The organism is Ignavibacteriales bacterium (genome assembly GCA_015709675.1).
GTDB lineage: Bacteria > Bacteroidota > Ignavibacteria > Ignavibacteriales > Ignavibacteriaceae > H2-BAC3.
Map to the genome: position 1 here is coordinate 1,153,430 of CP054182.1, position 57,671 is coordinate 1,211,100.

Below are 57,671 nucleotides of genomic sequence, written 5' to 3' on the forward strand. Positions count from 1 at the left end.
CACGGATATGCCTCCGCGGTAATTACCTGCAAGTATTATATCGGGGAAGCGTTTTTCAAACTCATCAAAATAACGCTCATGTTCGATATATCCGATGGTATACTGCGGTATTGCTTTGGACCAGAAACGGTGAGACAGATATACCGGATCGGTAAGTTCGTCAATACCCATAATCTCGCGGAATTCACGCAGAGCTGTATTAATAACCTTTTCCCGGTCTTCATTTGCTATCTGTGAGTTTCTTGCTCCTCCCACAAAAAGGGTAAAGGAAGCAGAGCCATCCGCAGATCTGCCGGGGAAGAGCACGCTGCTCCAGATTGCCCCGAGGAAATTTCTTTTTTCCTTTTCCGGAATAAGGAAGCCAAATCCGTCGAGCGGCTGCTTGATGGCGGCCTTTTCAAAGGCGGTATATACAACAAGCACCGGAGGATAATAGACAGCATCCAGATGATTGGATAATGTGGCATCAAACTTTCTGAACAAAGGTGACGCAATAAAAGCAGGGGCAGTGTTGATTATCATGTCAGCTTCAAACTGCTTGACCGCGCCTGCGTTATTGTAGGAAAGTATATATTTGTTGTTTTCTTTGCTGATTTCCTGCACATCGGCCAGAGGAATGAACCGGTCTTTCAGTTTAGCCGCTATTGCCCGGGGCAGAGTCTGCATGCCGCTGCGGAAAGAAAACATTTTCGCGGACTGCTTTGATTTTTCAGCGCGTTTCTTTCTTTTGCGGATGGACCGGATGGTTCCGAGAATCAGTCCGCCGTATTCTTCTTCCAGTTCGTATAGTTTCGGGAAGGAAGATTTTACGGAGAGATCTTCCGGTCTTCCGGCATATACACCCGAGACAAACGGATTAATTGCGTAATCAAGAAACTCCCTGCCAAGACGCCGTTCAACAAACTGCGCCACACTCTGGTAATAACCATCCTTTGATCTGCCGACGAAAGGTTCTGCCATCAGGCGAAGTTTTGCGCCGGTTGAAAAAAGTTTGCTCTTTAAAAAGAGAGGCGGTGACATCGGAAGGGGATGAAGGATTCCGTCACGGAGTATATATCTTTTATTGCCGGTAGTGCTTGCGTAAATAAATTCATCCTGAAGTTCAAGCCCGGCCACCATTTCCTGCAGAAGGGGGGTGGTCTCAAGTCCGCTGTTGGGTCCCCGGTCAAAGAGAAAACCTGCATCGGCCTGGCTTTCCATTGAGCCGCCGGCTTCAGAACCTTTTTCGAGCACATAAACATCAGCATTTGCCTTGTAGAGCCAGTACGCTATGGAAAGTCCGGAGATTCCTCCGCCGATAATTGCAATTCGCTTAGACAAGTAACAACCTCATTTCTTCTCTGTATATATGCCCGGGCTTATTCGTTCCGGTTATCGCCGCTGCTGATGCCAAAAAGCTCCCGGAGTATGGCGATTTTTGCCATTGCCTCTGGAGACTGTACACCCTGCTCGGCAACTTTTCTGAGTTCCACGGTCGGGTGATGAAGCAGTTTGTTTACGATCCGTTTTGTTATAATTTCAAGCTTTTCTCTGTCTGAATCGGTGAACTTGTTAATCTGATTGCGCACTTCCTCAGCACGGATTTCCTCAAAGTGATCACGCAGCGATTTGATGGTCGGCGCAATTTCGAGCGCGTTATACCAGTTATAAAACGCAACAAGTTCTTCAGTGATGATATTCTGTACCTTGGGAATTTCATCACGCCGCTTTTTCAGATTCTGGTCAACGATGATGTTGAGTGAATCTATGTCATAATAGAATACATTATCAATCTTTTTAATATCCGGGGATATATCACGCGGAACGGCTATATCCATGAATACCGAGGCGGTCTGGCCCCGTTTTTTCATCATCGCTTTCACGTCATCCTGCGTGATAATGATTTCCGGAGCTGAGGTTGCAGATACGATGATATCATACTCATGCAGATTCGCGCGGAACTGGTCAAAAGGAACAACCCGTGCTGATAAATTCTCCGCAACTGATTCTGCTTTACTTAGCGTGCGGTTGGTGAGCACTAAGCGCCCGATGCCTTTATCCCGCAGATGTTTGGCTGCCAGTTCTCCGGTTTCACCTGTACCGATGACTAATGCAGATTTTTTATTCAGGTTTGAGAAAATCTTTTCAATAAGCTGAATTGCCGCGTAACTGACAGTGATTGCACCGTCACTGATGGTGGTTTCCGTTTTTACTCTTTTGCCGACCCGCGCGGCTGAATCAAAAACCCGCTTCATCAGGAATCCCGCAAAGTTCTTTTCTTCCGCCATCTGGAACGATTCTTTGACCTGGCCAAGGATCTGATTATCCCCCACCATAAGAGAATCAATTCCTGAAGCTACACGAAACAGGTGATTTAACGCGGAGCAGCTGAAGAACTTCTGGAAATTATCATCGGATATATCACCGACCGGCTTCCGTTCAATGAGAAACTTTTCGAGATCAAGGTAATTGATGCCGGATGCGGATGGAATGCCGTATATCTCCGTGCGGTTGCAGGTTGAGATAATAAAGCCCTCGGAAAAATATTTTCCCTTCAGCTCATCGAGATAAACTTTAATTTCCTCCGGTGAGAGGTGCAGCGATTCGCGGAGCTCGACCGGCGCGGTTTTATGATTTACGGAAACTGCTAATATATCCATCGTATCAGAAACTTACACATATATAAAAAGAAGCATCACCCATCTCAGTAAAACGAATGAAAACTCTTTGATATAAAATTGGTGACTATGGTTGAAGAGATAGCGAGAACGAATCCGATAATGGAAGTAATAACCACTTTCTTGCCGTACCATTTTCCGCTGAATTTAAGAGTGATACCGATTCCATACATAAGCCAGACAAGCGAAGTGGCGATCAGTTTAGGATCAAAAAACGAAAAATTAGGGAATGCCTGCGGCAGCCAGATAATGCCGATGGTCATGGCAATGGTCAGGAGTACAAAACCGATAATAGCTGAATAAAAACTGAGTTTTTCCAGCAGTTCCAGATTCGGGAGCCGGTCAAAAAGGAGGCCGTATTTGTTCACCTTCAGATCCTTGTAAAGCGTAAGGTAGAGGAAGCCGTAGACTGCTGATATGGTGATGCCGGAATAACCGAGCAGCGCGCTGAAAACATGGGTGCCGAGCAGGTTGCTCCGGAGGACATCCCTTACCTCGACGAGATCCTCAATAAAAATTGTCGAAATGGTTTGGAAAACAACGGCAATGAATATGATGAAGACACCGGTTCCGCGGATATCGGTAAGGAGCTCCAGGATAAAATAGGAAAAACAGATGGCAAAGGCCAGAACGGTAAATATCTCAAAGACATTGGTGATCGGAGGATGGTCAAAAGCAATGGTTCTGATGATAAGGTAGAAAAAATGAACCAGAAGTGAGACAAAAAGCAACACCCGGGTAAGATTTTTAGTAAATTTCTCACCGCGGAGGAAATCATACAGATACCCCCCGAAAAGGATGAGGTAAAGCATGAATACTGTCACATTTGCTATATCAACGACCTGAGCCATTCTCATTTCTTGTAATACTATTCTGAAAATTAACCATAATGACCAAAAACGGCAATTATTAAATATTTGCACACGTTTCCCATAAATAAACAATTATTGTGCCATCTGAGGCCGTGAGGTAAAACACGGGAAAACAGGGTGAACAGAAAAGAAATCTTTATTGTCAGAGTGATATTTGATATATTTACCCTTTAATTTTCTTTCGAAACTAAAAATCAATCATCATTTCAGGAGGATAAATGTTCTCAGCAAAAGTTCTTAGATTATTTGTTGTGCTGTTCATGGGTACGGCAGTATTCTTCGCTGGCTGCGAAAAGAAAGAACAGCCGGCTAATAACGATACAACAAATACCACCACGGTAGACACGGTTAAAACACCGCCGGCTCCCGTTGCTCCAACCCTCACGGGTAACTGGTCAGGTAAATTCAGAGATAAGAAAATGGTTCTGAAAGTTACCGCTCAGACCGGAAACGATTTTGAAGGTGAAACCACCGTTAACTGGGCAAAACCGCTCGTATCAAAAGTTAAAGGTACCGTTGACCCTGCAACCAAAGCTCTCAAATTTGAAGATGTTGAGAGAGGTCCTGACGCTGGTCTTTATGAAGGAACACTGAGCGAAGACGGAAAAACCTTTACCGGTAAGTTCTCACTGAACTCAGCTCCAAATAAGACCTTCGACGTAACCCTTAAAATGGACTAAAATTAATTATATATATCAGGAGATAATTCATGAAAAAACTTCTTTATTCCGTTATGGTCCTGTCGCTCGGATTTTTCCTTGCGTCATGCGACGAAACAACAACCGATCCGGATCCGGTAGCCGGCACAGGCAATATCGTTCTTACTTCAACTCCTTCAGGAGCTCAGATTTTCCAGGGTACAACCAACTCTGGCAAAGTTACTCCTGATACTCTGAAGAATGTAACTGCCGGTTCAGTAAGCATCACTCTGAAACTGAGTGACTACAAGGATACAACCTTCACTGTAACAGTCACCTCAGGTCAGACTACAACCAAAGCTGTTACTTTAACCCCGGTTCCGCTTTTAGTTGAAACCTTCAATGATATCCAGCTCTTTGAAAAAGCTGCAAGCGGTTTCTCAGGACTTGATCTCTCATCAGGCACCAGAGTTAATTCTACCTCAGCAGATGCTGATATCTTCTTTGATGTAACCGAAATAAAGAGCCAGCACCTCCGTCCTGGCACCACACTTCGTTACACTGATTTCTACAATGGCGTAACTGCTACCAATCTTGATGACGGCGCAGATGCTCCTGCTTATTCAAGCACCAGCGGTGAGTGGACCTATACTAAAGCAAGTACTTCAACTACGTATAGCTTCCTCTATACCAACGATCTGAATTTTGTAAAACTGAAAATCACCTCAACCGGCGGCGGCACAGGCCCATCCGATCCGGATAAGTGGGTAAGAGTTTCTTACAAATACAATCAGACCGCAAGAGACAGAAGATTCTAATCTCTTAATTCTTAGGCCGCCTTTCTAAAAAGGCGGCCTTTTTTTTAACTTTATGTTAGGGGCTCAAATGAACTTCAAAATCCTTCTCCTGCAGAGCATTATGGCAATGCTTCTGCTAAACTCATGTTCCGATGAAAAACCAACTGAACCAAACGAACCAGTTTATGGCTATGTTTATATTGTCACCCAGCCGGATAGTGCCGAAATATTTGTAAACGATATAAGTACTTCCAAATTCTCACCTGATACAATTAAAGTGCCCGTTGGCAATCAAAAAATTTCAATTAAAAAAAGCGGTTATCGAGACACTACTTTAACAGTGACGGTAGTTAAAGAGGAATATATTTTGAGAACAATTCAGCTTTTACCTGGCGTCACTGGCAGCATCTACATTAATAGTAATCCCGCTAATGCGAAAATATACGTAAATGGTGTCAATACAAACAAAGCAACTCCAAATACAATTTCAGGTCTCCTGCCAAAGTCATATGAGTTTACCTTAAAAAAAGTAGGCTATTACGACGTGACCTTTTTTGTTAATATAATCTCAGGTGAAACTATCGTCAGAAACGTCGATTTGTTGGTGGCTCCACCAGGCTCTATAGTGATTGGCTCATTTCCATCTGGCGCCCAGATATATAATAATGGTATAAACACTGGCAAAACTACTCCAGACACGATAAACAATCTATATGGAGTTAATAATTTTACACTTAAACTAACTGAATTTTACGATACAACTTTTTCTGTAGAAGCACTACCTGGAGAAGTAGTTACAAAGAATATAGTGCTGACACAAGAAATAATACCAATTCTGTCTTTTTCAAACATTAAACTATTTGAAAAGGCGAGTTCGAATTATTCGGGGTTGAATCTTGCTTCAGGGACATTGGTTAATTCAAATTCTTCAGATGCAGACATTTATCTTGATATTGTTGACCTAAAAAGTCAGCATTTAAGGCCTGGTACAACACTTCGTTACACTGATTTTTATAATAATATTTTTTCAGTTAACATCGAAGATGGTATTGATGCGCCATTTTACTCAAGCACCAGTGGTGATTGGACTTACTCAAAATCCGGAAATTCAATAACTTACAGTTTTCTTTATACTAATAGCCTCAACTATGTTAAGTTAATTATAAATTCAAAAGGGGGCGGTACCGGACCAACAGATCCGTTTAGATGGGTTATTGTTTCGTACAAGTATAATCAGACTCAAAGAGATACAAGATTCTAATTTAGATCTCAGGTCTGAAACAAAAAGCCGCTCCGTGAAAACGGGGCGGCTTTTTTATGGGTATATATCAATAGGGGGGAGCATGAAAATCTTCAGTAGAGACGATGCATGCATCGTCTCTACTGAGAAAACCCAATCTAAGGTTTTCAGCGTCACGGGGAAGAAGGGAAAGCTGCACAAATGTATCAACCAAATCAACCACACCATCGCGACAGCAAGACGACGCAATCGCACGAACTGGATGTGTATATACAATCCGAATAGCGATTGCATCGTCTTTACAAAGGACGAGGGGTTTTCCACGGAGACGATGCATGCATCGTCTCTACCGGAAAAATTCTGATAATTCTATAAATTAATCAGGCAACCCACCATTCAAAATTCATACTTCATAATTCACAATTCATAATTATCTTCTGTGTTTCAGGATCTTTGATTCCATTCCGCCATAAACCAGTTCTCTGGCTGCAGCGCTTCTGATGAAATCATGAGGGAAACCGTACTCTATGGCGCTTACTTTTTCCAGGCGGGCAAGGTGGTCATCGGTCAGGGTAACTGAACTATAAGCAAGACTCTCTTTTAACTGCTCCGCATTCTTAGCACCGATAACCGGTATAATCACCTGCGGACGCTGCATAACCCACTTCACGGCAACCGCGGCGGAAGGCACTCCGAGCTCCTGCGCGATGGTATATACTTCTTTCGCAATGGCAACAGACCGTTCATTCAGGCGTTTGCTTTCCGGTTTCAGCCGTTTCTTATCATTGTCATTGTTTAAGTACTTTCCCGTAAGCGCACCTCCTGCAAGAGGAGCCCAGGCAGTGACGGCCATATCGAATGAGTCTGCCATCGGCAGTAAATCTCGCTCTGCATCACGGGTTATCAGACTGTATTCTGCCTGTACCGCCTGAAATCTGTTCCACCCGCGGAACTCAGCAATGGTATTTGCCTGTGAGACAATCCACGCAGGTGTGTCGGATATTCCGGCATACAGAATCTTACCGGAAGATATCAGATCATCAAACGCGCGGAGGATTTCATCTGCGCCGGTAAGACCATCCCATATATGCAGATAGTAGAGGTCTATATATTCGGTCTGCAGGCGTTTAAGACTTTTTTCAAGTGAGTAGATCATGTTTTTCCGGTTATTCCCCGCGGCGTTAATTTCCCCCTTTTCATTATAGAGGGAGTATTTGGTTGCCAGAATAATTTTATCGCGAACCGGTTTTGCAAATTCACCCAGGAAAGATTCTGATGTTCCTTCTGTATATCTGTTAGCGGTATCAACAAAGTTGCCTCCGGCTTCCACGAACGTGTTAAATACCTTGCGGCTTATTTCCTTGTTGGCGCCGTAGCCCCACTCCTCACCAAAAGTCATTGTTCCAAGACAGACCTCCGAAACTTTAAGTCCTGTTTTTCCGAGCAGTTTATAGTTCACGCATACCTCACATTAATAGTAAAAAAGTGTATATTTTTAGGAACGAAATTCTGAATTGATAAAGAATTACACACGAAAGATGCCGCAAGATAATGAAAGTTATCACAAATACAGATGAATTTCCTGATTACCTGAAAGACGCTTCAAACTTCAGAGGAAACTGTGATGCTCTGCTGATGCCGGTGCATGAAGAGGAAATTCAGGAAGCGGTGGAGTTCGCGGGGCGTGAGGGATTACCACTAACCATTGCCGGCAACGGTACGGGACTGACCGGAGGACGGGTACCGCAGGGAGGCGCTGTGCTGTCTCTGGAAAAGATTCCTCACCGGATTTTATTTGATGAAGAAAAAAAATGTGTAACTGTTTCAGCCGGGCTTCCTTTAATCAGACTGCTTGAGGCGGTTGATGAGCGAGGCCTTTTTTTTCCGCCTGATCCTACCGAGAAACTCTGTGCCTGCGGCGGTATTGTTGCGACGAATGCTTCAGGAGCCAAGTCTTTTTCTTACGGGGCTGTCAGAAATTTTGTTGAATCACTTGATCTCATTCTCGCAGACGGAAGTTCTTTTACCGTTAAGCGGGGTGAGTTTATTGCATCCGGTAATACCTTTGGAACTCTGACGTTTCTCCGGGAAGGCAATCTTACTTTTTCTCCTCTCCCAATGCCGGAGGTGAAAAACGCTTCAGGTTATTTTCTCAAATCCGGAATGGACCTGATTGATCTTTTTATCGGTTCGGAGGGGACTCTGGCGCTCACACGGAATATAACGTTCCGGCTGCTTCCCAAACCTGCCGGTATCCTCTCCTGCCTGGCTAATTTTGTTACAGAGGAGGGGGCGCTTGATTTTATTCAGGAATTGCGTTTACTAAGCGGAGAACAGAAACCGCTTGCCATAGAATATTTTGACCAGGGAGCACTCCGGCTGCTTAAAGCGGATTACCATTTCACGGATGACCGGGCTGCGGCCGCGGTCTGGTTTGAGTTTGAAACAGCGGAAGAGATTCCAGAGCCATTACTGGATATCCTGACGGCACTATTCGCCGGCTGCGGGGGAAAAGGAGAGATTATGATGGCATCATCCCCGGGAGAAAGGAGGCAGCTTGAATTGATGCGTCATGCTGCCGCCTATAAGGTGAATGAATACATCGCTTCCAGGGGAGTGAGAAAGCTGGGGACGGATACAGCAGTACCGGCAGCCGCCTTCAGGGACTTCTATTTTGAAAGCAGAAATCTGGTAAAAAAATCCGGGCTGGATTATGTGATCTATGGCCATTTCGGGAACAGTCATATCCACCTGAATATGCTGCCGGAAAATCAGACACAGTTTGAGGCGGGGAAGGAAATCTACGCGGAATTGTGCAAAAACGCAATCCTGCGCGGCGGGACGGTCTCAGCGGAGCACGGAATTGGTAAAATCAAGAAGGATTACCTGCGGATGATGTACGGAGAGGCTGGAATAGGGGCAATGAAGGAGGTAAAACGTGTTTTTGACCCCGGTTTCAGGCTTGGGAGGGGGAATTTATTTGATCCGGACTGAACCCCGACCCCGGATGATTTGGTTTCAGAATTTATCCGGAAATAATTATATTTGGAATTATAACAAGGAAAAATATCCATGGCAAAACAGCAATCGTTCGGCGATAAGAACAAAAACAAAAAGCAGCAGTCCGGTGTGAATGTAAAGGTCATCAAGGCAATGAAGACCACTAAGGGCTCTGTAAAATACAGCGAGCGCTTCGTTAAATTAGATACCGTAGATAAGGTTACTGAAATAAAGTAATTTTACCGCTATCGGCAGAGTTTGAGGCCGTCCCCTAACCTGGATGGCCTTTTTGCTTTTAAAGGAGGCTTGGTTTTTGGTTCGTAGTTCTTGGTTCTTGGTTCGTAGTTCTTGGTGCTTAGTTCTTGGTTCTTGGTGCTTAGTTCTTGGTTCGAATATTCGAAGAATTAAAATTTCACAGTTAACAATTCATACTTCACAATTCATACTTCATACTTCACAATTCATACTTCATACTTCACAATTCATACTTCATACTTCATACTTCAATACCTATTTTAATGTCTTCAGAAGCCAGTTTGAAATCTCCGGGAAAAGTGCGACTGCAAGAAGGCATAAAAGCTGCATAATGACATAGGGCACTGCACCTTTATATATCTGCATGGTTGAAACTCCTTCCGGAGCGACACCTTTGAGATAAAAAAGTGAAAACCCGAAAGGCGGAGTCAGAAACGAAGTCTGCAAATTAAGCGCGATCAGGATGGCGATATATTTCATGTCAAATCCGTAATGCACGGCAATGGGCGCGATGACCGGCACCAGAATAAAAACAATCTCAATAAAATCAATAAAAAATCCCGCGATAAAAATGAGCAGCATCATAAGAAAAAGAAAAAGATGCGGTCCAAGTTCCGAGGCGATAATCAGTTCCGTCAGATAGCGGTCTCCGTTGAGCCCTCTGAAAACCAGCGCGAATGCCGAAGCGCCTATGAGAATCATAAAAACCATTGAAGTAATGGTAACCGTTTTGGTTGAAACATACTTCAGGTTTTCAAACGAGAGTTTTTTCTTGTAGAGGGTCAGAAGCGCTGCACCCATTGCTCCGACTGCAGCCGCTTCGGTGGGAGACGCAATGCCGGCAAAAATGGAACCAAGCACGGCAATTACGAGCATTCCAGGGAGCAGAAGCGAGGTAACAATCCGCCGCAATTTTCCTTCATGCGAGAACCCGGCCAGTGCTTCAGCGGGCATGGCGGGGAATACTGCCGGTCGGAGCAGAGTAACCGACAATATATATACGAAGTAAAGCAGCACCAGAAAAATGCCCGGACCGGTTGCGGCAATAAAAAGATCACCTATGGGAAGATTCAAAACGCTTCCCAGCAGAATCAGAATAACACTCGGGGGAATAATCTGCCCCAGAGTTCCTGATGCCGCGATGATTCCCGCTGAGGCCTGTATATCACAATTGCGTTTAATCATAACGGGAAGACCGAGGACGCCAAGTGTTACAACGGTGGCCCCGACGATGCCGGTTGATGCACCAAGAATTGCTCCGACAAAAAGAACGGCAAAGGCAAGTCCCCCGCGCAGCTTCCCGAATATGAGGGCGAGTGTTTCAAGCAGCTCTTCGGCAATACCTGATTTCTCAAACATCAGTCCCATAAAAATGAACATTGGAACGGAAATCAGTACATAGTTTGTCATAGTTCCCCAGATGCGCAGGGGGAGCAGATAAAAAAAGTCAAACCCGAAAACCAGCATTCCAAATACTACTGAAACACCTCCGAGGGTAAAGGCAACGGGAAATCCGGAGAGAAGGAAAATAATAACTACTGCAAAGAAGAGCAGCGGCAGGACATCATTCATGTGTCAGGCCCTTCCCTTCCCCGCCGCGAAAGCGGATAAAGGTTTTAATAAACGTGCTTATCCCCGCAAGCATCAGAAGCAGGAAGGAAAGGGGAATCATGGCTTTCAGTATATATCTCCCCGGCAGCCCGCCGCCGTCAGGAGAGCGCTCAAGCACACGCCAGGAGCTGGTGACAAAGAACTCTGAGGAAACAATGCCAGTGATGCAAAAAGGAATCAGAAAAAGGATAATGCCTGCCATCTCAACAATCATCTGCTTCCGCGGATTCAGGCCGGAGTGGAAAACGTCAATGCGGACATGCTCATTGGTCAGGTACGTATATCCCGCTCCGAGGAGAAAGATAAGAGAATAAAGATGCCACTCAAGCTCCTGCAGGGCAACGCTGCTGCTGCTGAATATATACCGCGCGGCCACGTCATAACAGATGATCAGGAGGAGTAAAATGGTTACAGCCGCCGCTGCTCCGCCGGTTATTCTCTGAACCCGGTCAATAACTCCGGTGATTAATGATACTGCACCTTTACTCAAACGCATTCTCCAGATGGGTTATTTTATATTCATCTTCAGCGGTTTTCAGGATTCCCACCACGTCAAACCGGCATTCGGTACCGGTAATTTTCTTTTCATGAAGGTAGGCTTCCGCGGTTTTTCTGATCTGCAGGATTTTCCCTTTTGTTATTCCTTCTTCGGGAAGACCAAAATAAAGATTAAGCCGTGTTTTTACTTCAATAAAGACCAGCGTATTGCCATGCCAGGCAATCAGATCAATTTCCCCCTTGCCATAGCGGTATTGTTTTTCAATAATGGCAAAACCTTTCTGTTCAAGAAAATCCACAGCCATCTTTTCGCCGAAATCGCCCTTGTTTTTAGTTGAGCCGGAGTTCATACTGTCTTCCCTCAAGGATATTATTTAAAAAACTGCGGCGGTGATGCGGCGTGATGCCGTGCTGCCTTATAGCCTCAATATGATCACGGGTGGGATAACCCTTATTACTTTTCCAGTTATATACGGGGAATTCATCCGCGAGCCCGGTCATGATGCGGTCCCGGATTACTTTTGCAATAATGGATGCAGCGCCTATTGCCATAGATTTACCGTCACCTTTAATCACCGGTAGGGCGGGTATATCAGAAGGGAAGGATTTATTGCCGTCAATCAGAATATATTCAGGCCGGCGGGTGAGTTTGCGGACTGATTCAGACATGGCGCGCAGCGATGCCTGCAGGATATTTATTTCATCAATTTTTTCCGGAGTGATAATGGTGAAGGAAAAAGAAAGCGCATGTCTCAGGATTTCAGGAAAAAGCTCTTCCCGTTTCCGGCTGCTCAGTTTTTTTGAGTCTCCGATACCCCGGATATATATATCCGGCGGAAAAAGCACTGCAGCGGCAACCACCGGTCCGGCAAGAGGCCCGCGTCCGGCTTCATCAGTGCCGGCAATCAGGGAGATATCCCCCGTGCGGAAGGAGTGGTCAAATTTATAATTTTCCGGCAGCAATGGCAATCAGTCCGGTAATCATGGAAGCTTTCATATATATACTCGCCCTGCGGTATCCTTCATTCCCAAGGGAATTCCGCCAGGAGGAGCGCTCGGCAAGGGCCGCAAGAGGATTCACCACAATCATCACGATAATAAAAAACTCAATTTTATAAACCCCGAAAATAAAGGGAAGCAGTGTGGAAAGAAAGAGTGCGGCTGCCGTTATCCGCACAAAAACCTTCCCTCTTTTTTCGCCATAGAGGACGGGAAAAGTGCCGGCGCCGGTTGCTTTATCACCGCTGATATCTTCCAGATCTTTCAGTACTTCACGCATCAGTGTGGTCAGAAATGCAAAGAGAAAGGGGAAATACCCCGCTGATATGTCGCCTGCCGCAAGGGCGCCATAAGGAAAAACCAGTCCGGTGAACAGCGCCACAGAAAAATTACCGGCGAGTGCGGTTCGTTTAAGTTTATAAGCATACAACCAGAGCCCGGCGAATACGGCAAAGGCGATAGCAAAGGCAAGATAGCTAACCCTTACAGCCAGAATCAGCCCGGAGAGAGTGAGCAGAAGGTAATAATTAAAAGCTGCGTTCAGCCCAATGGCTCCGGAGGGAAGCGGTCGGCCGGGACGGTTTATCCGGTCGGTTTCGATATCATAGATATCATTGATGACATTGCCTCCTGCAGCGATCAGGGAGGCAGAGCATCCTGCCAGAAACATCACCCCGTAATCAGTTCCGCCGGCAAGCCAGTAGCCGGTTATGGCCGAAAGGAACGTGATGAGCAGGTTAAGCGGCCGGGTTATCAGAATGTAATTGTGCATACGTAAAATTACGAAATTACCTGATTGTGGTAACGATTTTTACTGACAGGATTACGCTTAGCTAAGCATCTCTATGTTATATTTACCGCATGAAAAAATATCTCCTACTTCTGGTGCTGCTTTTACTGACGGGGGAACAGATGCCGCAGCCTGTTTCCAATCTTGAGAGGATGAATGAACTGCTCGGCGGAATGCTTCAGACTCTGGGGCGGGACTGGCGTCAGACGGGGGTGAAGTCTCTCAGGATTAATCTGGAGGGGGATCTGAAATACTTTGAGGGAAGGATTCTTCAGGAAGAAAAATCACTCCTGACCGAAGCAGGGGAAGAGTATATACTCACCATCTCCGCGGTGAAGGTACACTACCGAGATCCTGAACGTGACGGTTTTTTCGGGGAGATGGCTTATACACGAGAGGTATATCTGAAACTGGAGTGGTATTCGGAATCATCCGGACTCAAAGAATTTGAATCTTCCATTACAGATACGATTACCGAAAAAAATATCCCGGATGCCGAACAGCAGTATCTTCCTTTTACCGTGGGAACGAAAGAGCCGCCCGGTTTTTTTAGCGGCTACTTTGAGGAAATCACCGCAGCAGTGGTAACGGGCGTGGCAGCCTATCTGTTTTTTTCGGTGAGATCAAAGTAACGGGAAATTCAGCCGCGAATTGTACGAATAGGAAAGAATTAATGATATGGTAAAATCTATTATACCGTATAATTCAGTTTTGAATTATTAATTCTGTATTCATCATTCTGGATTCTCTATTCCCCCGAAACTGTTTTTCTCCGGATTGTTTGAAATCTGTTGTTTTTCAAACGGACAGTATCTAATTTTCTGTTGTGCTTTAGGTTAATATCATACATCTGCACGGGTGCATGAACGCGTGCATCGGGTTATGAAGATATTTGCCGGTACTTGTAAAACCTGATATTCCTCTTTGTTATTCAAGGGGGGGAAACACGTTAAGCGGGGTTCACTTCCTGCCGGTTTTCCATACCGGAAATTTCTTTCAGAGACCTATACCTGAGGCCAGGTTGAACAATTTTTCGAGGGAATAAACTGGTTCCGAAATTTTTGCGGTTACTACTACCGCTTTTGTTTTTAAATAGCTCAGGGATTCTTAACAGCCAGAGCGTTGATCCGCTCCGGGGCGGCCTGGTATTTTCGTTCCAGCATTACAACGTAACAAAGGGGCTGCATCTGCTGGAAAAAAATCCTCTCCTGCTTAATCATAAGATTACCGCTGAATTTGATCTGATGTTTGATGACGCCCGAAAATTCGGCGTAATCGCAAAATTTTACTGGGGGAGTGAAATCCTTCATGTGATTTATCAGCCCGCGGGAAAGCCGGACACCTCATATATACGCCTTGTGTATAACCGCGGGGAGTCTTCCGCGGAGATTGTAGTCTTAAAGAATGAACTTCCCCGTAACCGGTGGCGCAAGGCCAGTGTTGTATTTTCTCCTACCTCATCAGAAGTCAGTTTTAGTTATATGGATAAAACCTGCCGGGTGCCGGTGCGCATTACCGGCGGCAACAGGATGGAAATTCATTTTGGCCATCATGCTAAAGTTTCCGGTGAGCTTAACGAATATGCATTCATCGGGCTGAGGGATGTCCGCGTGATGCAGAGCGGTGGAAGCGCATTGTATCACTGGCCGCTCAGGGAGGTGCGGGGCAGCACGGCCGCAGAAATAATCAGCGGTGAAAACGGCCGGGCGGTTGAGCCGGAGTGGATGATGAATAATCATTTTCTGCCAAAAGAGAATGCTCTTGCGGGTCCTTTTACGGCTCAGCTGGATATTAACAAACCGATGATTGCCTATAATAAGCTTGAAGGAAAGATCTATTTTGTACATTCCGAAGGGATGTATATCTATGACACGCGCCGCAGGACAGGCAAAAGTATTGGCTATGCAGCTCCGGATAAGAAATATATGAATGACTGGCTTACCGTCGTATATCATCCGGCAAAAAGGAAAATTCTTGCTCTCTATGACGGCGGCGGAAAAGTGACTGAGTATAATGAAGCAGACAGTATATGGGTGAACCCCGACTTTTCGCAGCGGGCAAAAGGACACTATTATTTCTCCCGTATATTCTACCATGAAGCTGACAGCGGTCTCTATTCTCTGGGAGGATATGGATGGTACACAAGAAAAAACTATCTCAGGAAATATGATTTCAATAAAGAGGAGTGGGATACTATCCGGCTAAAAGGAAGTGAGGGATATCACTGGTATGAATACAGTATTGCCCATAAGTCAGGACCTGTTTACTATCTATATGCAAGAGCGGCACAGTTGACCGAACGGCAGGAGGACAGTTACCGGCTTATATATACCCTGTTTGAAATGAATATTGAAACCGCCACGCTCAGGAAACTTGGCGTGATTAAAGAAGGGAGGAACAGAGATTTTCGTCCTGCGTGGGCAGGTCTGTATGACTCTCTGACTAAGCATATTTATTTCACCGGATATGAAGAAGCTACCCGGAGCCAGGCGCTTTTGGCTATTGACCCGGATAGTCTTGAGATTAAGACGGTAAGCAGCCTTAAAACCTTTAAAGGCAGGGAGACAGCATTTATTCCAAATGTCTGGAATTCATTCGATTCCATGAACAGAGAATTTGCAATTATGGAATATGTATATTCGGGGGCAGACTCATTTTATGTTCGTATTTCAACTCTGCACTGGCCTCCTCTTACTGAGGCGGAGTACCGGTCACTGCTTGCCGGAGCGGCAGATATCTCCGGAGGCGCTCTGCGGTATATACTTCTCAGTTCTCTGATGGTCCTGCTCGGAAGCGCGGGAATCGTCTTTTATCTGCGCCGAGGAAACGGACGCGCGAAAGATGAGGGCGGTGAAACCTCATCCGGCGGTGATAGACATTCTGACGGGAAGGAAACACTTCCTGAAACGAAAACAGAATCTCCGGCAGTTGCAGATGACCCCGTGCAGGATGCTCCCTCCGCGGCGGCCTTATATCTGTTCGGTGATTTCACCCTGCTGGATGACAACGGTATAAACATTACTCAGAACCTCTCACCCAAACTGAAGCAGCTCTTTTTGATGCTCTTTGAACGCTCCTGCCTGGGGAGCAACGGCGGAATGAGAACGGAAGCAGTCACCGCCACGCTCTGGCCTGAGCTTTCCATTGCTGAAGCCAAAAACAACCGGAATGTTTCATTACGCCGCCTGCGAACCGCGCTTGCGCCGGTAAGGGGTGCTGAAATTAAAACAGATAACAACCGGATTAAGCTGATTCTGCCGGAGAATTTTTACTGCGATCTGCTGGAGTTCCGGAAGTATGCCGGAAACGGAACTTACCGGTTTGCGGAAGTGGGGGATTTGCGCAGCATTGTTACCCGGGGAGAGCTTTTTGCTGATTGCGACTATGAGTGGTTTGATGCTGTCCGCCAGCAATACAGGGAGGAAACGGTTCACCGCCTCAGAGAGATTATTACCCTGAACCGGCTGAGCAATCATGAGAAACTTGATGCCGCGGAATGTATCCTTTCACAGGACAGCGTCTGCGAGATCGGGATCAGGGCAAAAGTGCAGGCTCTTTCGGGTATGGGGGACCATTCATCAGCCAAAACCGCGTTTGAGGTCTTTAAAAGAGCGTATCACAGCGTATATGATACGGAGTGCAGAAAGAATATTGCAGATTTTTTGCAATAACCTGAAAATTAATCCATTCATTAACCCTTTTATTAACCCTTTTATTAACCCCCTCCGGTTAGATTTACCCAGTTAGTCTGAGAATTTTATTTATTCCGGTTCGCCCTGACCCAGTGAAAAAGGGTGAGAGGGTTGAGACTCAGCCGGAGCCACAGAAATTCAGGATGAGGGCGAGTAGTCCGGAGTGACTGTGGTTTCGATCTTGACGGGAGGGAACCGGCGGGAAAGGGGGAATGCCGCCGGTTTCTTTGAGTCTGTGCTGCTGCATTGGCAGTAAATAAGTTTTCACAATCAGGTACGTGATTTTTTCATTACATAGGCGGAGTCCTGCAGTTATGCGCGATCAGGAAAAAAATGGCGGGCGAAATCGGGAACCGAGAACAGCCAGACACGAAAACGGAAGACCAATAAACAGTGTCTATTTGTTCGGGGATTTTCAGATATTCAGCCGCACCGGTGAGGAGATGGTTCAGCGTCTGCCTCCTAAGGTTCAGGAATTGTTCCTGATGATGCTAACGTCATCATTCAAACCGTTCAGTTATATTACCAACAAGTCGATAAACAGCCACCTCTGGCCGGACCTTAGTCTGGAACAGGCCAAGAACAACAGAAGCGTTTCGGTTAACAAACTCAGGTCAGTTCTTGAAGATGTGGATGGCATAACAATCTGCTGCGATAAAGCCATGTGGTGGGTTGAACTTGACAGCAGGATATACTGTGATTATCAGCGGCTCCTTTCCATACTTTCATCCCGAAACCTGACACATGCGGCACTGAGCGAACTGAACATGATACTCAGCCGGGGAGAATTCATGAAAGAGCATGACTATGACTGGTTCGAAACAGGAAGAATGCGCATTACCGATGCCGCGCTGCACAAACTGAAAGAGCATCTCTTAAAGCAGAAAGAAGACTCCCCCAACCGCGCGCTGATTGCCGAAAGCATATTACATCTCGATCCGCTGAGCGAATCAGCGCTCAAAGTAAAGATACAGTTTCTGGTCCGAGACGGCGAACATACCCTGGCCCGGGCAACCTTTGAGCACTTCCGCAAAGAGTTCCAGCGCATCTACGGAACGGAACTAAAAAAAACCTTTAATGATATGCTTAAATGAATTATGAAGTATGAATTATGAAGTATGAATTATGAATTATGAAGTATGAAGTATGAATTGCATGGGTAATATATATCAAATGAATATGCGTAGGGACAGGTCGCGACCTGTCCTATCCTTAGTGGAGATTGATGTATGTATAGCAGATGGGGCTGTTTATATGTCGCCGCTACGCGGCTTTTGGTTGGTTTGGGAGATGTTTTTATTAATATTTCGCCGTTCTGCGGCTCATAGCAATGAACAATGAACAATGTACAGGTTTTGGTATTTGAGAATTTCCGTAGGGACAGGTCGCGGCCTGTCCTTCCCTTATTGGGGTTGATGAATATATAACGGATCGTAATATATCGCCGCTACGCGGCTTTTGGTTGGTTTGGGAGATGTTTTTTATTAATATTTCGCCGCTCTGCGGCTCATAGCAATGAACAATGAACAGGTTTTGGTATTTGAGAATTTCCGTAGGGACAGGTCGCGACCTGTCCTTGCCTTATTGGGGTTGATGAATATATAACGGATCGTAATATGTCGCCGCTACGCGTCTGAATTCCGGCTCCCTTCTCCTTTTCAAGGAGAAGGGCAGGGGATGAGGTTTTTACTCCAAAAACACAGCTCCTATATATATTATATGGTAATGTGAAAAGTTCTGCATCAGACACTCCTTTCTTCAGGAAATCTCGTTTGTTGCTTTTATGGCAGGCTATAGATTTTGCTGACCCATTCTGTAAAGGGAAGAATGGTGATTTCCCTTTTTCTGCCGTACCACTCAAAACTCCTGACAGATTTTTCATTTGTGGTTATAATGGTAAGCCGGTCACATTGTAAATCCTCCGATGCTGTAATAAGGGCGCGCATTTCCCTCTCCAGAGTCTTTGGATTGCTTAAATCTGCTGATGCCTGAATTATTTCTGTAACTTTACCGCTCTGATGCAAAACAAAATCACATTCATAGTCTTTCTTCCAGTAGCTTAAACTCATTCCGGTTTTATAGGAATTTTTATAAAGTTCTGAGGCAATTAAGTTTTCGAGTTTCTTCCCCTGATTAGCTGAGGGGTTAAATCCGATACTGCTGAGATAACCGTTATCTATAAGATAAGTTTTTCCTGCGGAGATTTGCTGCTCTTTAATCTTAAAGGAAAAACGGGGAACACGGAAGAATATCATGGTGTTAAGGATATATAAGACGAATTTGGAGACAGTCCGCTGATTATACCCGGTTACCGCCGAAAGATTCCTGAGGGAGAGCGGTGAACCAGTTCCTGCAATCATCAGTTCAGCCAGCTTGCTGATCATCGCGGGATCACGGGGTTTATAGCGAGTAACAATATCTTTATATATGGTGTCCCGGAATAACATCTGCAAATAATCTCTTCCTGCTGCTTTCCCGGAGGCTACCTCCGGATACCCCCCTTTTTCCAAAAGATCAAGAAAGAGGGTTTTCGCATTTTCTGATTCACCGGTTCCTGAGGAGTTAAGCAGTTCATTAAAGGAAAAGGGAAAGATATACACGGGAAAGTTTCTGCCGGTCAGATGAGTGGCAAGTTCTCCGGAGAGCAGATTTGAGTTGCTTCCGGTGATTACGATTTTTCTCCCCTGCCGATGAAGCCGGTTTACAAACAATTCCCATTTCTGCAGGTTTTGAATTTCATCAAAAAGCAGAATTTCAGGATTACCGTAAACCCGGTCAATCGCGTCGGTTATTTCGTCATAGTTTTCGGTTGCAATGAGCCGTTCGTCATCAAAATTAGCATAAGCGAAACGGCTGCCATTAAGGGTGTGAACGGCAAAAAAGGACTTGCCCGCCCGCCTGGGTCCGATAATCACATTTATCAGTCCGGAATCCAGATTAAGTTTGGCATCCCGGGGTATAAAATGAGCTGAAAGAAGACGGTCGCGTTCATTTTTTTGCTGATTTATTACATCTTGTACCATAAAATACACCAAAAGTTGGCAAAAGTGCTGTATTACAGCGACAAAAGTACACAAAATTGGCAAAAACCACAAAAATGAAGAATGAAAAATGTCAGAGGACTATGTTGGCGGCTTATTAAGTCCCTCCGGAGTCCGCGCAAAGGCGCAACGCCGCAAAATAGGAACCATAAACACAGAGTTTGATTTCATTTTTCCCCTTTACTAGTTACTAATTCCTAACTACTAATTATTTTTGATTCTTCGTATTATATAGAACACTCCGACAATTATAGCCGCCCAGAGCAGGGGGGCAGAGAGGGTGTCTATGATATCCAGCAATGACGCGTACATAACAGCCGGAGAGAATCCCTTGCTCAAAAGTATATATACAACAGGAACACCTGCCAGAAACAATGAGAGCCAGAGAAAAAACCGCTGACGCGCTTCTTCTATCCAAACCATCAGAAACGAGCCGGAAAGGATAAACAGCAGCGACGGGAAGAAGATATCACTCCCCTCCATCAGAGGGAAGTTGTCGCTGATGAAGAGAAATATGCCTGATAAAAACAGCAGTGAGGAAAAAAATACGGCCGGTTTCCTGCCGCTGCCTGAGAATTTGTAAAAGTATGCCCCTCCCGCGGTAATCATGGTAAACGCAACCACACTTGCCGCGGTATATACGATGATTCCCGTTTTAACGGCAAAGAGCCCCGCTGCCATGAGCAGAAGAGAGTAAAAAGCGATTTGTCTGGAATTAGTCAATAGATCAGAGTATTCTCATCCCCATGCTTGAGGCAACCAGCTCAACCATCACTTCCGCGCTCTGGTTCCGGGTATCAAGGATAGGATTAACTTCAGAAATCTCAAGCGATGACATACATCCGCAGTCGGCAATGCTTTCCATAAGCAGATGCGCTTCACGGTAGCTTAAACCGCCGGGCACCGGAGTACCCACGCCGGGAGCCACGCTTGGGTCAAGGGAATCGCAGTCGAATGATACGTGTATATGATCAACATTTTTATCAAAAAGGTCAAGCACGCGGTTAATAACCCGGTGAATGCCCAGTTTATCCACATCAGTCATGGTATATACCTGAATGCCTGCTTTCCTGATGTTTTCACGCTCTTCAAAATCAATGCTTCTGGCCCCGATGACCACACAGTGTTCCGGTTTCAGTTTGGGTGAAAAGCCGTAGAACTCCGTGAGAGAGGGGTGCCCGATTCCCAGTGATGCTGCCAGCGGCATGCCATGGATATTTCCTGAAGGGGAGGTCTGGTCGGTATTCATATCGGTATGGGCATCAATCCAGATAACACCGAGTTTTTTATTTTTCTTGCGGCAGTGGGCTGAGATTCCCGCCACAGTGCCGAGACCCATGGAGTGGTCCCCTCCGATGATCAGAGGAAAATGGTCTTTATCCAGAATAGACTCAACCTCACGGGCGAGGATTTCGCAGGTTTTAAGGATTTCAGCCAGATATTTCAGTTTCGGATTTTCCAGCGCCTGTTCTTCGATATTCAAAATATCTATATCGCCCAGGTCATTTACCGTATAGCCGAGGTTCTCCAGTTTTTCATCAAGCAGGGCATAGCGGAGCGCTGAGGGGCCCATATCCACTCCCCGTCTTCCGGCACCCAGATCCATCGGGAACCCGATCAGGTCAATAATCTTGCTTTGCGGTCTTTTCATCAGGTTTTTTCACATATTAGCGTATAAACAACTCTTTTCAGGGGGAGAAATGTTTCCTATCACCCTGAAAATCTGTAATTTTCTCACTCAATATAAGAATTACATGCCAATCGTTTCCGGCAGATTGATTGCCCCGGCCGGAAAGAGGAAGCAGCAGTTGAAGCAGTAAGGAATTGCAATGCAGGAACCCGTTATAAGTGTAGGAATTATTTCATCACAAAAAATCCGTTTTGAACTCCATGGCGGCTATATCATCCAGGGAAGGAATGAATGGCTGAGGGGTGCATATACAGCAGAGATAAAAGGGGGCAAAATTCTCATCAGAGGGGAAAAATTCAGCTCACAGTTTGATGATGAGGTATTGTTTGAACCTGATACCTATAAAGATGATTCTTTTAAGCTGAAGGATGTTATCATCGGGGTTCAGTTTCACTGGGAAAGAAAAGAGACTGAGGCATTTCGCGGTACGCTGCGCATTATTAAGGAAGGAGATAAGATAACAGCCATTAATCTGATCCGTCTGGAAGATTATCTGGTAAGCGTTATTTCATCTGAGATGAGTGCCAAAAGCAGTCTGGCTCTGCTGAAAGCGCATGCAGTTATTTCGCGAAGCTGGCTGATTGCACAGATTGAAAGAAGCAGAGCGGTGAAGGAGGGGAGCGAGTCCGCGGTAAGTACCATTACTTCTGATAATGAGTTCATCCGGTGGTATGACAGGGAAGACCATCAGCATTATGATGTCTGCGCGGACGACCACTGCCAAAGATATCAGGGCATAACAAAAATTTTTACAGAAGCTGCTCAGCAGGCAGTGGCAGAAACCCGCGGTCTTGCGCTCATGTACGGCGATACGGTATGTGATGCCCGCTTTTCAAAATCATGCGGCGGTATATCCGAGGCTTTTGAAAATGTCTGGGGTAATAACCCGACCCCCTATCTGATACCTGTGATAGACTATAAGTTTGAACCCGACAATTATGATATACGCTTCACGAATGAGCGGAACGCTGAGAAGTGGATAAAGGGAAATCCCCCGGCGTTTTGCAACACAACCGACGCAAAGATTCTTGCCCAGGTTCTGCTTGACTATGACCAGGAAACGCGCGACTTCTACCGGTGGAAGGTTGTATATAAACAAAAAGAACTGAGCGAGCTGATTAAAGCCAAAACCGGACATGACTTCGGGGATATACTCGATCTTATTCCTGTTGAACGGGGTGCATCAGCACGATTGATAAAGATGAAAATAACCGGTTCGAAAAAAGAACTAATAATCGGGAAAGAACTTGAAATAAGGCGCGCGCTTTCAAAAAGCCATCTCTACAGTTCTGCGTTTATCATTGAGAAGGGACCGGAAAAAGATGGTGTGCCTTCTTCATTCACTCTTACCGGGGCCGGATGGGGACATGGCGTGGGGCTGTGCCAGATAGGTGCTGCGGTGATGGCTGAGAAAGGTTTCCTCTTTGATGAAATTCTGCTTCACTACTACCGCAACGCACGGCTTAAGACGGTTTACTAAATAAAATTATTTTCCGTTCATCATCTTCCTTAACCTTTTATCTGAATGATACGGATTTTAAGGGGAAGAACCGCCATTTTTCCGAAACAGAAAATGACTCTTAATTTCTTTTCCAGGAGAAACCGATGAAATACGTATTACTTTTATTATTGCTTTTACTCACGCCTGTAACAGCTCAGGAAAATAATAAGGAAGATGAAAAACCTGCGTGCTCACATGCCTCGTTTGGAATTCCCTCTTCACAGTGGGGTCTCTCATTCGGAAACTCAGAAAACTTTGCGGGAATCCGATTTAACTGGAAGGATTGTGAAGTAAAATCGGTTGCAGGAGTAAACATAACATTCTGGAAAGGAAAATATTTCAAGAATCAGAATGTTGCTGGCATCTCACTTGGAACCTTTCCAACAGTTGCAACTAATACCGGAATCATGTTTGGTCTTGGCGGTTTTGTTGCATCGGAAAACGCGCTTGGCTTTAACTACGGAACAGCCGCCGCGGTTTCTGAGGGAGATATGACCGGCGTAAATCTTTCTCTGCTTGCAACAGTGGCTGAAGGGAAATTAACAGGAATTAACTTTGGAGGACTGGGAACCGTAAGCCAGCATGGCATAACCGGAATTAACTTTGGCGGACTTGGTCTGGTTACTCAGGGTGAGATGACCGGAATAAACATCGGCGGGCTCGGCACTGTGTCTGAAGGAAGAATGCTTGGATTAAATTTTGGCGGCCTTGCTGCAGTCTCTGAGGGGGGTATGACCGGGATGAATATTGGCGGACTTGCCGTGGTTTCAAAGGGTAATCTCCTGGGCATCAATTTTTCACCGGTTGCGGTTGTATCAGGAAGCAATATACTCGGCCTGAATCTCGGCGGCATTGCGCTTGTTGCGGAGGATAATATACTTGGTCTTAACTTTGGCGGCGCAGCATTAGTGAGTGACGGGCATGTAATCCTTGGATTGAATGCAACTCTCGGCCAGATAAAAGCCACGAACACCGTGCTTGGTGTTAACTTTGCCGGATATAAACTTGAAGCAGAACATGCCGTTGGAATCAATGCGGCGGTATATACAATCAGCTCTGATAATGTAACCGGTGCGGCAGTTTCCGCATACAACAATATTGATAAAAGAATGACGGGACTTTCAATCGGGCTGTTTAACTATGCGGCCGAACTGAACGGTGTGCAGATTGGCATTCTTAATATTGCAGGCAATAATCCGGGATGGGCAAAAATACTGCCGTTCATTAACGCGCACTTTTGATAATTAGTAATGAGGAATTAGTAATTAGTAATAAGGAAGAATTAATTTATAACTTATATGTTACATTGTGGGAATTCGTACAGACAGATAACAATCTGTCTCCAAGTGCAAGTAGATATTAACGCAGAGTAAACTGCAAAGTTATAAATGCAATGTCCTTTGTTTTCCCGGATGTCATTATTGTCATTGATGTCTTTTAAGTCCTGGACGCCAAAAAACTGCAAGCGCGAGAATTCTTTAACGCAAAGTAAACAGAGTAAGGCGCAAAGTACCGCAGAGTTTTAAAGCGGCTTTTACGCGCTCTCTGCTGTCCTTGCTGTTCTTTATTTCCTTGAGCCAGCAAAGAAACTTTTTAACTCAAAGTATTGCTTGACTTCTTCGAGATAGCTTTTTAGTTTAAGTCATTGAAATTAAAGAAATTACCTGCAGGAAAATTATCATACTGAACCTGACCGACAAACAAATACTCGAAATTGCTGAAAATCTTGAATCAGGCATGAGGGTTTATTATAACCTCAAAACTGGTGAAATAAAATCAATTATTAATTTTGATACATGGGTTGGTGGTGATGAAGAACTCTGGAAAGAGGAACTGAATGAGATTAATGAACACAGCGATGATTATCTTGAATTTGAGGGCTTTTCTTCTAATCAGTCTTTTCAAATAATGGTTGATTTTGCGGAGAGTATAAATGAGCCGCATTTGATGAATAAATTATTTAAGGCATTGGATAGACCAAAGCCCTTTCAAAACTTCAAATGGGAAATTGATAATTCGGTTGAATACCGGCAGATGTGGTTCGATTTCAAAAGAATACGTTTTATTGAGCGGGTGAAAGAGCAGATAGAAATGTATAACCTGAGATTAGATGAATAGTATTGTTATGGAAAAGAGAGTAAAACAACCAGAATAATTACTAATGAGTATTTGGTAATGTCATTGCAGATTGGTTTGCTTGTTGTCTTTGAAGTCCTTAAGCGATTTTAACCCTCGCGCTAAGACGCCAAGCCGCAAAGAAGAGTTCTAACGAAGAGATTGTTCCTTCTTCTCTTCCTTTACTAATTCCTAACTACTAATTCCTAACTACTAATTCCTAACTACTAATTCCTAATTCTCCCCTGTACATTGATTCGTTTTGTTTTTTTCAGATTAAGTCGTATTTTTCCCCGGCACATCTGAAGGAATAACGCCATGGTCGTTAGAATAGTTCTCCTTTTGGTTCTCTCGGGGGCATTCCTTTTTGCTCAGAACCCAGTACTCCTCAGAGATACCTACCGAATCGGCTCAGATCAGCAGGATGCCCCGCTGGTTCAGTCCGATCCGCGCCTTTTTCACAATGATTCCGATGATTTTTTAGTCGCCTGGGAAGACCTCCGATTTGGGAGGCAGGATTATTTCTTCCGCAGGGTTTCCTCCGATGGCACATTCTTAAGCGACCCCAAACCAATCAATGGCAACCGTGACATCCTCTTTTTACCGGGAAATCAGTTTATCGCGTTTTCCGGGCGATGGTCTCCCTATATGTTTGATGATAGTTATTATTCAGTGGCTGCCCAGCGCTATGTGAATGGCGAGCCGGTTGGCAGTGAAGTGCCGGTCAGCGGATACCCGACAAGCTGGTGCGGTACCGGCTGGATGGGGTTCAGTTATTCAGCGGCAGCTCTTTCAGACGGTTTTGTTGCGCACGTAGCAAACAATGGTTATATACTACGGAGTAAGTTTACTCTTGACGCGGTTCCGGTGTATGAACATGTTGAAACGGGAATAATGGATGCAATTTATGTAACCTCAGCAACCGGAACAGGCGGAGCTCCTGCTATTTTCTGGGTGCGTCAGCCATTTGATATGATGGGCACCGACCCGGAGCACCGCATCTATGCCCGCTTTTATGATGCGCAGGATAGTGTTTTGGCCGACTCGGTTCTGCTTTTCACTTTTAGCGGCTTATTGTATAATCTCTACGGTGCGGAAATTTCGGCCCCCATGTATATAAAACCCGTTAATAATAATGCTTACCGGGTGATGTATTATTACCACGGAAAAATATATACTACTGTAGTCAGCCATAATGGCACAATCATTTCCGGTCCCGACTCACTTGCGGTTCCGGATATTTCCGCCGATGGCGATGGCTTCAGAGGAATAAGCATTTCAAATACCCGCGAGGGTTCGTTTGATGTAATTGTGACTACAAATCAGCTTCAGAACGGACAGTACGGCTACCATGTATATAAATTTTTTACTGATAACAGCCCTGTTCAGACAAGTTCTTTTTATAGCACGGTGCGCCATGATCTTACCAGATATACCGCGGTTTACTCTTCCGGAGAAATGTTTACTCCTTACACTGAATCACATGATGTGTTTGTGCGTGAGCTTCAGGGTTTTATACAGACCAATAGCGTAAAGCTCTGTGATGACCCGCCTCAGAGCAATGAATCAAATAAATTTTTAATACCTCTCGGGCAAAGCGGAAGTTTTATTGCCGGATATCTTAATGAAAAGGGGATGTATGCAACAAGAGTGAACCGGACAAGTTCAGCAGCAGATACCATAAGTAACCCCCTGACCGGACCGCATCTGGGTGTGTTTAAGGATGGAACTCTGTTTAGCATCCGCACCGCAGCTCAGGGTGAAAATGTTGCGACTCTTGTGGATATATATAACTCTGATTTTGTGGTAACAAGTACTGACAGTATAAGGAGGCAGGATGGCTCGGTATTCCTTTCTGCCCATCCGGTCACCTTCAGAGAAAACAACAGCGGAGAGCTTGTTTATGCGGCAAATGATAACGGAACTCTGCGCGCGGGAAAAATGAGCCGCGGCTTTGTTATGCAAAGCAGCAGAACCATTGCAGATTCAGTGCCGCAGTGGAATCAGATTTCGCTGAACCAGGAACATGATGACTCATGGCTTATCCGTTGGGGTAATACGGGTGTGTTTACGGACAGCACTATGGCGGTTCGTGAAGGCCCGTTTACCAATGCCCAGGGTGTATACATGGGGCGCGATGTGGTTGTGTATATCTATCAGGCGTGGGGGTCTCCTGTGAATATGGCTAAAATGAAGGTTTCACTCCTCAGGACAGGTGCGGTCACTGATGTGCAGGTTGGCTATCCGGGACAAAACTTTCAGGTAGAAAAAGGAGACGGCTCATATTATCTGTTATACTATCGTGATACCGGCAATAATGTTGTTTGCCGTGCTTACAAAATGGACGGCACTCCGCTGAAAAATCCTGTGGTTTTAGCAAGTAATATAAATGAATTGCGGAACTTCCTTGTAACAGTCTCGGGAACATCACTCGGACTCACCTGGGCAGACCACTCAGGCATCACCTATGACATCTACGGCAGGATATTCCAGCTTTCAAGTATAACCAGAACTGATGAAACTTCAGGAAATATTCCGGCTGAATATGTATTACATCAGAACTATCCCAACCCCTTTAATCCGGAGACGAAGATTACTTATTCTCTGGCTCATTCAGGAATGGTTGAGTTAAAAGTTTATGATGCACTTGGCCGGCTGGCAGGAGTAATTGAGTCGGGTGAAAAGCCGGCGGGAACTTATACGGTTACGTTTGACGGCAGTAAACTTGCAAGCGGTATATACTTTTGTGAAATGAAAGCGGGGGATTACAGAAGTGTGGTTAAAATGATACTTTTACGGTAGTTTTTTAAACGCAGAGTAAGCAGAGTAAGACGCAAAGTACCGCAGAGTTTTTGAGTTAGCTTGGCTGTCTTTATTGTCTTTCAAGTCCTTGAGCGACCCGAACCTCGCGCAAAGGTGCTAAGACGCAAAGAAGATTCTTAACGCAGAGTTAGCAAAGTTGAGTGCAGAGTTACGCGGAGTAATCCACCGGCATCTCTGCTGTCGTTATTTTCCTTGGTGTCCTTTAAGTCCTTGAAAACCTCGCGCAGAGGCGCTAAGCTGCAAAGAATTTTCTAAAACAGTACTAATTACTGCTTTTTGGTTACTGATTATTTCTCCCGTCCATCAAAAATTCACCCCAGTCTGAGTGAACATTTCTGTAAATTTAGATGTTGAAACATATAAATTCTGCTTCTTAAGGGCTTAATGCAAAATCTTGCAACTCTGAAAAAATACTTCCTCCGGTACCGGACCAAACTGGCTCTGGGGCTGATTTTCATCCTGATCTCAAATATGGGTACGGTTTACATCCCCATGATGATAAAGGATGCAATAAATGAGCTGCAAAATGCCCCCGCTTATGATAATCTCTCCCGCTATGCCTGGATGATTGTCCTGTTTTCCCTAGGGGCAGGAATTTTCCGGTTTCTGATCAGGCAGACTATTATAGTGGTTTCGCGTGAAATTGAATATGACCTGCGGGGGGATTTCTGGGCCCACATCCAGAAACTGCCTCTCCGCTACTTCCAGAATAACTCCACCGGTAATCTGATGGCGCATGCCACCAGCGATATTAATGCAGTGCGGATGTTCATCGGTCCCGCGGTGATGTATTCAATAGATACCTTTGTCCGGCTGGTGATTACCGTTATCCTCATGTTCAAGATAAGCGCCGCAATTACCCTTTACGCACTCATCCCCCTGCCGCTGCTTTCGGTGGTTGTGTATCTGGTGGGTAAGAAGATTCACCGCCGGTTCACCCTGATACAGGAAAAATTTTCTGAACTCACCACACGGGCACAGGAGAATTTCTCAGGGATTCGGGTGATTAAATCCTACGTCCGTGAAGAAAATGAAATCAAGGAATTTGACCGGCTCAGTCAGGAGTATCTCGAAAAGAATATGAGTCTGGTACGGGTTCAGGCGCTCTTTCAGCCGGTGCTTTTTTTGATAACAGGTGTATCTATTATAATAGTCATCTGGGCAGGCGGTACCATGGTGATTGATAAACAGCTCATGCTGGGGGATATTACCGCGCTGGTGATATATCTTGGTATTCTTATCTGGCCGATGATTGCTGTGGGATGGGTTATCAACATCATTCAGCAGGCCGAGGCAAGCATGAAACGCCTGAATAAAATATTCGCAGAGCCTTACGAAATTGATGACTCTGATAAAACAGACAGCAGCATTACTGATATTAAGGGAGAGATTGAATTCCGCAATGTTTCATTCAGATATGCGGAATATCTGCCGGAGGTGCTGAGCAATATAAATATAAAAATTAAGCAGGGGCAGACTATTGCAATCATGGGGGGTACAGGATCAGGCAAGACGACCATGATTCACCTTATATCACGGATGTATGATACCACATCAGGAGAGGTACTGATTGACGGCAGACCGGTGACTCAGATTCCGCTGGCGGTGCTGAGAAAGAATATGGGCATTGTTCCTCAGGAGACGTTCTTGTTTTCTGATTCAATCAGGAATAATCTGACTTACGGCCGTGATGAAGTGAGCGAAGAGAAAATGATGGCGGCAGCGCATATATCACGGTTTGATAAAGACGCGGAAGACTTCCCCGGCAGATATAATACTATGGTGGGAGAACGGGGTATTACACTTTCCGGCGGGCAAAAGCAGCGGGCGGCATTAACACGTGCGCTGATTACCGACCCCTCAATACTTGTTCTGGATGATTCATTCTCAGCGGTTGACACAAACACCGAGGAAGAAATTTTAACCCGTCTGAAAACTTTTATGAAGGGAAGAACAAGTATTATCATCAGCCACCGCGTATCAACGGTAAAGGATGCAGATATGATATTTGTTCTTGCTGCCGGAAAAATAGCCGAACAGGGCACGCACGATGAACTTATGACTATGAATGGAATTTATGCAGATATCTATTACAAGCAATTGTTAGAAAAAGAAATAGAAGAATATAATGAGGAATAAGCCATGGCAAAACTGAAAATCGGATTCTTTGAAATCACCGCTTCTGAAAAGAAGTACATAAAAAAATATTTCGGTAAAAATGAGGAGCTCTTCTTTTATACCGAACCGCTGGGCTCACAGAATGCAGACCTGCTCAAAGGGCTTGATGTGGTTTCAGTATTTATCTATTCAAAGGTAACCGAGGATATCCTCAAAAAAGCCAATAACCTCAAACTGATTACCACCCGGAGCACCGGATTTAACCATATCAATCTGAAAGCGGCACAGAAACGGAAAATCTCCGTCTGCAATGTTCCCTATTACGGAGAGAATACCGTAGCGGAGCATACCTTTGCTCTGATACTGGCTCTTTCACGCAATCTGCACAAGGCATATATACGCACAACCCAGGGGAATTTTTCGCTTGAGGGACTGCGCGGCTTTGACCTGAAAGACAAAGTGCTCGGCGTGGTTGGAGCAGGCAATATTGGCGTTCATGTAATGAAAATAGCGCGCGGTTTCGGGATGAAAGTAATCGCCCATGACATGAAGAAAAACCACATGATTCAGGAAGTGCTGGAAGTTGAATATGTATCGCTTGAAACACTTCTGTCAACATCGGATATTATATCGCTCCACTGTCCGTATAATGAATCAACCCGCTATATGATTAATATGAGCAATATCGGCCAGGTCAAAAAGGGAGCATTATTCATAAACACTGCCCGTTCCGGTCTGATTGAACCCAGTGCGTTGTATCATGCAATTGATACCGGTATCTTCGGCGGAGCAGGACTGGATGTGTTTGAAGGCGAAGAACTGGCGCTTGAGGAAAACCAAATGCTTTCAAAGAATGTATCAGTTGAACATCTTGAAGCGGCAATGAGGCGTAACATCCTGCTCAGAAGAGAGAATGTTATTATCACTCCACACATGGCATTTGATTCAGTTGAAGCGATAGAGAGAATTTTAGATACAACCGCCAATAATATCAGAGGATTTTTCGGCGGAACACAGTATTATAAAATTGTGTAGCGTTTTTATATCGCGTAAAGACGCGAAGTAACGCAGAAATGATTTGTAGGGACAGGTCGTGACCTGTCCTAACGAGTAACCTGTGAAGGACAACCACAGGAAAATAAATTTGACGATAGGACAACTCGCGAGTTGTCCCTACAAACGAAGAGTATTTGTAGGGACAGGTCGTGACCTGTCCATCATGAAGAGTTAATGAAGAATAAGAATATATAAAGATATGAGCACAGATCCCAGACAGGATGATGAAATATTAGGAAAAGCATACGACGCACGGCTGATGCGGCGGCTTCTGGGATATATAAAGCCCTATAAGAAATATGTGTTCGCGGCAATTCTGCTGAACTTAGTGGTTGCGGCTCTTGGACCCCTGCGCCCCTATCTGACTAAACTCGCGGTGGATGATTATATAGCGTCCGCGAATTATCAGGGGCTGATGTGGGTTACTCTCGCGCTGGTTGCATCACTGGTCATGCAGGCGTTTATCCAGTATTTTCTTACGTACTATACGCAGCTGCTCGGGCAGAAGACGATTCTGGATCTGCGAAAAAGTCTTTTCAGGCACACACAGCGGCTTGCGGCAAAGTATTTCGATAAAACCCCCATCGGCAGAATAGTAACCCGTGTCACGAATGATGTTGAATCCCTGAATGAAATGTTTTCATCGGGTATTGTTATGGTGTTCAGCGACCTTTTCATTATCGCCTGGATACTTGGGTTCATGTTCTTTCTTGACTGGCAGTTGTCTTTTGTTACGCTTTCTGTGCTGCCGTTTCTTATATATGGTACTTTCCTGTTCAGAAGAAAAGTAAGGGAAAATTACCGCGATGTGCGCCTGCATCTTGCGCGGCTGAACTCCTATATGCAGGAGCATATAACCGGGATTTCAATTGTTCAGTTATTTAACCGTCAGGAAAAGGAGTTTAATAATTTTTCCAAAATCAATGCTGATCACAGGAAAGCAAATATCGAATCCATATTCTATTATGCTATCTTCTTTCCGGCGGTGGAATTGCTCAGCTCTATAGCCATCGGTCTGATAATCTGGTATGGCGGCGGTCAGGTGGTTCAGAATACCATTACGCTTGGCGTTCTTTTTGCGTTTATTCAATATACTGAAATGTTCTTCCGGCCGATCAGAGACTTATCTGAAAAATACAATATTCTTCAGACGGCAATGGCATCCTCTGAGAGGATTTTCAAACTGCTGGATGATGATACCATTATTAAGGAGCAGCCCAATCCGGTTCACTTTCCTGAGACAAAAGGGAAGATTGAGTTTAAGAATGTCTGGTTCGCTTACAACGGAGATGAACATGTCCTTAAGGATATATCATTCACCATAGAACCCGGGCAGACTGTGGCGATTGTCGGCGCGACCGGAGCGGGGAAGACCAGTATCATTAATATCCTCACCCGGTTTTATGATATTAATAAGGGGGAAATAAGGGTTGACGGCATTGATATCAGGACGGTTTCAAAGCGTGAGCTGAGAAGAAACATTTCAACGGTGCTTCAGGATGTTTACCTGTTTTCAGGTACTGTTGCCTCAAATATCAGTATGAATAATCCGGATATTAATGAGGAGCAGGTGAAACGGGCGGCGGAGCTTGTGGGAGCGCATCAGTTTATTTCTGAACTGCCGCTGCAGTATCAGGAACCGGTTAAAGAGCGTGGTGCAACATTGAGCGTGGGGCAGAAGCAGCTAATATCCTTCGCCCGGGCTCTGGCATTTGATCCGCGTATTCTTATTCTGGATGAAGCTACCTCAAGTGTTGATACGGAAACGGAGCTGATTATCCGCCACGCGATTGAAAAACTGCTTGAGGGAAGGACGGCTATTGTAATTGCGCACCGGCTTTCAACCATTCAGAATGCTGATAAGATCATCGTGATGCACAAGGGGGAAATCCGCGAGATGGGCACGCATCAGGAACTTCTTGCAAAGCGTGGTATATATTATAAGCTGTATCAATTGCAGTATAAAGAGCAGGAAATTACAGCATAATTTTGTGACTTAGGTTTTGTAGAGACACGCCGCGGCGTGTCTCTACGCGAACCGGTACAGATCATGTTTTGGGGTAGGACAACTCACGAGTTGTCCCTACAGTGTAACTACACCAAAACTGTCATTTCATTTTTTTAAGAATCACTCCCTGTTTTGGATGTAAAGTTATTTCGCCGGTGAATTCCTGGCCGGAAAGTAGATTCCTATATGTTCCTTTAAGTGTCAGAACAGCAGGTTTGTTGCTGTTATTCAGATATACATCCGTTACATTGTTATTCTGAGTTCTTCTGAAACCATACACATCCTGCACATCATCTGTTACGAGTGTTTCAATCGAGCCGGTCTGCAGTTCAGGATGGGTATTTCTGATTGCTATCAGTTTCTTATAATGCTCAAGTAAATCTTTGTTAACCGTTACTTTATCAGGTGAACGAAGTGTCTGATCAGGCATAAACCTTTCATCATCATACGGTATATCATCCCACACCATCGGTTTGCGGCAGTCAGGGTCATTGGCTCCCCACATACCTGCTTCATCACCGTAGTATAGCATCGGGGCACCAACGTAGGTCATCTGGAAGAGCGCAAAAAGTTTCTGTATTGCATATTCCTCTTCGTTAGGTTTACGCGGATTGTAGTTTTTGTTTTCCCCCTTTGAAAGCCCGAAATACTCTCCCCAGTTACGGTATGATCCGAGATCCGCATTTACAATGTGAGAGCCTATACGGTTCGCGTCATGACTGCCAAAAAGATTCTGCTGAACATAACTCACGCATTCAGGGAAAGCACTTCTGAGTCCTTTCAGTGTTTTATCAAACTGTGATGCGGTGAGTTTATTCTTCTTCTGAATAAAAAATTCAGCCGAAGTAAATGCAAAGTTATAATTCATCACAGCATCAAACTCATCTCCGGTCAGATAGGGCTGCACTTCCGGAATCGTATCAATCACTTCAGCGGTTAAATATGCTTCCGGATTAATGCTTTTCACATGAACCCGCCAGTCTTTCCAGAACTGATGTTTCACACAGAAAGCCACATCAAGGCGCCAGCCGTCAATGCCGTCTGCTGTGCTGCCGTCACCATCAGGGTCCATCCATCTGCGGGTGATGTTAAATATATATGACTTCGGCGAAGCGGTAATGCAGTTTTCATCCTGATTCAGCTCCGGCAGTTCTTTCACACCCCACCAGCCGCTGTAAGAAAATTTTGTGCCGGCTTCAGGGTCATCCCACGAAAGAATTTTAAACCAGTCCGCGTATTTTGAATTTTTCTGATTCTTTACCACATCCCGGAAGGCAAGACTATTGATGCCCATGTGATTAAACACACCGTCAAAAATTATTTTCATACCGTTTTTGTGCACTTCTTTTATGAGTTGAAGCATAAGCAAATCTGCTTTTGTCCACACCCAGGTTTTCGGATCATTCCAGTCCTCGTTCTCAATCAATTTCCGGTCTCCTTCAGGGTCAGGTCCGAAGTTCGGGTCAACATGATGATAGGTTGCGCCGTCATATTTGTGATGCGAAGGAGCTTCAAAAACAGGATTGAGATAGAGAGCCGTAATGCCAAGTTCTTTCAGGTAAGGGAGCTTGTCAAGAATCCCCTGCAGATCGCCGCCGTATCTTCTTCTTTGTATATTGAACCAGATATTATTTCCGTTCAGTTTTTCATAGGGCTGAAGCTGGTACCAGTCAGAGCCCCAGGGATGTATCTGCCATGGGGACTCAGCATCGTGCGGGTAAGAACCGCGGATATTTTCGACTTTCGGGTCATTGGAGGTGTCGCCGTTTCTGAAACGTTCGGGGAATATCTGATACCAGACTGCTTTCTTAGCCCATCCGGGCACAAAATCATTTTGTTGTGACATGAGACCTGCCTGAAAAAATATGAGTGAGAGGAAAAGAATTTTCATGATTTATATACCTGTTACGAGGGGAGTTGTGACTCCGGCTGATGAAGCCGGAAAGTAATGGCGGCAAGACGGACTGCAAAGACAAACGCCGAACCAATAACTCCGGCAAGCACTCCGTCAACCCCTGCTGCTTTCAGGATCAGATATACAGCAGCTCCGGAGAGAGCGGCGGTCGCGTATATATCCTTTTTGAGCATCATGGGAATTTCATTGCAAAGGATATCCCGCGTCAATCCTCCTGCTGTTCCGGTTATTGCTGCCATGATAACAACTATCAGCGGGGAAAGATTTTGTGCTTCTGCAATCTGGGCCCCGCTTATGGCAAACAAACCTAATCCGAACGCATCCGCTATCAGCAGGGCGCGTCTGGGAGGGTGGTGAAATCTTGTATATATAATGGTTCCGATGGCTGCTGTAATAATCACGATGAGAAGCACAGGGTCCTCAAACCAAAAAATCGGGTGACGGTCAAGAAGAAGATCGCGAAGCGTGCCCCCGCCTATTGCTGTAACCACTGAAATTACCACCACGCCATACAGATCCAATTTCTTTTCCGATGCAGTAAGCGCGCCGCTGATGGCAAATACCGCCACTCCGAAAAGGTCAAGATAGTAGAGCAGCGGCAGATTCATAAATAAATATTTCCTGTATTGTTATTTCGTTCCGGTATCAGCGGGAAAATAATGATTATATACTTCTGCCGGCAAAACCTTTTTTAACAGCGAGGCAGTTTCAGGTTTTTTTTCAATGAGTGTCAGTTTTTTAACTTTTGGGTCATTTACAACAATAACTTCATTTGTATTCAGCGCTTTAAGTTTGCACTCATTTTTTACCATAACAATATTTTGTTCACCGTATTGCTTCTGATAAGCCCCGAAAATCATGGTGAGCATACCCTGATCACACTTTCCATCCGGCGTCTTTCTCAATGAGTTAATACTAAGGGCAGTTTTAAACGTTACCAGAAAATAGGTGACCTTATTGTGCTTAAAGGGTTTGCCTATGGTTTCCGTCCAGAGTGAATCGTGCCGGGTTACACTCATTTCATTTTCAGGTCGTGGTTTCGAAAGCTCTGCTTTGAGCGACTCCTTTGTGTAAACTTCAAAAACTTTTGGATAGAGGAACTCCACCAAATCAGGCCATGACTCCCTTATGTGGACATCGTAATAGCTTTTCATCAGTTTGTTAATAGCGGTTGTTTCCTTCTTCGTCTGGGCCTCCTTAACTGGAGCAGCGATCAGGAAAAAGAGCAAAAATAAAACAAAAGATTTCATAACCTTGCGCGAAAATTTTAAAAGTACGGGACAAAGATAGCGAAAAGAGCCCTTTTTTGAGAGGGGAAAGGAGGGTGTAAAAATGTTGAACCTGCACTCCTCCACCGGAACAGAACACTTGTTTTTGACCCATTTGCGGTTACGGTTTTAACTTTCCCTCATTTACCGTATTTTTGATTTTCAGAGAATAAGTAAAATTATTGAAATATGAGATTTCTACAGGCAGCATTACTCTTTTCGATTTTTGTAACCTCCGTTTTCCCGCAGGAACTTCCGAAAGGGCTGACCCAAGCCGAGCGTGAAATGATGCGGAGTTACACTGCTCCGGTCTCCCTGTTCGGATTCACCCAGCCCCCTGCAGTGCCGGTGCGGACCATGGCTGAGTGGGAAGAACTGCAGGGTATTATCATCACCTGGACCTCCCAGACCACAATCCTGCGCCAGATAGTTGACTATGCTCAGGATGAGGGGAAAGTATATATCGTCTGTTCGGACTCAAACTCAGTAAAAAGCAGTCTCACCAGCGGAGGTGTGCCTCTGACCAATGTTGAGTTTCTTATTGCTTCATTTAACTCCATCTGGGTGCGTGACTACGGCCCCTGGGCTGTTTACACAAATGATGCAGACAGTCTCTATCTTGTTGACTGGATATATAACCGCCCCCGTCCGCTGGATGACAGAGTTCCTGAAACCTTTGCTTCCAGATATAACATTCCGCTGTATCAGACAACGGTATCACCTTATGACTTTGTTGCTACCGGAGGCAACTTCATGACCGACGGTCACGGAACCGGATTTTCCTCACGGCTGATTGTAACTGAGAATCCGAATAAGACTGAAGCGCAGATTGACACCATTGTAAAGCGCTTTATGGGAATTGACCGGTATATAAAGATGACGGTGCTACCATACGATGGTATTCATCATATTGATATGCACATGAAGCTGCTTGATGACGAAACATTAATGGTGGGGCAGTATCCGGCCGGAGTATCAGACGGTCCGCAGATTGAAGCAAACCTGCAGTATGTTCTCAGTAACTTTAAAACCGCCTTCGGGAGGGACTTTAAAGTTGTGAGAATTCCCATGCCGCCGGATGGCAGTGGAAGATACCCCAGCAGCGGAGGGCAGTACCGGACCTATACGAATTCTGTCATTGTCAACAAAACAGTCATCGTTCCCACCTACGAACTGAAATATGACACAACTGCGCTGCGTATCTACCGTGAAGCAATGCCGGGGTACCGTGTTGTGGGTATTAATTGTAACTCCATTATCGGGCAGTCAGGAGCAATTCACTGCATAACCAAGGAAATAGGGGTTGATGAGCCCGTATATATTAAACTCTATCCGCTGGCGCAGACAAGCGGCACCGGATTCGAGGCAAAAGCAGTGCTTAAGACCAGAACAGGTATTTCAAACGCTGCATTGTATTACAGCAGTTCGCAGGCGGGGCCCTATATTCCGGCTTCATTCAGCGGAATGGTTCAGGATACGTTTTATACCACTTTCAGTGTATCCCCCGGCACTGATACTGTTTATTATTATGCAGAAGCGGCTACTGTTTCGGGCCGTTCGGTAAAAAAACCGCTTGTTGCACCTGAAGGAGTGCTGAAGCATGCTGTAGATCCGTTGCTGCCGGTTGAACTCGTGAGCTTCACTGCCAGGGAATCAGAGGGCTCTGTCCTGCTTTCCTGGGTTACCGCAACAGAATTGAACAACAAAGGGTTTGAGATAGAGCGCAGGGCTGACTCCGGCATCTGGCAGGTAATCGGATATATCTCAGGGTCCGGAAACAGCAGTGAACGGAGGGAATACACCTTCTCTGATAACACTCCGCTCACCGGCAAATCGTATTACCGCCTGAAACAGACAGATTTTAGCGGTGCACACTCTTATTCAACAGTAGCGGAAGTGCTACTGACTGGCGAGATGCAATTTTCCCTTGAGCAGAATTACCCGAATCCTTTTAATCCTTCAACGGTGATACAATTTCAGATTCCTGAAGCCGGAAATGTATCATTAAAAGTCTATGATGTCACCGGAAGGGAACTAAGGACACTGATAAATGAATATATGCAGTCCGGAACCTGGCAGGCATCATTTGACGGAACTGGTCTTGCAAGCGGAGTGTACTTTTATGAAATTAAAGTTAATAGCTTCATTCAAAACAGAAAGATGATTCTGTTGAAATAATTATAAATGAATTATGATCCGCCGCAGGCGGAATGAAGTATGAATTCTTCCTCTCAAATTCGTACAAACAGATAACAATCTGTCTCAATCCACAGGTATGAAATCTGAAGTATGAATTGCTCAGGGGTGCGTAGTTCAAATGAATGCTGAGAAATATTTAAAGCCCCGGTAACAGCCGGGGTTTTTTATTTATGCGTGTTGTTATAATAAAAACGGCTTAAGGAGCCGATTATTGAATTGCTTAAAAATCCAACATTCCGAAAATCCTTGACATTAATTCCGTTTTGTTCTATTTTTGACCCATCAATAAATTCAAAGCGGAACTTCTATGGGTCCCATTGTTTCTCGTTTCATTATTATTAACTGGTCTCCGGTTCATTCAGAACTGTGCGTAAAGCATTATTTGTAAAGTAGATTATCTGTGAAAAAAGGAAAAAGAGAATGATACAGATAATTTTATTTTTTGTACTTCTGCTTGCATCCAACCTGATGCAGGCAGAGGTTCGTTATGTAAGCAAGACAGGCAGCAGTACGCCGCCTTACACATCACCTGAAACCGCAAGTGATTCAATTAAGAAATGTATTGATATCTCTAATCCGGGTGATACAATATTTATAAAGAATGGTATATATAGCGAAGAACTGAGAATCACGAAAAAACTATATTTTATTGGTGAGGGTGCTGACAGTACAATCATAGCACGATCATCGAATCCGACCGTTCTTAGGTTTGAAAGAGGTGGCCTAATGGATGGTATTTCAATAATCAATCAAACTACAGACCTCGGGACACATGCTGTTTATCCAATTATCCCACTGAGTGATACACTCATAATTATCAATTGTAAACTTTATGCTAAATCCGGGTGTATTGCTATGTCTAATGGTCACCTAATTGTTGAGAACTGTTATTTAAAGGGCGGCGCATTTATTGGTACTTTGGGCTTGTCACCAGAGTCATCTATTTTCCTAAAAAACAATATTTCATTTCAAGAGAAATATTTAGCTACCTTTAGCACTCATGCAACAATCCTGAATAATCTATTTTACTCAAAAGAGAGCATTATATATCTTCAAAACAATGCTCCTCACTTAGTGGCTAATAATATTTGTATCAGCGAAAACAACACTGTAGGCACAGGTATTAAAGGTCTGGGTGTTACTTTTCTTAACAACTTGGTTAGTGGTTATTTTGAGTGGGGTGGTATCGGGCTTCATTTGCATGGCGTTATTAAAAATAACATTGTTATAAATTCACATACCGGGGTGACGGGCGCTCATCCAGACGGCTATCCGACTGATTATGTGGTAAAATACAATAATTTCTATAGACCTATTAACACTTATAGGAATATGCTCCCCGACAACACCAACATTGATGTTTTCCCCATGTTTAACAGTGAGCAGGAGGGGGATTTTCGTTTGCAAAAGTATTCCCCCTTGATTGATGCCGGTGACCCCGCAATACTTGACCTTGACGGCACACGCAGTGACATAGGCCCCTACGGCGGACCCTACGGTATGGTGTATGAATATGAAGACCGGCCGCCTCTGCCACCAGTAATGGTTTCCTTTAACAGAACAAGAACATCGGTTATGCTTTTCTGGAGGAAAAATCAGGAACGGGATTTGACTGATTACCGGATTTATGCAGATACTACCTCGGCTGGTTTTAGCATGGCTGATAGTTTACTAGTAGGGCAGACTCAGGATACAACCTTTACCCTCCCGCTACCGGACTCAGGGCGAGTGTACTATTACAGAATAAGCGCAAGGGACAGTATTGGCAATGAGTCTGCATTGAGCAATACCTTAACGCTTGTAATGACATCAATTGAAGAACAAACTGAGCGAATAACTCCTGGACAGAGCGGCCTGGCTGGGAATTATCCGAATCCATTTAACCCGACCACAACCATAGTCTATCGCCTTGCGGAGCGGAGTTATGTAAAACTGTATATATACACGCTTAAAGGGGAGCTCTATGACCTGCGGGTGAACGAGGAGCAGCAGCCGGGAGAGTACCGGTATTTATTTAACCCGAAAGAAAAAGGAACCATGAGTGACCTTGCCAGCGGCGCTTATTTTTACATGCTTGAAACCAAAGGCAGCGAAACCGGTAAAATCATGAGAGATACGGGTAAGATGCTGTTGATGAAATAGTGAGAAAATTATCCTAAAATTTATTTTGTTAGTGTTCATAGCGGCCGCTGTAATTCATCCGCAAAAGCAGCCCATATATCAGAATAGTTCCTATTCGATATATCCGGAGTCAGTGGTTCAGGGGGAATACTCTGCTCAGGTAAAATCGGAGGGATCAATAGTATCCAATTATTTGCCGGCTTTCAGCGGAGGGCTTGACCGTAATCTGATTTTTAAGTTCAGTATTAACGGCTTTGATAATGAGCGTCCCCCGGGGCTCGATCACCGGGTGTTTCTGAATCCGAACGGGGGGCGTTTTGTAACTCCGGTTTATACCTTCGGGCGATCTACCGAAGCAGACACGGTTCTTGAAGACGGACCTGAGTATCCCATCGCTCCGAATGAAAAATTTCAGGTTGTATTCCGGGTGAATATGAATGAGGTTCTTGCTTCATTACAAACTGAGGGTTCGTTTACCTGCTATAACGGTCAGGTAATTATAAAAAAGGATTTTACGGGGGTATATATCATGGGAAGTTCGGCTCCGTTAAACTGGGACTTCCCAGGTCCTGCAAAGGAAAAACAGTTTCAGCTCACTGATCCCGACAATGATGGCATCTATGAGGTTGCTCTTGAATTTGTAAACGGTTTCAGAAGAGCGCCTTCTGAGGAGGTCGGCTTTCTCTGGAAGCAGTCGCTGGATCTAAAAGGATTTCCGGAATACACTTCCCCCTATCCGCTTCTGAATGCAATATATAGAATGTCATTGGAGGAGATGAAAGAGAACATTCGCAAGGATGGTGCTTTAATGGCGGGGGAAAAATGGACTGGTGTCTGGACCCGCGATATCAGTTACAGCATACTTCTTTCACTGGCAATCGTGAATCCCGATGCCTGCAAAACCAGTTTGATGGCTAAGGTGAAAGACGGCATCATCATACAGGATACCGGCACCGGCGGCTCCTGGCCGGTTTCTACTGACCGGATGACCTGGGCACTGGCGGCGTATGAAGTATATCTTTCCACTCGCGACAAGAAGTGGCTCAGAACTGCGTTTGATATCATCAGCAAAAGCGTTAAAGCAGATCAGAAAAATGTATTTGACCCTGCAACCGGGCTTGTCCGGGGTGAAACCAGTTTTCTGGACTGGCGTGAGCAGACTTATCCCCGCTGGATGCAGCCGGCTGATATATATTCTTCTCCCGCACTCGGCACGGGTGCGGTGCATGCAAGGACGTATCAGATCCTTGCTTTGATGGTAGATGAACTGAAGGAAGATGCCGCTTTTTACCGGATGCAGCACTCCGAACTGATCTGGGCGCTTAATCAGCAGTTTTGGAATGAACGTGAGGGGTATTACAATAGTTATATATACGGAAGGATTTTTCCGGTTCGTTCATCCAGAACCGAGGCACTTGGTAACGCTCTTATGGTATTATTTAATCTCTCAGAGGGAAAGGATGAGCAGATTGTAAAAAGCTATCCTGTTTCAGATTACGGAACACCCGTTGTCTGGCCCCAGGAGCCGGGCATTCCCCCGTATCATAATAACGGAATATGGCCGTTTGTTGAAGCATTCAGAATGTGGTCAGCAAAGAAGGTATATAATGAATCGGCAGTTATGCACTCTTTTGCTTCTTTGTTAAGGAGTTCCGCACTCTTCCTTACGAACAAGGAAAATCTGGTGGCCGAAACAGGGAGCAGCGCGGGAACGGAGATAAACTCCGACAGGCAGTTATGGTCGGTGGCTGGCAGTCTTGCCTGGGTTTACCGCATTCTTTTTGGCGTTGAGATGAATGAACAGGGAGTTTCGTTTCAGCCGTATATACCCGGCGGCCTGAAGGGGAAACATGAGCTGAAAAACCTCAAGCTGGGGAATACACTGTTTCATATAACAGTAGAAGGGGAAGGATCCGTAATTGCATCATATAAGGTAAACGGGAAAACTACAGAAAAACGCGTCTTTAATCATTCAGAAAAGGGAACATATAAGATTGAAATTGTGCTTCGGAAAGAGGAAAGTTCTTCTGATATAATGCTGAAAGGTGTCAGTTTTGCTCCCCTGATGCCGGTGCCCCGTTTTGACGGCGAGACCATCTCATGGGATGAGGTGCCGGGCGCTGAACTGTATAATATATACCGTAACGGGGAACTGCTGACCTGGGTGCATGTTCCGAATTACACCCCCGATGAGGATGATTTTATTTGCGAATACCAGATTTCCGCAGAAAACAGTGACGGGCTGGAATCGTTTCTTTCAGAACCGCTGAGAACCGGAATTACCGAATTTCATTTCAGCATATCCTCGCTTCTGAATTCCGGTGATGAGTATATAACACTTCTTGCTGATGAAAACCAGATTCTGGATCTGACCGTCAACATACCTGAGGACGGCACCTACAGCATTGATTTTCTTTATGCAAACGGCAGCGGGCCGGTGAATACTGACAACAAGTGCGCAGTGAGGACTCTTCAGATTAATGGTGGAACAGGAAGCACCGTTGTGTTTCCACAGAGAGGAACCGGGGAGTGGGAGTCGTACGGTTACTCGAATGTTGTTTCAGCAAACCTGATGGAAGGAACTAATACCTTCCGGCTCTCGTATCATCCACTTGACAGGAATATGGACGGACAGATGAACACCGCTCGTATTATGGTCATGCGTATCTCCCGTATATACGGTTCATGAGGAGAGGGTCAGGATAAGTCCCTCTTTCGGATTACCGGCAAAACGGTGTTTGTTCTTCAGGTAAGCCGCCCCTCCGGTCCAGCAGGCAAGCGCATCAAGCTGATGGTTGTTGGCGGGAGTGTCAGCCGGCGGCAGTTTGATATATTGTGAGAAAAGAGAATACGATTCTTCTAATGGAGTATCTTTTGCTATACCGCAGATTTTTTTGATATCTGCCGGATAGGTTTCGAATACCTGAATGCCAAGAGATTCAAGATGGTCTTTCAGTTCAATGCCCCGTGCAGTGAAGCCGCCAAGGAACATAGGTGACATTGCATCAAGCTCCCTGTCTGACTGGCGGTACATATAATCGGTGCATGCTTTTAGTCCGCGATAAACCCCGGGCAGAGACAGGGGAACATCTATAAAGACCATTCCGGGCTGGTATTCATTAACAAAGTCTTTAATCATTTCCGAGGCATCGGTTTTTTTTGTGCTTTGTAAAAAAGTAAGCCGCCGGTTTTTCAGATAACAGATAACGGTGGTCCCATTCAATTTTCCGCCGAAATCTATGCCGATATGAGTAAGTTTCTTGTTCATGTTATAATACTTTATGTACCTGAAAAATACATTATTAACGGTAAATAAAAACGGACTCTACTGTGCCGCCGGTGATTTTTATATAGACCCCTGGCGGGGAGTTGACCGCGCTGTGGTCACTCACGGCCATAGCGATCATGCTCGTCCCGGGTCCCGCTTATATCTTTCCTGCAAAAAGTCGGAACTGATACTGAAAGAACGCCTTGGCAACAGGATATCTCTTCAGACGGCTGATTATAATTCTCCGGTTGTGATAAATGGCGTTACAGTATCATTTCATCCGGCCGGGCATATACCAGGTTCAGCTCAGGTTCGTGTTGAGCACCGGGGGGAAATATGGGTGGTATCGGGGGACTATAAACTGGAAGATGACGGACTTTCGGATCCTTTTGAGCCGGTGAAGTGTCACGCCTTTATTACCGAATCAACATTCGGAGCACCCGTTTATCACTGGGAGCCGCAGGAAAAAGTATATGAGGCGGTAAACGGCTGGTGGAGCCGGAACTGCATGCAGGGAAAAACATCAGTAATATATGCGTATTCGCTGGGCAAGTCGCAGCGGCTGATTAACGGACTTGACCACGCCATCGGAAGGATATACTGCCATCCGGCAGTTGCTTCTATGAACGAGCGGGTGAGGCAGTCCGGTTTTACGCTGAAAGAGTGCACTCCGTTGAGTCTTAAAGAGGAGCAGGATTACCGCGGGGCGATGGTTATCATTCCCCAGTCCTCAGGAATCAGCGAATATATGAGAAGATTTACTGCCCCAGAGGATGCATATATCTCCGGCTGGATGCAGATAAAAAAGATGAGAAAATCTTCAGGACGCCCGGCTGCCTTTACGCTTTCTGATCATGCGGACTGGCCGGGGCTGCTTAAGGCAATTAAAGCAACGGGGGCTCACAGGATATATGCAACACACGGATATACTGAACTGCTCACCCGCTGGCTTCTTGATAGCGGATATGACGCTTCTGTTCTCCCTTCCCCCTATACCGGAAGGGAATAAAGCTCTCTTTTTACCCCTCTTTGTAATCGCTGGTCTTACCAAAAAATCCGCCATTCTGCAAGAAAAATCTGACTTTTCGATGAAAATTTATTTTCCGGTTTGGTGAAAATTAACTTGCAGAACTTCCTCTCTTTGAGATATTTTTGAAAGCAGTTACACGGAAAGAGCCGTGTTAATAAAATGTGGATAACTTTCTTCTGTGAAATTATGTTTCACAATGGTTTCTTAACAATTATTTAACTTTGGGCCTTTTAGCTGTTAAGTTACTTGAAACTGAACCTTTAAGTTATTGAAATATAAAGAGTTAGAGAGTTTTTGGGTTTGTGGATAAGTTGTTGATAAATATCTAACTAAACGTATAAGAGATTAAAAATTGAACAAATTTGAGGCAGATTCGGGCATTGGTAATGTGGATAACCCCGAAAAAGCATTTAATGATAACAATGGTTTTTCTGCATCGGAAGCAAAAAAACTATGGAGTGAGTGCCTCCATGTTATTAAAAAGCGGGTAAACGAAAGAACCTATTCTACCTGGTTTCTTCCGGTTCAGCCCCTTTCTCTTTCGGGAAAAGTGCTGACCCTTGAGTTTCCGAACCTGTTTTTCCATGAATGGGTTGATACTCATTACGGAGAGGTAATTAGTGACACGGTAAGGGGCATTATTGGCGGAGAGGCAAGAATAGAATATGCGGTTTCAGAGAAGCAGGCGGTTTTTGAGGATGACCTTCCGCCGGTAGTTATAAAAAAGCCGCTTATTCCCCCGCCGGCTCCCAAAAAGCAGCCGGAGTTTACCACCAACCTGAACCCAAAGTATGTGTTTGATAACTTCATCCGTGGGGAGCATAATCAGCTTGCGCGGGCTGCCGCCATGGCAATCAGCAATAATCCCGGCAAAACTTCCTTTAATCCCTTTTTTGTGTATGGCGGGGTCGGGCTGGGCAAAACCCATCTGATACAGGCAATCGGAAATGCGGTACTGCAGAACTCCCCCGAAAAGCGGGTTATCTATGTGACATCTGATAAATTCACCACCGATTTTGTGGACGCCATCCTGGGTGAAAAAACCAATGAGTTTTCCAGTTTTTACCGCAGTATGGATATCCTGATTCTTGATGATATTCAGTTTCTGACCGGAAAGGAAAAAACGCAGGATTTATTCTTTCACGTTTTTAACGCCCTGCATCAGATGAACAAGCAGATTGTCCTTTCCAGTGACCGGGCTCCTAAAGATCTGAAGGGAATGGATGACCGGCTTATCTCCCGTTTTAACTGGGGACTTACGGCGGATATTCAGGCGCCTGATCTCGAAACCCGCATAGCTATCCTGATGCGCAAGGCCGAGGAGATGCAGCTTGAAATATCACCCGAAACCCTTGAGCATATAGCTACCCATATCACTTCCAACATCCGTGAACTTGAAGGAACACTGGTAAAGCTCCTTGCTAATGCCATGCTCAGTTCAAGCCCTATTACCATTGATCTGGTGCGGAAAACTGTACGGGAAATTTCCACAACCAAAAAAACCAATCTCAGCATTGATCTTATCACCAGATATGTATGCGAGTATCTGCATATTGACGAGAAAAAAATCCGTGATAAAACACGGAAGCAGGAAATAGTGAATGCACGCCAGATCGCAATGTATCTTTCAAAAGAACTCACAAAATCCGATCTGAAAACCATTGGCCTGCATTTTGGCGGGAGGGACCACTCAACGGTTATTCATTCTATTAATACCGTCCGTGAAGATATGACCAAAGATACCCTGCTTGCTGACACCGTGCAGTCTATCCGTCAGAAGATTGAAACTGCCGCGTTCTGAGAAAATACGCCGGTAAGTATCTCTACCGGCAGGAAGTGATGCCGGTTATTCTGCTGATTCGCTTCTAAAAGGAGATCCGCAATGGGAATGAAATCATTTCAGAATTGAGTAAATTTGGTCTGCATATTTTAAACTAATAGTGATTGTACCTCCCGATGATACGGTTCCTGCCCAGGATTATATTCAGTGTTCTGCTGACGGCTTCATTTCTTGCTGCCCAGCCCCTCACTCCGGTCGAAAAACTTTATGATGACACACATGTTGCGCGTATTGATATAACCATCAATCCCGCGTTTCTTGCGTATATGTACGCAAACCCGCTGAGCGATTCGATGCATCAGGCGACTTTCAAATTTCAGAATAATCATATTAATGAAACGGTTGAATCTATAGGATTCAGACTGAGGGGCAACACTTCGCGCTGGTCAAAGAAGAAATCCTTCAAGGTTTCATTCAATGATTTTGTTCCCGGCCGCGAGTTCTACGGGGTTGACAAACTGAACCTGAACGGAGAGCATAATGATCCCTCCATCATCCGCAGCAAACTCAGTTTCGACCTTTTCAGAAAAGCCGGCATTATTGCCAGCCGCGCAAGCCACGCAGCCGTATATATCAACGGACAGTATTACGGGCTGTATGTATCCGTCGAACATATTGATGATGAGTTCCTGAAAAAGAATTTTGCCGATGACAGCGGCAACTTGTGGAAATGCTTATACGGCGCCGATCTCCAGTATCTGGGGAGCAGTCAGCAGCCGTATAAAGATCTGAATAACAACGGCACTCCCTCTTATGAGCTGACACAGAATGAAGAGACGGGGGATTATTCACAGCTGGTGCGGCTGATTACCCTCCTGAACAATACGCCGTCGGGGGTATGGCAGGATTCTCTGGAGAATTTTCTGGATGTAAAAACCGTGCTGCAGTATCTTGCGCTTAATCTTCTGCTCGGCGGGTGGGATGATTACTGGTCGCTGATGAATAATTATTACCTTTATCATAATCCAACGGAAGATAAATTCACGCTTATTCCGTATGATTATGATAATACGTTCGGGGTTGACTGGTCCGGCCATAACTGGACAACGGCAAATCCTTATAACCGGCCCAAAGTGGTCGGAGGACCGCGTCCGCTGGCGGAAAAGCTGATGGCAAATCCGCAATACCGGAATTTATATACCCGGTTTCTGCAGTTCTACCGTGACAATCTGGTGATCATGCCTCACTGGGATGCACGCCTTGATTCTCTGCGCGCCAGTATAACATCAGCGGCATTGGCAGATTCATTCCGCACGCTTGACTACGGCTTTACCAGCGGTGATTTTTTTAATTCCTATAACGCCACACCCTATTCAAATCAGCATGTAAAATACGGCATCCGTCAGTTTGTGAACACGCGCACCAGCACGCTTCCGGCACAATTGAGTTATCAGTCTGCCGGGCCGATTGTTTATGATATATCCATAAGTCCGGAAAATCCCGGACCGGGTGATTCCGTATATATATACGCTTCCGGATTTACCGCCGTGGGAATCGCGGAAATGTCCGTTCACTTTCTCCGGCAGGGTGCTTCTTCAGCCGAAGTTTATCCTATGCAGTTCCGGCCGGTTCCCGGCTCTTTCGCGGTTGAAGATGCAGACCGCTATGCCGCAGTCCTTCCTCCGCTCGGGGCAAACGGAGCGGGTACGTTCAAGGTGTATATACGGGACGCAGCGGGAAACAATAAAATGTATCCACGTGTGAGGCCTGTTGCAATTTCCGCGGGGAGCATCACCGGAACCGGTGTGGGGATAAATGAGTTTATGGCTGATAACGCCGGAAGCGTTCCGGACCCGGCCGGACAGGCAGACGACTGGCTTGAGCTCTATAACCCGACCAATGCTCCGGTGCTTCTTACCGGCAAGTATCTGACCGATAATCCCGGCAACCGTACCAAGTGGCGCATCGGTTATGACTCACTGTATATACAGCCGGGGCAGTATCTGATTGTATGGTGCGATGAGGATCTGAACCAGCCCGGCGTTCACGCGAATTTTAAACTGAGCAAATCAGGGGAGTATCTGGCCCTGGTTGATTCTGACGGACAGACAATAATAGACTCGGTCACTTTTGGTCCGCAGCGGACTGATACCTCTGCATCCAGAACTCCCGATGCCGGAAGTGTCTGGTCATTTACTCTGCCGACACCCGGAGCGCCGAACAATCCTTCCTCAGCGGGTGAAGTTATCACGCTGCCTATGGAATATACTCTGACCGCGTATCCGAATCCGTTTAATCCGGAGACGGTAATCGGAATTACCGTTCCGGCCGGAGCCGAGGCCCGTCTGATGATTTATGACATAATGGGAAGAGAGATAAGGCAGTTCAGCAATGAGGAATCCGCGTCCGGTTCTGTTGTGTGGAACGGAAAAGATGACCGGGGCATTGCAGTTGCCGCGGGAATATATATTGCCATGCTCCGCTCGGAAGGAAGGAACATGGTTCCTCTTAAACTGATGCTTTTAAAATGACAAGGTGCTGCTTATGGCGGGCGTGAATAAATTTCTTTATTCCATATTATATTTTCTCCGGCAGGAAATTGGTAGTGACTTTCCGGTTAATCCTGATTTAACGATACGGGAGATACTCTCGGAAGAATCATTCGATGAGCTTGATTTTATCATAGCGCTTATTCATTTTGAGATGAATCACGCGATTGATATACCGGACGGATGGCTGGAGCAGAAGGATATCACGCTCAGGGAATTTGCGCGGAGAGCGTCAGAACTTCCGGAAATTGAAGAATCGTATATCCCGGAATTTCATCAGATAAAAACGGGACTTATCAGTTATCTGATAACCACGGTAAAGAATGCACAGTGGCATCAGTCAAATAATGAAATACCGAATTAAACCCCGTGTTAATGTTGCAGAGACGATGCATGCATCGTCTCTGCAGAACATATATAATAACTACCCCTTCAGGTAATATTTATTTTTGATGACGCCGTTTTCGAATTCATACACCAGCGGGTTTCCTGTTGGTATATTCAGTTCGAGAACCTGCTCGCGGGTCAGTCCGTCAAGAAACATAACCAGTGAACGGAGACTGTTACCGTGTGCAGTAACCCAGACGTTTTTTCCTTCCTTTACCAGCGGTTCAATTTTTTCCTGATAATAAGGAATGGTTCTTGCGGCAGTATCCTTTAGACTTTCGGTAAAGCCGTCCGGATTCAGTTCAGTTTTGTCTGATGGCGGGGGAACATCATAACTTCTGCGCCAGATATGCACCTGTTCATCGCCGTATTTATCTGCAGTTTCCTTTTTATTTAAACCCTGCAGCGCGCCGTAATGACGCTCATTGAGGGCCATGTGGCGCTCTGTTGGAATCGGCCCGAATCCGGCCTCTGCTGATGCCATTTCTGCTGTGCGGATAGCGCGTTTAAGCACTGACGTAAAAAGATAATCAAACTGAAAACCCTTTTCTTTCAGAATGGTGCCGGCTTCGGTTGCTTCCTTTTCACCTTTTGCTGAAAGGTCAACATCTACCCAGCCGGTAAAACGGTTTTCAAGATTCCATTGTGATTCACCGTGACGTAATAAAACCAGATAATTCATTCATCGCTCAAATTTTGTGAAAATACAGTGGTAAAACTACAAAATCGGACGGGCTTATCATAGATTACCGGTAGAAATTGCATCTGTGAATAAACTCACAACCTTAATTTTAACTTCATATGGTATGGTATTTTCCTTTATTTTTATGAGGCTTCTACCGTAAAATTTCTTTGCTGTCAGGCAGGTGATAATATTTTACGGCGGGAGCAATTTGTAAAGCTGTATCAAATTAAAACAAATTTTTGAAATTCTCAATCTGATACAGTCTCTCTCAGCAGCTGTGTTTGTTTTGTGTCTTTTTTGCAATTGTCTGTTCTGGCACAATTTGTGCATGAATAGGCCTATATTTAACTCGAGGTGTTCAATGAAAAATTTAACGACGTTGTTTCTTCTGCTGTTCAGCGTGGCAGTTTTCGGATCTTCCGACTCTTCCAGCTCGAACAAGGTACAGCTTCCGGAATCCTATTTTGCCGGCGCTGGTCTTGAAGGCAACAGCAGTGTAAGAGTGTTAAGTACCGGCAGCGGCCGTAACACTACTTTTACCAATCCCTACACAAATGCTTCTATGACGGTTTTTGCCGGTGCACTGAATGCTACTCTTGATGGCAATTCAGTTAAGCTCTTCTGCATTGACCTGAGAAAAAATCTCGCTTTTTATACCGTTAATCAGCCTCATACTTACACCGATGACGGCGTCACTATTTCTCAGATCACTTATATTCTCAACAACTATTATCCTTACGTAAATCACCCATACCCTGGTTCACTCAGCGATATAAATCGTGAAGCAGCCGCAGTTCAGCTGGCGGTTTGGTATTTCAGTGACGGCGTAAGTGCAAGTACCGTTACGGACGCAACCACTAAAAACCGTGCGCTTGCAATCATTGCAGATGCAAATGCAAATGCCGGAAGCGTGCTTCCTGTTAACACACTGATAATTACACCAGCAACACAGAATGTTGCCGCTGGTCAGGGAGTAACCTTTACCGTAGCAGCTTACGATGCAGCAGGGCTTCCTCTCGCGGGAAGAACCATTCAGCTTTCATCAACTTCCGGTACTCTTAGTTCAGTTTCTGTGGTTACCGGTGCCAACGGTGTATCGCCTGTTGTTTCACTTTCACAGGGCGCCGGAAATTCGGCCACCATCACTGCGACAGCAAACGTATTTATTCCGCAGGGCACACGGTATGTTCATACCATCAGCCCGAATGATTATCAGAAATTAGTTCTTGCCACACCAGGAGCCGCAGAAAGAACCACTACTTCAGAAATTACCTGGTATAATTCACAGCCGGGTGTCTGCGATCTTAATGGTTATCAGACCTTTACCCAGGGCGGCTGGAGCAGCCCCAATAACAGCGGCCCGGGAACTATCCGCCAGGCGCACTTCAGTTCTGTATTCCCGAACGGTTTCACCATCGGCGGAGGTTCTAATAAAGCAACATTTACCTCAGCAACCGCAGTCAGAGATTTTCTCCCGGCCGGCGGTACTGCAGGCCAGCTGACTGGCACAACCGTTAACCCGAGTTCAAATAATCCGCTTATTAAAAGTGCGGGCGTTCTGGCAGGACAGGTTATAGCAGCTACCATGAACGTGTATTATAGTGAGGCCGGATATCTGGGAACAAACCCGAATCCTCTCGGGAATTTAGTATTTACCAGCGGTCCGTTCACCGGAATGAGCATATATGATTTCCTCACACTTGCTAATCAGGCGCTCAGCGGTGCAAATACCGGATTTACCTATTCACAGATTAATGATGCAGCCACATCAATAAATGAAAATTTTAACAGCGGTTCAGGTCATGAAGGTAACTTTACCTGCGCACCGACCGTTCTTCCGGCAAGTCTTGGTGATAAAGTATGGTTTGATACCGATAAAGACGGTATCCAGGATGCCGGTGAAAATGGCGTTTCCGGAGTTACCGTACGTCTTTTTGACTGCTCAAACAACCAGATTGCAGTTACAACAACCAATGCTTCAGGAAATTATCTTTTCAGCAATCTGACACCGGGCAGCTACTATGTTCAGTTTGAACTCCCCTCAGGTCATGTATTTACTCTGAAAGATCAGAGCGCTGATGATAATGCTGATTCAGATGCAGATGTTCTTACCGGAAAAACCGTTTGTACAGATCTGGTAAGCGGAGAGAATGATTTAAGCTGGGATGCAGGTATTCATCTTGCACCTGATGTTTGCATCACCTCATGGACCGGTTCACTTGACAATGCTTCAACTCTCTGCGAACATAACCCCACAACGGTTAGTGTTAACGGAAGCGTGAATATTACTCCTTCAAACGGAATAGGCAAACTTCGCACCTCGTGGGAAATAATTGCTCCTGCAGATCTGGTTACCAGTCCTGTTTACGGGACAACCGATCTTACCGGAAACCTGAATTTCAGCATTACCGGAAACTGGCCTGGCGTGCGCTCAACAGATACTGAAGTGAGAATCAGATTCTCCGCAGTAGTGCTTGACTGTAATGACCATGTACTTGGTTCACCTGTTACAACTGATATATACTGGACGCCGGCTGTCTGCCCGCCTCCGCCTCCGCAGTCTGCAGATATTCAGGTGGTTAAAACCTCCAATATATCCAGCGTGGTTAACGGAGAAAATATCATCTTCACCGTAACCGTAACCAATCTTGGCGCCAGCAATGCTTCCAACGTGGTTGTTGAAGACCTGCTGCCTGCCGGCATGAACTATGTAAGCCACACTGCAACCGCAGGCACCTACAGCGAAACCAGCGGTCTCTGGACCATCCCTGCTCTTGCAAACGGTGCATCTGCAGCGCTTACGCTTACTGCTGAAGCAGATCTGCTTGCTAACGGCGGTCTTATTAATCTTGGACCGGCAGCTGATTTCAACCTGTTTGTTCTGAATGACCTGAATCAGCCGTCATCAGATACTGAAGGAAAAGCAGCAATCGGAAGAAATGCTTCACTGGCAGGTTACAGCGTTGGTGATAAGCTCCCGATGGCTCCGTTCGGCGCGCAGGATGTTCTGGTTGTCGGCGGAAACCTCACCTTCACATCAGGTGCGGTATATAACGGAAATATTGTATATGGTGTATCCTCCAATCTTCCGATCTATCCGGTTAGCACAACCGGCGGAACGGTATATCAGGGTACTCCTATTGATTTTAATGCTGCAAGCGCTCATCTGAACACCTTAAGCGCCCAGCTTGCTTTCTATCCTCCGAACGGTTCAGTCACACTGCAGTTCGGCGGAATGTTCCTCCAGGGTGATGATCCGCAGCTGAACGTGTTCAGCGTAAACTCTGCCGATATGGCAACCATTAACGATCTGCAGATTCATGTTCCTAACGGATCTGTGGTTCTGGTTAACGTTACCGGCGGCAGCACAAGCTGGTCGGGCGGTTTTGAACTTTTTGGTACCGCACGGAATAATGTTCTCTTTAACTTCTACAATGTACCGCAGCTTACCATTTCAGGTATTGATGTTACTGCATCAATCCTTGCTCCTACAACAAGTGTAAACTTTATTGCAGGTGTGCAGAATGGCCAGATGATCTGCTATAACATGACCGGACAGGGACAGTTTAACAATGCTCCGTTCCAGGGTGTTGTGCCTCTTAATGAGCAGTTAGTGAATATAGCTTCATTAGTAAGCTCATTTCCTGCAGACCTTAACGCAGCAAATAACAGCTCATCGGTTCAGTTTACCGTAACCAATGTTCAGCAGACCGGCGGGACTCCGGGCGGCGGACAGTGGCAGCTTGTTTCAAGCATCGCTGTTCAGCAGACCGTTCTTACGCTTGCGAATACCTCATCAGGCGCGATCCTGGCAGGTACTGAAGGCGGAAAGATATATATGTCAACCGATAATGGCGGAAGCTGGAGCATCATCAATCCTGATATGACGGTCGGATATATCTGGTCGTTAAAGGTTAACTCTGCCGGAGCTATATTCGCCGCAACGGATGACGGTATCTACCGCTCAACCAATAACGGCACCACCTGGGCTCTTACCGAACTCGGCGGAAAAGATGTACGCGCTCTTGATATCCTTGCAAACGGCGATATGCTTGCCGGAACATGGGGATTCGGAGTATATATATCAACAGATAACGGTTCAACCTGGAATCCTTCTAACGGCGGTCTCACTGCACCTGCAGTACATGCTCTTACTCATACTGCAACAGCAGTATTTGCCGGAACCTTCCAGGGCGGCATCTTCAGAAGTCTTGATGGCGGAAACAGCTGGTCACCGCTGGTAATTGAATATGAACACATCTGGTCAATGGGTGTTACCTCAACCGGTGTGCTCTTTGCAGGAACCTACGGCCGCGGCCTCTTCTACTCCGTGAATAACGGAGATACCTGGCTGCCGGCAGTCGGCATCCCGAGTTCATTCATCTATGCAATCAGTGTAGATGTTAATGATAATGTTTACGTAAGTACCTGGGCAGGCGGCGTATATGCGGCACAGGGCGGTTCATTTAACGATGCTCCGGGCCTTGGCAGCAGTCCTCTCAGTACATTTGACTGGACACCGATCGGTATGCAGGGCTACGGCGTAAGCTCACTGCTTGCAAACCTTCAGACCGGTGCTCTTTATCTCGGAACCAGAGAAGGTCAGTTCTACCTGAACGACAGCCCGCTCGCGGTTAAGGAATCGAAGGAAGACTATATACCGTCTGATTTCGCTCTCGAGCAGAATTATCCGAATCCGTTTAACCCGGAAACCAGAATCAGATTTGCTCTGCCGGTTAAGCAGAATGTAACACTGACGGTATATAACATACTTGGTCAGAAAGTGCGCACCCTTCTTGCACAGGAACTTGAAGCCGGAGTTTACAGTGTAAGCTTCCAGGCACAGGAACTCGCAAGCGGTGTGTATATCTACAGACTGCAGACAGATAAAGCTACTCTTACGAAGAAAATGGTTCTTCAGAAGTAAGCTGACATAAGTTCCCCTTTAAGGGCTGCCTGAAAAAATTCGGGCAGCCCTTTTTTTATTTATTCAGGCTTCATTATATATATTACTTTATAAGTCTTTCCGGTCTGGCCGCTTTGCGCGAAGCTTTGACAAAGAATCAGGTGAATCAGAAAAGTTTCCCGCAGATCACGCGGATTAACGCAGAAAAGATCAGATAATCTTTGGGTCTTGGTGTCTTTGCGCGATACTTTGACGAAGAATTAGGTGAATCAGAAAAGTTTCCCGCAGATCACGCGGATTAACGCAGAAAAGATCAGATAATCTTTGGGTCTTGGTGTTTTTGCGCGATACTTTGACGAAGAATTAGGTGAATCAGAAAAGTTTCCCGCAGATCACGCAGATTAACGCAGATTGATTAAATATTCTTTCGGTCTTAGTGTCTTTACGCGAACCTATTCTGAAATATGTTAAACTGAGTCAGGCTATGTTGGTAAAAGTTCAATTGAAAACGCGTAATATGTAATTTTCAACTTTCAACTTTCAACTTTTAACTTTTAACTTTTAACTAGAACCTCACTCCGTACCAAACCACTCCGGGATATATCTTTACTGCCGGTGATGGCAGACGGTAAAAGCCGATGATTTTTTGTACTGCACGGAGGTATTCATTTTGAATCTGAAACGCATCCAGATTCCAGTCTAACGCCAGGAAGAACTCATGATGTCCCCCTTCCGGTGCATCCAGCCGCTTCACACTGTGGCCGAGGGCAATGTTAAGATATGGTGACCAGTAGGGTTTTGCTTTCTGCGGCAGCAAATTATATATATCAATGCTTATCCAGTCGTAGGTGCTTTCATAGTCGTCAAATATTACCGAGTGGGAGTTATTGCGGAACCGCTCAGAAGGGGAGAAGCTCATCTTAAAGCGGAAGTTTTTAAGCGGCGGGTATTCTTCCTCTAGAAGCGGATAAACAGCGCCGAGAGTATTTGCTGCAAAATCTCCCCAGCTGAATCCCCATTGTTTTGAAAACCCGTCTTTGATTTCAATATAGGTCTGATATGAGAACGCCAATGATGACCCAAGCCAGAGCGAGGTATTGCGTGAGAAGCCGGACCACTGAAATAATCCCGAATATACCTGAGAAGCCATATAGGGAAAGAAGAAATGGCCGAATTTATCAGAACCAAGTGCGTAAGTCCAGTCTTCCTGCCAGTTGAAGTGGAAACCGGATTTCTCCCCCTTCCACCAGAGATTCGTGTTAAGGGCGTGGCCGTAAACAAATCCTCCGGCGGTGAGCAGCCCGATTCCTCCCGCCCTGTACCAGTGGACAGCTGAGGTGTCCTGTCCATTGCTTTGCGGCGTCATGAAACTCAGGATGATAAAAAGGCGGAATAGTGAACGGTTCATCGTATCTGGCAAATAAGTATATTTTTGACTGATCTCAAATTAAGAATGAAAGCGAAGAAAGAAAAAGAAATGTGTTATCGCCACGGTTGGGTCAATAGCCAGGTAGTGTAAAAGAGATTGTGTAAATGAACCCCCCTATTCATACTTCATAATTCATTTGAACTCTATTCCCCCCGGATTTGTTATTTTTTTATGCGAATTGTGAATAAGTTATTGTTACTCCTGCTGTTTCTTGTTCTGCGGCTTCTGCCTGCTGAAGCTGCTTCAGGACTGGTTAAAGGCCGCGTGGCTGATGCCGAAACCGGCGAGCTGCTCCCCTATGTGAATGTGTTCATTCAAGGAACCAATAAAGGGACGGTAACTGACCCTGACGGCAATTACTATCTGAAGATTCCCTATGGTTCTTACACGCTCACCTATTCCATGGTTGGTTACAAAACCGAGACCCGGCAGGCGGAAATCGGTACTGAACCGCTTACCATAGATGTGTTTTTTCAGAGAGCAGAATACGCAATTCCGGAAGTGGTGGTAACCGGAGAAGATCCTGGGGTGCTGATTATGCGCAACGCCATCAAACGGAAACTTGAGCAGAAAGATAAGCTTAATACCTACACCTATAATCTTTACACAAAGTTTGTAGTCAGTTCAGATACGCTGACCGCGGGACGCTCCTCACAACGCGGCGATACTACCATATTTTCCATTTTTGAATCTTATTCAGCCGGATATTTCCAGAAACCGGATAACTACTTTA

42 protein-coding genes (2 of these 42 running past the window's edge) are annotated in these 57,671 nt (G+C 45.4%); 24 read left to right on the forward strand and 18 right to left on the reverse strand.

Features of this window, described 5'->3' with window-relative positions; genetic code table 11:
- The 3 genes in view from hemG to ccsA are tightly spaced (at most 44 nt apart) and all read right to left on the reverse strand, a layout consistent with a single transcriptional unit that may run on beyond the window.
- On the reverse strand, window positions 1–1,320 hold the 5' portion of the coding sequence (gene hemG / locus HRU80_04270; protein ID QOJ28131.1) for a protoporphyrinogen oxidase. It extends 60 nt beyond the left edge of the window; 1,320 of the gene's 1,380 nt are visible here — the first part of the coding sequence; its start codon is at window positions 1,318–1,320; the stop codon falls past the left edge of the window.
- A gap of 38 nt (window positions 1,321–1,358) precedes the next feature.
- The gene (locus HRU80_04275) at window positions 1,359–2,639 is read right to left on the reverse strand and encodes a glutamyl-tRNA reductase (protein QOJ28132.1); all 1,281 of its coding nucleotides are present in this window, start codon (window positions 2,637–2,639) and stop codon (window positions 1,359–1,361) included.
- 44 nt (window positions 2,640–2,683) lie between these two features.
- On the reverse strand, window positions 2,684–3,508 hold the full coding sequence (gene ccsA / locus HRU80_04280; protein ID QOJ28133.1) for a cytochrome c biogenesis protein CcsA: 825 nt from the start codon (window positions 3,506–3,508) through the stop codon (window positions 2,684–2,686).
- A gap of 239 nt (window positions 3,509–3,747) precedes the next feature.
- Between ccsA and HRU80_04285 the strand changes: the two genes are divergently transcribed.
- From HRU80_04285 to HRU80_04295, 3 genes are all read left to right on the forward strand, one after another.
- Window positions 3,748–4,209 carry a hypothetical protein gene (locus tag HRU80_04285; GenBank protein QOJ28134.1) on the forward strand — a complete coding sequence of 154 codons (462 nt, stop codon included), beginning with the start codon at window positions 3,748–3,750 and terminating at the stop codon, window positions 4,207–4,209.
- Between the two features lie 29 nt (window positions 4,210–4,238).
- On the forward strand, window positions 4,239–4,985 hold the full coding sequence (locus HRU80_04290; protein ID QOJ28135.1) for a PEGA domain-containing protein: 747 nt from the start codon (window positions 4,239–4,241) through the stop codon (window positions 4,983–4,985).
- Between the two features lie 67 nt (window positions 4,986–5,052).
- Window positions 5,053–6,225: a PEGA domain-containing protein gene (locus tag HRU80_04295; protein ID QOJ28136.1), complete on the forward strand. Its 1,173-nt coding sequence runs from the start codon at window positions 5,053–5,055 to the stop codon at window positions 6,223–6,225.
- A 409-nt stretch (window positions 6,226–6,634) separates the two neighbouring features.
- Here the strand turns inward: HRU80_04295 and HRU80_04300 are convergent, their stop codons facing one another.
- Window positions 6,635–7,663 (reverse strand): aldo/keto reductase, encoded by a 1,029-nt coding sequence (locus tag HRU80_04300; GenBank protein QOJ28137.1) that lies wholly within the window; start codon window positions 7,661–7,663, stop codon window positions 6,635–6,637.
- A 92-nt stretch (window positions 7,664–7,755) separates the two neighbouring features.
- Here HRU80_04300 and HRU80_04305 point away from each other — a divergent pair, with 92 nt between their 5' ends.
- Complete coding sequence (locus tag HRU80_04305) at window positions 7,756–9,198, forward strand: FAD-binding oxidoreductase (GenBank protein QOJ28138.1); 1,443 nt, start codon at window positions 7,756–7,758, stop codon at window positions 9,196–9,198.
- 78 nt (window positions 9,199–9,276) lie between these two features.
- A complete protein-coding gene (locus tag HRU80_04310) occupies window positions 9,277–9,441 on the forward strand; it encodes a hypothetical protein (protein QOJ28139.1) in 165 nt (54 codons plus the stop codon).
- 273 nt (window positions 9,442–9,714) lie between these two features.
- Here HRU80_04310 and HRU80_04315 read toward each other — a convergent pair whose 3' ends face one another.
- Genes HRU80_04315 through HRU80_04335 form a run of 5 tightly spaced genes read right to left on the reverse strand, consistent with a single transcriptional unit; the run spans window position 9,715 to window position 13,339 of the window.
- Window positions 9,715–11,031, reverse strand: coding sequence for a TRAP transporter large permease subunit (locus HRU80_04315; GenBank protein ID QOJ28140.1), 1,317 nt, complete (start codon window positions 11,029–11,031; stop codon window positions 9,715–9,717).
- Window positions 11,024–11,566: a TRAP transporter small permease subunit gene (locus tag HRU80_04320; GenBank protein QOJ28141.1), complete on the reverse strand. Its 543-nt coding sequence runs from the start codon at window positions 11,564–11,566 to the stop codon at window positions 11,024–11,026. Before HRU80_04320 ends, HRU80_04315 begins: the two co-directional genes overlap by 8 nt.
- Window positions 11,553–11,918 carry a YraN family protein gene (locus HRU80_04325; protein ID QOJ28142.1) on the reverse strand — a complete coding sequence of 122 codons (366 nt, stop codon included), beginning with the start codon at window positions 11,916–11,918 and terminating at the stop codon, window positions 11,553–11,555. Before HRU80_04325 ends, HRU80_04320 begins: the two co-directional genes overlap by 14 nt.
- Window positions 11,899–12,528 (reverse strand): ribonuclease HII, encoded by a 630-nt coding sequence (locus tag HRU80_04330; protein QOJ30449.1) that lies wholly within the window; start codon window positions 12,526–12,528, stop codon window positions 11,899–11,901. The genes HRU80_04325 and HRU80_04330 overlap by 20 nt, the downstream gene beginning before the upstream one ends.
- Complete coding sequence (locus HRU80_04335) at window positions 12,512–13,339, reverse strand: geranylgeranylglycerol-phosphate geranylgeranyltransferase (protein QOJ28143.1); 828 nt, start codon at window positions 13,337–13,339, stop codon at window positions 12,512–12,514. Before HRU80_04335 ends, HRU80_04330 begins: the two co-directional genes overlap by 17 nt.
- Window positions 13,340–13,428: 89 nt before the next feature.
- Between HRU80_04335 and HRU80_04340 the strand changes: the two genes are divergently transcribed.
- From HRU80_04340 to HRU80_04350, 3 genes are all read left to right on the forward strand, one after another.
- Window positions 13,429–13,989, forward strand: coding sequence for a hypothetical protein (locus HRU80_04340; GenBank protein QOJ28144.1), 561 nt, complete (start codon window positions 13,429–13,431; stop codon window positions 13,987–13,989).
- Window positions 13,990–14,418: 429 nt separating this feature from the next.
- On the forward strand, window positions 14,419–17,028 hold the full coding sequence (locus HRU80_04345) for a hypothetical protein (GenBank protein ID QOJ28145.1): 2,610 nt from the start codon (window positions 14,419–14,421) through the stop codon (window positions 17,026–17,028).
- A 335-nt stretch (window positions 17,029–17,363) separates the two neighbouring features.
- Window positions 17,364–18,143, forward strand: coding sequence for a hypothetical protein (locus HRU80_04350; protein QOJ28146.1), 780 nt, complete (start codon window positions 17,364–17,366; stop codon window positions 18,141–18,143).
- 687 nt (window positions 18,144–18,830) lie between these two features.
- Here the strand turns inward: HRU80_04350 and HRU80_04355 are convergent.
- From HRU80_04355 to rocF, 3 genes are all read right to left on the reverse strand, one after another.
- The gene (locus HRU80_04355) at window positions 18,831–20,072 is read right to left on the reverse strand and encodes an ATP-binding protein (protein ID QOJ28147.1); all 1,242 of its coding nucleotides are present in this window, start codon (window positions 20,070–20,072) and stop codon (window positions 18,831–18,833) included.
- 222 nt (window positions 20,073–20,294) lie between these two features.
- Complete coding sequence (locus HRU80_04360) at window positions 20,295–20,813, reverse strand: hypothetical protein (GenBank protein ID QOJ28148.1); 519 nt, start codon at window positions 20,811–20,813, stop codon at window positions 20,295–20,297.
- Window positions 20,814–20,817: 4 nt separating this feature from the next.
- Window positions 20,818–21,741 carry an arginase gene (rocF, locus tag HRU80_04365; protein ID QOJ28149.1) on the reverse strand — a complete coding sequence of 308 codons (924 nt, stop codon included), beginning with the start codon at window positions 21,739–21,741 and terminating at the stop codon, window positions 20,818–20,820.
- Window positions 21,742–21,919: 178 nt separating this feature from the next.
- On the opposite strand from rocF, the gene HRU80_04370 reads away from it, so the two are divergent.
- The 7 genes from HRU80_04370 (at window position 21,920) to HRU80_04400 (ending at window position 33,380) form a co-directional block, all read left to right on the forward strand.
- A complete protein-coding gene (locus tag HRU80_04370; protein ID QOJ28150.1) occupies window positions 21,920–23,260 on the forward strand; it encodes a SpoIID/LytB domain-containing protein in 1,341 nt (446 codons plus the stop codon).
- 125 nt (window positions 23,261–23,385) lie between these two features.
- Window positions 23,386–24,522 carry a hypothetical protein gene (locus tag HRU80_04375; GenBank protein ID QOJ28151.1) on the forward strand — a complete coding sequence of 379 codons (1,137 nt, stop codon included), beginning with the start codon at window positions 23,386–23,388 and terminating at the stop codon, window positions 24,520–24,522.
- A gap of 442 nt (window positions 24,523–24,964) precedes the next feature.
- Entirely contained in the window at window positions 24,965–25,399 is a 435-nt protein-coding gene (locus tag HRU80_04380) for a hypothetical protein (protein QOJ30450.1), read from the forward strand.
- 315 nt (window positions 25,400–25,714) lie between these two features.
- Entirely contained in the window at window positions 25,715–28,198 is a 2,484-nt protein-coding gene (locus HRU80_04385) for a T9SS type A sorting domain-containing protein (protein QOJ28152.1), read from the forward strand.
- Window positions 28,199–28,603: 405 nt separating this feature from the next.
- On the forward strand, window positions 28,604–30,358 hold the full coding sequence (locus HRU80_04390; GenBank protein QOJ28153.1) for an ABC transporter ATP-binding protein: 1,755 nt from the start codon (window positions 28,604–28,606) through the stop codon (window positions 30,356–30,358).
- A 3-nt stretch (window positions 30,359–30,361) separates the two neighbouring features.
- A complete protein-coding gene (locus HRU80_04395; protein QOJ28154.1) occupies window positions 30,362–31,372 on the forward strand; it encodes a hydroxyacid dehydrogenase in 1,011 nt (336 codons plus the stop codon).
- A gap of 220 nt (window positions 31,373–31,592) precedes the next feature.
- Entirely contained in the window at window positions 31,593–33,380 is a 1,788-nt protein-coding gene (locus HRU80_04400; protein QOJ28155.1) for an ABC transporter ATP-binding protein, read from the forward strand.
- A gap of 121 nt (window positions 33,381–33,501) precedes the next feature.
- Here the strand turns inward: HRU80_04400 and HRU80_04405 are convergent, their stop codons facing one another.
- Genes HRU80_04405 through HRU80_04415 form a run of 3 tightly spaced genes read right to left on the reverse strand, consistent with a single transcriptional unit; the run spans window position 33,502 to window position 36,566 of the window.
- Window positions 33,502–35,292, reverse strand: coding sequence for an alpha-amylase (locus tag HRU80_04405; protein QOJ28156.1), 1,791 nt, complete (start codon window positions 35,290–35,292; stop codon window positions 33,502–33,504).
- 14 nt (window positions 35,293–35,306) lie between these two features.
- Window positions 35,307–35,924 (reverse strand): trimeric intracellular cation channel family protein, encoded by a 618-nt coding sequence (locus tag HRU80_04410; GenBank protein QOJ28157.1) that lies wholly within the window; start codon window positions 35,922–35,924, stop codon window positions 35,307–35,309.
- Between the two features lie 21 nt (window positions 35,925–35,945).
- Entirely contained in the window at window positions 35,946–36,566 is a 621-nt protein-coding gene (locus HRU80_04415; GenBank protein QOJ28158.1) for a hypothetical protein, read from the reverse strand.
- Between the two features lie 207 nt (window positions 36,567–36,773).
- Between HRU80_04415 and HRU80_04420 the strand changes: the two genes are divergently transcribed.
- From HRU80_04420 to HRU80_04430, 3 genes are all read left to right on the forward strand, one after another.
- Window positions 36,774–38,762 carry an agmatine deiminase family protein gene (locus tag HRU80_04420; GenBank protein ID QOJ28159.1) on the forward strand — a complete coding sequence of 663 codons (1,989 nt, stop codon included), beginning with the start codon at window positions 36,774–36,776 and terminating at the stop codon, window positions 38,760–38,762.
- 441 nt (window positions 38,763–39,203) lie between these two features.
- Complete coding sequence (locus HRU80_04425; GenBank protein ID QOJ28160.1) at window positions 39,204–40,925, forward strand: hypothetical protein; 1,722 nt, start codon at window positions 39,204–39,206, stop codon at window positions 40,923–40,925.
- A gap of 25 nt (window positions 40,926–40,950) precedes the next feature.
- Entirely contained in the window at window positions 40,951–43,593 is a 2,643-nt protein-coding gene (locus tag HRU80_04430) for a glycogen debranching protein (GenBank protein QOJ28161.1), read from the forward strand.
- On the opposite strand, the gene HRU80_04435 is transcribed toward HRU80_04430, so the two are convergent.
- A complete protein-coding gene (locus tag HRU80_04435; GenBank protein ID QOJ28162.1) occupies window positions 43,588–44,172 on the reverse strand; it encodes a hypothetical protein in 585 nt (194 codons plus the stop codon). The genes HRU80_04430 and HRU80_04435 overlap by 6 nt on opposite strands.
- Before the next feature lie 13 nt (window positions 44,173–44,185).
- On the opposite strand from HRU80_04435, the gene HRU80_04440 reads away from it, so the two are divergent.
- From HRU80_04440 to HRU80_04455, 4 genes are all read left to right on the forward strand, one after another.
- Entirely contained in the window at window positions 44,186–45,181 is a 996-nt protein-coding gene (locus tag HRU80_04440) for a ligase-associated DNA damage response exonuclease (protein ID QOJ28163.1), read from the forward strand.
- Window positions 45,182–45,590: 409 nt separating this feature from the next.
- Window positions 45,591–47,003 (forward strand): chromosomal replication initiator protein DnaA, encoded by a 1,413-nt coding sequence (dnaA, locus tag HRU80_04445; GenBank protein ID QOJ30451.1) that lies wholly within the window; start codon window positions 45,591–45,593, stop codon window positions 47,001–47,003.
- Between the two features lie 155 nt (window positions 47,004–47,158).
- A complete protein-coding gene (locus tag HRU80_04450; GenBank protein ID QOJ28164.1) occupies window positions 47,159–49,513 on the forward strand; it encodes a CotH kinase family protein in 2,355 nt (784 codons plus the stop codon).
- Window positions 49,514–49,535: 22 nt separating this feature from the next.
- Window positions 49,536–49,895: a hypothetical protein gene (locus HRU80_04455; GenBank protein ID QOJ28165.1), complete on the forward strand. Its 360-nt coding sequence runs from the start codon at window positions 49,536–49,538 to the stop codon at window positions 49,893–49,895.
- Window positions 49,896–49,955: 60 nt separating this feature from the next.
- Here HRU80_04455 and HRU80_04460 read toward each other — a convergent pair whose 3' ends face one another.
- Window positions 49,956–50,600: a 2,3-bisphosphoglycerate-dependent phosphoglycerate mutase gene (locus tag HRU80_04460; GenBank protein QOJ28166.1), complete on the reverse strand. Its 645-nt coding sequence runs from the start codon at window positions 50,598–50,600 to the stop codon at window positions 49,956–49,958.
- 364 nt (window positions 50,601–50,964) lie between these two features.
- Between HRU80_04460 and HRU80_04465 the strand changes: the two genes are divergently transcribed.
- Entirely contained in the window at window positions 50,965–55,530 is a 4,566-nt protein-coding gene (locus HRU80_04465) for a choice-of-anchor A family protein (GenBank protein QOJ28167.1), read from the forward strand.
- Between the two features lie 544 nt (window positions 55,531–56,074).
- Here HRU80_04465 and HRU80_04470 read toward each other — a convergent pair.
- On the reverse strand, window positions 56,075–56,917 hold the full coding sequence (locus HRU80_04470) for a DUF2279 domain-containing protein (GenBank protein QOJ28168.1): 843 nt from the start codon (window positions 56,915–56,917) through the stop codon (window positions 56,075–56,077).
- A 201-nt stretch (window positions 56,918–57,118) separates the two neighbouring features.
- Between HRU80_04470 and HRU80_04475 the strand changes: the two genes are divergently transcribed.
- Window positions 57,119–57,671 carry the 5' end (the start) of a carboxypeptidase-like regulatory domain-containing protein gene (locus HRU80_04475; protein QOJ28169.1) on the forward strand. The gene runs 1,865 nt beyond the window's last position, so 553 of the gene's 2,418 nt are visible here — the first part of the coding sequence; the start codon lies at window positions 57,119–57,121; its stop codon lies beyond the right edge, outside the window.

Coding starts and splice junctions, on each gene's coding strand:
- HRU80_04410 (QOJ28157.1), bottom strand. CDS start 35,924: ATGAATCTGCCGCTGCTCTACTATCTTGACCTTTTCGGAGTGGCGGTA.
- HRU80_04375 (QOJ28151.1), top strand. CDS start 23,386: ATGAAATACGTATTACTTTTATTATTGCTTTTACTCACGCCTGTAACA.
- HRU80_04340 (QOJ28144.1), top strand. CDS start 13,429: ATGAAAAAATATCTCCTACTTCTGGTGCTGCTTTTACTGACGGGGGAA.
- HRU80_04425 (QOJ28160.1), top strand. CDS start 39,204: ATGATACAGATAATTTTATTTTTTGTACTTCTGCTTGCATCCAACCTG.
- HRU80_04440 (QOJ28163.1), top strand. CDS start 44,186: ATGTACCTGAAAAATACATTATTAACGGTAAATAAAAACGGACTCTAC.
- HRU80_04320 (QOJ28141.1), bottom strand. CDS start 11,566: ATGCGTTTGAGTAAAGGTGCAGTATCATTAATCACCGGAGTTATTGAC.
- HRU80_04290 (QOJ28135.1), top strand. CDS start 4,239: ATGAAAAAACTTCTTTATTCCGTTATGGTCCTGTCGCTCGGATTTTTC.
- HRU80_04325 (QOJ28142.1), bottom strand. CDS start 11,918: ATGAACTCCGGCTCAACTAAAAACAAGGGCGATTTCGGCGAAAAGATG.
- HRU80_04355 (QOJ28147.1), bottom strand. CDS start 20,072: ATGGTACAAGATGTAATAAATCAGCAAAAAAATGAACGCGACCGTCTT.
- HRU80_04390 (QOJ28153.1), top strand. CDS start 28,604: ATGCAAAATCTTGCAACTCTGAAAAAATACTTCCTCCGGTACCGGACC.
- HRU80_04460 (QOJ28166.1), bottom strand. CDS start 50,600: ATGAATTATCTGGTTTTATTACGTCACGGTGAATCACAATGGAATCTT.
- HRU80_04310 (QOJ28139.1), top strand. CDS start 9,277: ATGGCAAAACAGCAATCGTTCGGCGATAAGAACAAAAACAAAAAGCAG.
- HRU80_04370 (QOJ28150.1), top strand. CDS start 21,920: ATGCAGGAACCCGTTATAAGTGTAGGAATTATTTCATCACAAAAAATC.
- rocF (QOJ28149.1), bottom strand. CDS start 21,741: ATGAAAAGACCGCAAAGCAAGATTATTGACCTGATCGGGTTCCCGATG.
- HRU80_04385 (QOJ28152.1), top strand. CDS start 25,715: ATGGTCGTTAGAATAGTTCTCCTTTTGGTTCTCTCGGGGGCATTCCTT.
- HRU80_04335 (QOJ28143.1), bottom strand. CDS start 13,339: ATGCACAATTACATTCTGATAACCCGGCCGCTTAACCTGCTCATCACG.
- HRU80_04450 (QOJ28164.1), top strand. CDS start 47,159: ATGATACGGTTCCTGCCCAGGATTATATTCAGTGTTCTGCTGACGGCT.
- HRU80_04305 (QOJ28138.1), top strand. CDS start 7,756: ATGAAAGTTATCACAAATACAGATGAATTTCCTGATTACCTGAAAGAC.
- HRU80_04420 (QOJ28159.1), top strand. CDS start 36,774: ATGAGATTTCTACAGGCAGCATTACTCTTTTCGATTTTTGTAACCTCC.
- HRU80_04275 (QOJ28132.1), bottom strand. CDS start 2,639: ATGGATATATTAGCAGTTTCCGTAAATCATAAAACCGCGCCGGTCGAG.
- HRU80_04285 (QOJ28134.1), top strand. CDS start 3,748: ATGTTCTCAGCAAAAGTTCTTAGATTATTTGTTGTGCTGTTCATGGGT.
- HRU80_04435 (QOJ28162.1), bottom strand. CDS start 44,172: ATGAACAAGAAACTTACTCATATCGGCATAGATTTCGGCGGAAAATTG.
- HRU80_04470 (QOJ28168.1), bottom strand. CDS start 56,917: ATGAACCGTTCACTATTCCGCCTTTTTATCATCCTGAGTTTCATGACG.
- HRU80_04400 (QOJ28155.1), top strand. CDS start 31,593: ATGAGCACAGATCCCAGACAGGATGATGAAATATTAGGAAAAGCATAC.
- HRU80_04465 (QOJ28167.1), top strand. CDS start 50,965: ATGAAAAATTTAACGACGTTGTTTCTTCTGCTGTTCAGCGTGGCAGTT.
- HRU80_04405 (QOJ28156.1), bottom strand. CDS start 35,292: ATGAAAATTCTTTTCCTCTCACTCATATTTTTTCAGGCAGGTCTCATG.
- HRU80_04315 (QOJ28140.1), bottom strand. CDS start 11,031: ATGAATGATGTCCTGCCGCTGCTCTTCTTTGCAGTAGTTATTATTTTC.
- HRU80_04395 (QOJ28154.1), top strand. CDS start 30,362: ATGGCAAAACTGAAAATCGGATTCTTTGAAATCACCGCTTCTGAAAAG.
- HRU80_04415 (QOJ28158.1), bottom strand. CDS start 36,566: ATGAAATCTTTTGTTTTATTTTTGCTCTTTTTCCTGATCGCTGCTCCA.
- ccsA (QOJ28133.1), bottom strand. CDS start 3,508: ATGGCTCAGGTCGTTGATATAGCAAATGTGACAGTATTCATGCTTTAC.
- HRU80_04350 (QOJ28146.1), top strand. CDS start 17,364: ATGCGCGATCAGGAAAAAAATGGCGGGCGAAATCGGGAACCGAGAACA.
- HRU80_04295 (QOJ28136.1), top strand. CDS start 5,053: ATGAACTTCAAAATCCTTCTCCTGCAGAGCATTATGGCAATGCTTCTG.